We start from the raw sequence: 57,671 nt of genomic DNA on the forward strand, positions 1-57,671 counted from the left end.
AGCTGAGATCTATATCTCAGCTTTTATTTGTGGTAAAAAGTAAAGTACTTTCAATTTTGTAAGTTCTTTCTATGAGCAAAATAGTATACTTAATGAGTAAAAATATTATTTTTAAAGAATTTTCTTGACAATATTATTTAAAAATAATACACTTGTTCTATATTAATAATACAAACAGGAGATAGACATGAGTAAACGACAAAATTTAGGAATTAGTAAAAAAGGAGCAATTATATCAGGGCTCTCAGTGGCACTAATTGTAGCAGTAGGTGGCTTTTTATGGGTACAATCTCAACCTAATAAGAGTGCAGTAAAAATTAATTACAAAGTTTTTAATGTTAGAGAAGGAAGTGTTTCCTCCTCAACTCTTTTGACAGGAAAAGCTAAGGCTAATCAAGAACAGTATGTGTATTTTGATGCTAATAAAGGTAATCGAGCAACTGTTACAGTTAAAGTGGGTGATAAAATCACAGCTGGTCAGCAGTTAGTTCAATATGATACAACAACTGCACAAGCAGCCTACGACACTGCTAATCGTCAATTAAATAAAGTAGCGCGTCAGATTAATAATCTAAAGACAACAGGAAGTCTTCCAGCTATGGAATCAAGTGATCAATCTTCATCATCATCACAAGGACAAGGGACTCAATCGACTAGTGGTGCGACGAATCGTCTACAGCAAAATTATCAAAGTCAAGCTAATGCTTCATACAACCAACAACTTCAAGATTTGAATGATGCTTATGCAGATGCACAGGCAGAAGTAAATAAAGCACAAAAAGCATTGAATGATACTGTTATTACAAGTGACGTATCAGGGACAGTTGTTGAAGTTAATAGTGATATTGATCCAGCTTCAAAAACTAGTCAAGTACTTGTCCATGTAGCAACTGAAGGTAAACTCCAAGTACAAGGAACGATGAGTGAGTATGATTTGGCTAATGTAAAAAAAGACCAGTCTGTTAAAATAAAATCTAAGGTCTATCCTGACAAGGAATGGGAAGGTAAAATTTCATATATCTCAAATTATCCAGAAGCAGAAGCAAACAACAATGACTCTAACAACGGCTCTAGTGCTGTAAATTATAAATATAAAGTAGATATTACTAGCCCTCTCGATGCATTAAAACAAGGTTTTACTGTATCAGTTGAAGTAGTTAATGGAGATAAGCACCTTATTGTCCCTACAAGTTCTGTGATAAACAAAGATAATAAACACTTTGTTTGGGTATACAATGATTCTAATCGTAAAATTTCCAAAGTTGAAGTCAAAATTGGTAAAGCTGATGCTAAGACACAAGAAATTTTATCAGGTTTGAAAGCAGGACAAATCGTAGTTACTAATCCAAGTAAAACTTTCAAGGATGGGCAAAAAATTGATAATATTGAATCAATCGATCTTAAGTCTAATAAGAAATCAGAGGTGAAATAATCGTGACAACTAATCGAAAAGAACTGATTAGATTGCATCAGATTGTTAAAAGTTATCAAAATGGGGATCAAAAACTTCAAGTCTTAAAGAACATTGATTTGACGGTTTATGAAGGTGAATTTCTTGCAATCATGGGGCCATCTGGTTCAGGGAAATCCACACTAATGAATATTATTGGCTTGTTGGATTCCCCAACTTCAGGAGATTATAGTTTAAATGGTAAACGTGTCGAAGAACTAAGTCAAACAAAATTAGCTCAAGTTCGAAATGAGGAAATCGGTTTTGTCTTTCAACAATTTTTCTTGTTATCTAAACTAACGGCTTTGCAAAATGTTGAATTACCCTTAATTTATGCGGGTGTAGCTCCTAAAAAGCGTAAAAATTTAGCAAAACAATTTTTAGATAAAGTTGAATTAAGAGAGCGTATGAACCATCTGCCAACAGAATTATCTGGGGGACAGAAGCAACGTGTAGCAATCGCGCGTGCTTTGGTGAATAGCCCATCTATTATTCTAGCAGATGAGCCGACTGGTGCCTTGGATACAAAGACGGGTGAGCAAATTATGCAGTTCCTAACGGAATTAAATCAAGAAGGTAAAACCATCATCATGGTAACTCATGAACCAGAAATCGCCGATTATGCGACTCGTAAAATTGTTATTCGTGATGGCGAAATTACAGCAGATACTACTGATAGTATTAGAATTGATTAAGGGGAGATTCGATTATGGAAAATTGGAAATTTGCCCTATCATCGATTCTAGGGCACAAGATGCGTGCTTTTCTGACCATGTTAGGGATTATCATTGGGGTTGCATCAGTTGTGTTAATTATGGCCTTAGGTAAGGGCATGAAAGATTCGGTTACAAATGAGATTACAAAGTCTCAGAAGAACCTTCAGATTTATTATAAAACAAAAGAAGACCAAAAAAATGAGGATAACTTTGGAGCTCAAGGGGCTTTCATGCAAAGTAGTGATACCAACCGTAAGGAACCAATTATTCAAGAATCATGGTTAAAAAAGATTGCTAAGGAAGTAGATGGTGTTAGTGGCTACTATGTAACTAATCAAACAAATGCTCCAGTAGCTTACCTTGAAAAAAAGGCAAAGACGGTTAATATAACAGGAATTAACCGCACTTACCTTGGTATCAAAAAGTTCAAAATTAAAAGTGGTCGTCAATTCCAAGAGGAGGATTATAACCAATTCTCGAGAGTTATTTTACTAGAAGAAAAATTAGCTCAGAGATTATTTCAGACAAATGAAGCAGCGTTAAATAAAGTGGTAACTGTAAAAAATAAATCTTACTTAGTAGTGGGGGTTTATTCGGATCCAGAAGCTGGCTCAGGCTTATATGGAAGTAATTCTGATGGGAATGCTATTTTAACCAATACACAGTTAGCTTCGGAGTTTGGTGCTAAAGAAGCAGAAAACATATATTTTCATCTTAATGATGTATCGCAATCCAATCGCATTGGTAAAGAAATAGGCAAACGTTTAACAGACATTAGTCATGCTAAGGATGGGTACTATGATAATTTTGACATGACATCTATAATTAAATCTATCAATACCCAAGTTGGTATTATGACAGGTGTTATTGGAGCGATTGCAGCAATTTCTCTCCTAGTTGGTGGTATCGGAGTGATGAATATTATGTTAGTCTCTGTAACTGAGCGCACGAGAGAAATTGGCCTTCGTAAAGCCCTTGGGGCAACTCGACGTAAAATTTTAGCTCAATTTTTAATTGAATCAATGGTCTTAACGATTTTGGGTGGATTAATTGGGTTATTACTAGCCTATGGAGGTACGATGTTAATTGCTAATGCGCAAGATAAGATTACTCCTTCTGTGTCACTTAACGTGGCTATAGGCAGTTTAATTTTCTCAGCATTTATTGGAATTATATTTGGTTTATTACCTGCTAATAAAGCTAGCAAATTAAACCCAATTGATGCTTTACGATATGAATAAAAAAACATGTGCTCTGTCAAGATTTTTTCTTGACAGAGTTTGTATTTATGTTATACTTAGTAAGGTAAAGTTGTTAGTTAAGCTATCAACGACCAAATATAAAGAAAAAGAAAAGAGACTATTTAAAAATGGCAGTAAAAATCCGTTTAACTCGTATGGGTTCTAAGAAGAAACCTTTCTACCGTATCAATGTTGCAGATTCACGTGCACCACGTGACGGACGTTTTATTGAAACTGTTGGAACATACAACCCATTAGTTGCAGAAAACCAAGTTACAATCAAAGAAGAACGTGTTCTTGAATGGTTATCAAAAGGTGCACAACCTTCAGATACAGTTCGTAACCTTCTTTCAAAAGCTGGAGTTATGACTAAATTCCACGATCAAAAATTCTCAAAATAATAAAAGCCTATGGATACCATTGAAAATCTCATTATTGCTATTGTGAAACCTTTGATTTCACAACCAGATCAGTTAACCATAAAAATTCAGGATGGCCCAGAATTTTTAGAGTACCATCTTGATTTAGATACCCAAGACATCGGTCGTGTTATCGGCAAAAAGGGTCGTACAATTACAGCGATAAGGTCGATTGTCTATTCGGTACCAACACAAGGGAAAAAAGTAAGACTCATCATTGATGAGAAAGAATAATTTATTCTAAAAGATAGGAACTTCCTGTCTTTTTTGTTATATCTACACAAAAATTGTGAGTTTTTTAGTCTTTTAGAATATAATGGATGTGAAAGGGAATTTTCTGATTTTTTATTAATGAGGATAAGATATTGCTATTTGATTTTCTCGAAGAAAAAATAAAACTGAAAGCATACCTGATGACCGCCTTACTTGATGATGGAGAAATTAACCTTGATCACTTTAAAACAGAATATGCTTTGAGTGAAAAGATTTTACAAGGTCTTATTTCGGAACTACAAATACTTTATTCTGATTTCTACCTTGTTGTCAAAAGTAGAACAATGGTATTGTTCCATTACGAAACACTTTCTAAGCTAGAGACTTTGCATACCATTTATCGAGAGTCTAATACGTTACAGTTTTTGGCATATTTTATTGCTCCTCAAAATGTCAGTTTTTCTGAATTCACGGCTAAGAAATTCATATCCGTCGCAAGTGCCTACCGAATAAAGAAAAACTGTAAACTTTATTTGGAGAGTGTTAAGTTATCAATACAAAAAAATAAAGTGACAGGTCCAGAATATCAGATTAGGCTGCTGATTGCTTTGTTACAATATCATTTTGGTTTTATTATTTATCCTTTTGATGCTACAAGTGAGGTAATGATAAGGGATTTTATTGAATACTCGAATTTTAAAGGGTGTGACTACGACCTTAAAGACTTATCTGAAGAATATTACTATTTTTATATTTTGGTGAATTTAGCTTGGAAAAGAAAAGAATATAAAGTAGACATTCCTCAAACAGAATCCTTTAATCAATTAAAAAAATCGATTCTCTATATGGAGTTATCCAAAGCAGCTCAAAAAAGTATTGCTATACATCTTGGTATAGAGTTGAATGAAGGTTTACTTGATTATCTATATTTAGTGTTTTGTATTAGTGATGGTCCTCTATTTAGCAATCGAGATGATATCAATATCAACGAAGAATTTATTTTTGCTTCTTATAAGATATCAAAGTCTAAAGCCTTTAAAAATTTTTGTGGTCGATTATTGGGTAGAGAATTTATTGACTCGCAGCATTTTAAAGATATTAATGCCTATTTTTTGAGACATTTTATTTGTTATTGTTATTATTTTATTCCTGATTTTTATTTTTTAAATACATCAAGGCTGAGCTATTCTAAGGATTTATATCACCTATTAGATAAAGGTCTGGCTGATATTTTTAACCTTAAAGGAGGGAATTTAACTTTTTCAAAACATGAGACAGTGCTACTAACAATGCAATTATCTAACTTAATAGAGACTTTCTTAGCTCCTCTTTCTGTATATGTAATTTCATCTAGTAATATTAGATTACAAACCTATCAAGTAATGTTAAACCAATATTTTACATCTAAGATAGCGGAATTCTTTTTTGTAAACTATCAAACGACTCAGATAGATGAAAAATTACTAAAAAAAGCAGATATCATTATTGCTGAGAGACGCTATATATCTTCTTTAAAAAATGACTCAGGTGTGGCTATACAAGATATATTAGAAATTGGGATGAATAATAAGCAGTACCATGAACTACTTTTACAAGCTATTATCGAAAAAAGGGACCAAAAAGTTTTTGAATATATTTCAAAAATGAAACATAAAATACTTTGATAGACTCTATATGAGCTTTATTAAAAGGGATAAAATCGAAATTTAAAATTTAATTCGAAAAGATATTGACAGTAATCTAGAATTTCGATATACTAGATTTTGTCTTTTGGGGTATAGCCAAGCGGTAAGGCAAGGGACTTTGACTCCCTCATGCGTTGGTTCGAATCCAGCTACCCCAGTTTCACATGGTCCGTTGGTCAAGGGGTTAAGACACCGCCTTTTCACGGCGGTAACACGGGTTCGAATCCCGTACGGACTATCGTGGCCAGTTGCATTTTAGCGGCTGGTTTTTCTTTTATTTTCAAAAATATCGGAGTTACTATGGAATACTTTAACGTTGGAAAAATTGTCAATACACAAGGATTACAAGGCGAAATGCGTGTATTAAGCGTGACTGACTTTGTAGAAGAACGCTTTAAAAAAGGTCAAGAGTTAGCTTTATTCGATGAAAAGAATCAGTTTGTTATGGATATTGAAATTGCTAGTCATCGTAAGCAGAAGAATTTTGACATTATAAAATTCAAAGGAATGTATCATATTAATGATATTGAAAAATATAAAGGTTTCACACTGAAGGTGGCAGAGAATCAACTGAGCGACCTTAAAGATGGTGAATTCTATTATCATGAAATTATTGGCTTAGATGTCTATGAAGGGGAAGAGCTGATTGGAAAAATCAAAGAAATTTTACAACCAGGAGCAAATGACGTTTGGGTTGTGGAACGTCATGGAAAACGTGATCTTTTATTACCCTATATCCCGCCAGTAGTATTAGAAGTGGACCTTTCTAATCAGCGTGTTCAAGTTGAATTGATGGAAGGTTTAGATGATGAAGATTGATATTTTAACTTTATTTCCTGAAATGTTTGCCCCTCTGGAACATTCTATAGTTGGTAAGGCAAAAGAAAGAGGACTTCTTGAAATTAATTATCACAATTTCAGAGAAAATGCTGAGAAGTCTCGACATGTTGATGATGAGCCTTACGGTGGGGGGCAAGGGATGCTTTTACGTGCTCAACCTATTTTTGATACAATTGGTAAAATTGATGCTCAAAAAGCACGTGTTATTTTGCTAGACCCAGCGGGCAGAACATTTGATCAGAATTTTGCAGAAGAACTATCCAAAGAAGATGAATTAATTTTTATTTGTGGTCACTATGAAGGTTATGATGAACGTATAAAATCATTAGTAACAGACGAAGTATCTTTGGGAGATTTTGTTCTTACGGGAGGAGAATTGGCGGCTATGACAATGGTTGATGCTACCGTTCGTCTGATTCCAGAAGTTATAGGTAAAGAAACAAGTCATCAGGATGATTCATTTTCATCGGGCCTATTAGAATATCCTCAGTATACGCGCCCATATGATTATTTAGGCATGACAGTTCCTGATGTTCTCATGAGTGGTCATCATGAAAATATCCGAAAATGGCGTTTAGAACAAAGTTTGCGAAAAACACTAGAACGTCGACCAGACTTGTTAGAAAATTATGCAATGACGGATGAAGAGAGACTTATCTTAGAGAAAATTAAAACAGAAATAGAAAGAACAGATACAGTAAATGAACAAAACAATTTATGATATCACTATTGTAGGAGGCGGACCAGTAGGTCTCTTTGCTGCTTTTTATGCTGGACTACGCGGAGTATCCGTTAAAATTATTGAAAGCCTTTCGGAATTAGGAGGCCAGCCAGCTATCCTTTATCCTGAGAAAAAAATCTATGATATTCCTGGTTATCCGGTGATTACTGGACGTGAGTTAATTGATAAACATATTGAACAATTAGAGAGATTTAAAGATTCTATTGAAATCTGTTTAAAAGAAGAAGTTTTATCATTTGAGAAAGTAGATGATGTTTTCACAATTCAAACAGATAAAGATCAACATTTGTCGCGTGCTATTGTTTTTGCTTGTGGTAACGGTGCTTTTGCTCCGCGTTTATTAGGTTTGGAAAATGAAGAAAATTATGCAGATAATAATTTATTCTATAACGTTACAAAGTTAGAACAGTTTGCAGGTAAACATATTGTTATTTGTGGTGGAGGCGACTCAGCTGTTGATTGGGCCAATGAATTAGATAAGATTGCAGCTAGTGTAGCGATTGTTCATCGTAGAGATGCTTTTAGAGCGCATGAGCATAGTGTGGATATACTAAAGGCATCAGGTGTTAGAATTTTAACCCCTTATGTCCCAATTGGTTTAAATGGAGATAGTCAGAGAGTTAGTAGCTTGGTCGTTCAAAAAGTTAAAGGTGATGAAGTAATTGAATTACCTTTAGACAACTTGATTGTTAGTTTTGGCTTTTCTACTTCTAATAAAAATTTACGTTATTGGAATTTGGATTATAAACGGTCTAGTATCAATGTTTCTTCACTTTTTGAGACGACTCAAGAAGGCGTGTATGCTATTGGAGATGCTGCTAATTATCCAGGAAAGGTAGAATTGATTGCAACAGGATATGGGGAAGCACCGGTCGCTATAAACCAAGCTATCAATTATATTTATCCTGATCGAGATAACCGTGTAGTCCATTCAACATCATTGATAAAATAACTATAAATAAAACTGATAAGTTTATAAAAAAGGATTATATATATTGTTAAAAAAATAACAAAGCTTCCTATTTATTTTGTGATATAATTAACTTTGTCGTTATGAATGATATTAAATAAATGAAGCGAGGTATTTTATGACAAATACGGTAACACCAAAAGAGACGGCTGGCTCTTTTATCAATAAAGTGTTAGGTGGGACAGCAACTGCAATCGTTGTAGCACTCATCCCAAATGCTATCCTAGCCACTTTTTTGAAACCATTTTTATCTTACGGACTTGCTGCAGAGTTCTTACACATCGTGCAGGTATTCCAATTTTTCACACCAATTATGGCAGGATTTTTGATTGGTCAACAGTTTAAATTCACCCCAATGCAACAGCTTGCTGTTGGAGGTGCTGCATATATTGGTTCTGGTGCGTGGGCTTACACAGAAGTTATTCAAAAAGGAGTTGCTACTGGTAGTTTCCAATTGCGTGGGATTGGTGATCTCATCAATATGATGCTAACAGCAGCTTTAACAGTTTTAGCAGTTAAGTGGTTTGGTAATAAATTTGGTTCCCTAACCATTATCTTGTTACCTATTATCATAGGTACAGGCGTAGGCTATTTAGGATGGAAATTACTCCCTTACGTTTCATATGTGACAACACTTATTGGTCAAGGAATTAATTCTTTTACTACTTTACAACCAATTGCGATGTCAATTCTAATTGCGATGGCTTTTTCAATGCTTATTGTAAGTCCTATTTCAACAGTAGCGATTGGTCTAGCGATTGGTCTTAATGGTATGTCAGCGAGTGCAGCTTCAATGGGAGTTGCTTCAACAACAGCAGTGCTAGTTTGGGCAACGATGAAGGCTAATAAGTCTGGAGTTCCAATTGCTATTGCTTTAGGTGCAATGAAGATGATGATGCCAAATTTCCTAAAGCATCCAGTAATGGCGATTCCAATGCTTATGACTGCTACAATAAGTTCTCTAACAGTCCCATTGTTTAAATTGGTGGGAACACCAGCTTCGTCTGGTTTTGGGCTTGTTGGTGCAGTAGGTCCGATTGCTTCATTTGAAGCAGGAGCAAGTATGTTGATTGTTATCTTATCTTGGCTCGTTATTCCTTTTGCAGTAGGTTTTGTATCGCACAAAATTTGTAAAGATATTCTGAAACTTTATAAAGACGATATTTTCGTTTTTGAAGGTCAAAATTAATTTGGAGGTTGTATGTTAGTTTATATTGCTGGTTCAGGCGCTATGGGATGTCGTTTTGGATATCAAATTTCTAAAACAAATCATGATGTTATTTTACTTGATAATTGGGCAGACCATATTATGGCTATTAAAGAAAATGGCTTGAAGGTAACAGGTGATACAGAGGACCTTGTTAAACTTCCTATCATGAAGCCAACTGATGCGACAGAAGAAGCAGATTTAATTATTTTGTTTACTAAAGCAATGCAGTTGCCAAATATGCTTCAAGATATTAAAAAAATTATTGGTAAGAAAACAAAGGTCTTATGTCTTTTAAATGGATTAGGACATGAAGATGTCATTCGTCAATATATCCCTGAACACAATATTTTGATGGGAGTAACAGTTTGGACTGCAGGGTTGAAAGGACCAGGACATGCTCATCTGGAGGGAGTTGGTTCTGTAAATCTTCAAAGTATCGACCCTAACAATCAAGAAGCAGGTCATCGCGTTACTGAATTACTTAATGAAGCAAAATTACAGGCTACTTATGACGAAAATGTTTTGCCAAATATTTGGAGAAAAGCTTGTGTTAACGGAACGATGAATTCAACTTGTGCCTTGCTAGATTGTACAATTGGTCAATTATTTGCTAGTGAAGACGGCGTAAATATGGTACATGAAATTATCCATGAATTTGTTACTGTTGGAAAAGCAGAAGGGGTAGAGCTTGATGAAGAAGAAATAACAAAGTATGTTATGGATACATCTGTTAAAGCAGCCCATCATTACCCTTCAATGCATCAAGACTTAGTTCAAAATCAGCGCTTAACTGAAATTGATTTCTTAAATGGCGCAGTGAATAAAAAAGGTGAAAACCTAGGCATTGATACACCTTACTGTCGATTAATCACACAATTAATTCACACTAAAGAAAATGTACTTAGCATAAAATAATAATCAACCGGGTGGATAGTGCCCGGTTTTTTGATATGCTTAATGATAATGATTTTGTTATACTAAGAATAATAAGAGTTGGGTATTTTTTTCGAGAAGTATTTACAGTATGAAATATTACGTTTATGTTACAAATATTTCTAAAAGATGTTTACATGTTACAAAAAGGATATTATAATAGTAGTGTAAATAAATAAGGAAGTAGGTGTTTATGATGAAAAAAGGACAAGTAAATGATACTAAGCAATCTTACTCTCTACGTAAATATAAATTTGGTTTAGCCTCAGTAATTTTAGGATCATTCATAATGGTCACAAGTCCTGTTTTTGCGGATCAAACTACATCGGTTCAAGTTAATAATCAAACAGGCACTAGTGTGGATGCTCATAATTCTTCCAATGAGACAGGTGCGTCAAGTGTGATTACTTCCAATAATGATAGTGTTCAAGCGTCTGATAAAGTTGTAAATAGTCAAAATACGGCAACAAAGGACATTACTACTCCTTTAGTAGAGACAAAGCCAATGGTGGAAAAAACATTACCTGAACAAGGGAATTATGTTTATAGCAAAGAAACCGAGGTGAAAAATACACCTTCAAAATCAGCCCCAGTAGCTTTCTATGCAAAGAAAGGTGATAAAGTTTTCTATGACCAAGTATTTAATAAAGATAATGTGAAATGGATTTCATATAAGTCATTTGGTGGCGTACGTCGATACGCAGCTATTGAGTCACTAAATCCATCAGGAGGTTCAGAGACTAAAGCACCTACTCCTGTAACAAATTCAGGAAGCAATAATCAAGAGAAAATAGCAACGCAAGGAAATTATACATTTTCACATAAAGTAGAAGTAAAAAATGAAGCTAAGGTAGCGAGTCCAACTCAATTTACATTGGACAAAGGAGACAGAATTTTTTACGACCAAATACTAACTACTGAAGGAAATCAGTGGTTATCTTATAAATCATTCAATGGTGTTCGTCGTTTTGTTTTGTTAGGTAAAGCATCTTCAGTAGAAAAAACTGAAGATAAAGAAAAAGTGTCTCCTCAACCACAAGCCCGTATTACTAAAACTGGTAGACTGACTATTTCTAACGAAACAACTACAGGTTTTGATATTTTAATTACGAATATTAAAGATGATAACGGTATCGCTGCTGTTAAGGTACCGGTTTGGACTGAACAAGGAGGGCAAGATGATATTAAATGGTATACAGCTGTAACTACTGGGGATGGCAACTACAAAGTAGTTGTATCATTTGCTGACCATAAGAATGAGAAGGGTCTTTATAATATTCATTTATACTACCAAGAAGCTAGTGGGACACTTGTAGGTGTAACAGGAACTAAAGTGACAGTAGCTGGAACTAATTCTTCTCAAGAACCTATTGAAAATGGTTTAGCAAAGACCGGTGTTTATAATATTATCGGAAGTACTGAAGTAAAAAATGAAGCTAAAATATCAAGTCAGACCCAATTTACTTTAGAAAAAGGTGACAAAATAAATTATGATCAAGTATTGACAGCAGATGGTTACCAGTGGATTTCTTACAAATCTTATAGTGGTGTTCGTCGCTATATTCCTGTGAAAAAGCTAACTACAAGTAGTGAAAAAGCGAAAGATGAGGCGACTAAACCGACTAGTTATCCCAACTTACCTAAAACAGGTACCTATACATTTACTAAAACTGTAGATGTGAAAAGTCAACCTAAAGTATCAAGTCCAGTGGAATTTAATTTTCAAAAGGGTGAAAAAATACATTATGATCAAGTGTTAGTAGTAGATGGTCATCAGTGGATTTCATACAAGAGTTATTCCGGTATTCGTCGCTACATTGAAATTTAAAGCTAAATCTTTTTAGATTTAGCTTTACTAATATTATGTGTGTTGGAAAAAACAGTGGAGATTTACGTCAAAATTATATTATTTGGATAGTATCGAATAGATAGAATGTGGAGAAAAGTAGGAAATAGTTAAGAAAGGTATTTATGACGCTTCGAGAATTAACAATAGAAGAATTTAAAGAACATTCAGGAAATTATGATTCACAATCATTTTTACAAACACCTGAGATGGCTAAACTTTTAGAAAAACGCGGCTATGATGTTAGGTATTTGGGATATCAAGTAGAAAATAAACTAGAGATAATCAGTTTATCTTATATTATGCCAGTCACTGGTGGTTTTCAAATGAAAATTGATTCAGGACCAGTTCATTCAAATTCTAAGTATCTAAAACAATTTTATAAAGCATTACAAGGCTATGCCAAATCCAACGGTGTTCTAGAATTAATAGTTGAGCCTTATGATGATTACCAATTATTCACTAGTTCGGGAGTTCCTAGTAATCAGGGAAATGATAATCTGATTGAAGATTTTACCAGTTCAGGTTATCACCATGATGGTTTAACAACTGGTTTTACTGGTAAATATTTATCTTGGCACTATGTTAAAAATTTAGAAGGTGTCACTTCTGAAACGTTACTATCTTCATTCTCTAAGACAGGACGACCTTTGGTTAAGAAAGCAATGTCTTTTGGAATCAAGGTTCGCGTTCTTAAACGTGATGAGCTACATTTATTTAAAGAGATAACAACTTCTACGTCAAATAGACGTGATTATATGGATAAGTCCTTAGATTATTATCAAGATTTTTACGATAGCTTTGAAGGTAAGGCTGAATTTGTGATTGCCACTTTAAATTTTAGAGAATACGACCATAACTTGCAAATAAAAGCTGAAGCATTGGAAAATAAGCTTAAATTGCTTGATGAACGTTTTAGGGAAAATGCAGACTCTCCTAAGTATCATAGACAACGCTCTGAAATAGTTAATCAACTGGCTAGTTTTGAAACACGTCGACAAGAAGTTCAGTCATTTATTCAAAAGTATGATAACCAAGACGTTGTTTTAGCTGGTAGTCTATTTGTTTATAGTCTTAAGGAGACAGTTTATTTCTTTTCAGGATCCTACACAGAATTTAATAAATTTTATGCACCAGCAGTTCTTCAGGAATATGTTATGCAAGAGGCTCTCAAAAGAGGTTCTACTTTCTATAACCTCCTAGGTATTCAGGGGACTTTTGATGGTTCAGATAGTATTCTTCGATTTAAACAGAATTTTAATGGTTATATCATTCGTAAAACGGGAACTTTTAACTATTATCCAAGTCCTTTTAAATACAAAGGAATACAGCTTCTTAAAAAGGTTTTGAAGAGAAATTAAAGTATTTGTAAAAGCTAATCTTTAGATTAGGCTTTTTTAGTTTATTGATAGTTTTTGGAAGAAAATGCTTGACATTGAAAGAAAAAGAGATATAATTAAATTGCAAACGATTTCAATTCAAGGAGGGACTATGCTAAAGTCAAAGAGAAAAGAAATTATCTTATCACGACTTGAGCAAAATAAGAGTGTTACTTTAGATGAATTAACGTCTATCTTAGAGACTTCTGAATCTACAGTTCGCAGGGATTTAGATGAACTTGAATCTGAAGGTTTTTTAAAAAGGGTGCATGGTGGTGCTGAATTACCATACTCACTTGGCCAGGAATTAAGTAATCAAGAAAAATCTATCAAAAACGTTCAAAAAAAATTGGATATTGCTAGACAAACTGCAAAGCTGATAGCAAAGCAAGATGTTATATTTATTGATGCCGGAACTACGACAGAATTATTAATTGATTTTCTCCCTCACGAGCAATTAACGGTGGTGACGAATTCTATTCATCATGCTGCAAAGTTAGTTGATAGAGGGATAAAAACAATCATTATCGGAGGAGCGGTTAAGCGTTCAACAGATGCTAGTATTGGCCAGGTAGCCATTAATCAGATTAGGCAGATAACGGTTGATAAAGCTTTTCTGGGGATGAATGGTATAGATGAAGTTTATTTAACTACACCAGATTTAGAAGAAGCTGCTATTAAAGAAGCTATTATTAATAATAGTCAACAAACCTTTATTCTAATGGATTCATCTAAAATTGGACAAGTTACATTTGCTAAAGTGAAAGAGATAAATGACATTAATTTAGTAACTAATAAGACTGATTCAGAACTTATGACAATAATAAAAGAGAAAATGAAGGTGATTCAAGTATGATTTATACAGTAACATTAAATCCATCGATTGATTTTATTGTTCGTCTAGATACACTATTGTTGGGTAGTGTTAACCGTATGACTAGCGATGATAAATATGTAGGTGGTAAAGGAATTAATGTTAGTCGCATATTAAAACGCTTAAAAATTGACAATACTGCTACAGGTTTTATCGGTGGATTTACAGGACGTTTTGTTGAAGATGGACTTGTATCAGAAGGTATCAAAACTGACTTTGTTTCTGTTAATGAAGATACACGTATCAACGTTAAAGTAAAAGCAAAAATTGAAACTGAAATCAATGGCGGGGGTCCTAGGATAACAAATGAGCAACTTCATCGTCTAGAGACACTTCTTTCGAGACTAACACCTGAGGACACAGTAGTTTTCGCAGGTTCAGCACCAGCTAGCCTTGGGAATAAGGTCTATAATACATTGATTCCAATTGCTAAAAAGACAGGAGCGGAAGTTGTTTGCGATTTTGAAGGTCAGACACTTTTAGACGCTCTTGCTTATCAGCCTCTTTTAGTAAAACCGAATAACCATGAATTAGCAGATATTTTTGGCGTAGAGCTAGAAGGTTTGCCTGATATCGAAAAATATGCACATAAGATTCTAGATAAGGGAGCTAAGAATGTTATCGTTTCTATGGCAGGGGATGGTGCATTGTTAGTAACTCCAGAAGCTTCATATTTTGCAAAACCGATTAAGGGTGAAGTGAAAAATTCCGTTGGGGCTGGTGATTCAATGGTAGCTGGCTTTACAGGAGAATTTGTTAAGTCAAAAAATCCAGTAGAAGCACTAAAATGGGGCGTAGCTTGTGGTACGGCAACCACTTTCTCAGATGATTTAGCAACAGCTGAGTTTATCCAAGATATTTATAATAAAGTTGAGGTAGAAAAATTATGAAAATCCAAGACCTACTAAAAAAAGAAGTTATGATTATGGATTTAAAAGCAACCAGTAAAGAGGCTGCAATTGATGAAATGATTACAAAATTAGTTGACACAGGTGTTGTGACAAACTTTGCTATTTTTAAAGATGGTATCATGAAGCGTGAGGCACAAACATCAACTGGATTAGGTGATGGTATCGCTATGCCACATAGTAAAAATGCTGCCGTTAAAGAAGCTACTGTCCTTTTTGCAAAATCTGCATCAGGTGTTGATTACGAAGCACTTGATGGACAGCCAACTGATTTATTCTTTATGATTGCTGCGCCAGATGGTGCTAATGATACGCATTTAGCTGCCTTGGCAGAACTATCTAAATATCTTTTAAAAGAAGGGTTCGCTGATCAATTACGTCAAGCAAAAACGCCAGATGACATTATTGCTACTTTTGATAGTAATAGCATTTCTCAAGAAACAGTAGCTCCACAAACAGTACAATCAACAAATAAAGGTTCAGATTATATTGTTGCAGTAACAGCTTGCACTACGGGAATTGCCCACACGTATATGGCAGAAGAAGCTTTAAAGAAAAAAGCAGCTGAAATGGGTGTAGGTATTAAAGTTGAAACAAATGGCGCTTCTGGTGTAGGAAATAAGTTGACTTCAAGTGATATTGCAAGGGCTAAGGGTGTTATTATTGCAGCAGATAAGGCTGTAGAGATGGATCGTTTTGATGGCAAACCTTTGGTATCACGTCCGGTAGCTGATGGTATTAAAAAAAGTGAAGACTTAATTAACATTATTCTCGATAATAAGGCACAAACCTATCATGCAAAAAATCAAAATGATAAACAATCAGGTGAATCTGATGGAAAATCAGGCTTAGGCTCTGCTTTTTATAAACACCTTATGGGTGGTGTATCACAAATGTTACCATTCGTTATTGGTGGCGGTATTATGATTGCGATTGCTTTCCTTTTTGATAACATGCTTGGTGTACCAAAAGACCAATTAAGTAATTTAGGTTCATATCATGAAATTGCAGCCTTATTCAAAAATATCGGTGGCGCAGCATTTGCATTTATGTTACCAGTATTGGCAGGTTATATCGCTTATTCAATAGCTGAAAAACCAGGACTAGTAGCTGGCTTCGTAGCTGGTTCAATTGCATCAAGTGGACTGGCATTCGGTAAAGTACCTTTTGCAGAAGGTGGGAAAGCAACCTTAGCATTAGCAGGTGTGCCATCAGGTTTCTTAGGGGCTTTAGTAGGTGGTTTCTTAGCTGGTGGAGTTATCCTACTACTTAGAAAATTACTTTCAGGTCTCCCAAAATCGCTTGAAGGTATTAAATCAATTCTTTTATACCCATTGTTAGGTGTTTTGATTACAGGTTTCTTGATGTTGCTCGTAAACATTCCAATGGCAGCTATCAACACAGCTCTTAACACTTTCTTACAAGGTTTATCTGGTAGTTCAGCAGTCTTGATGGGCTTACTAGTCGGTGGTATGATGGCTGTAGATATGGGTGGGCCTGTTAATAAAGCAGCTTATGTTTTTGGTACAGGTACTCTTGCAGCAACTGTTGCAAATGGCGGCTCTGTTGTTATGGCAGCTGTAATGGCTGGAGGAATGGTTCCACCGTTAGCAGTATTTGTGGCAACTTTATTATTTAAAGATAAATTTAATAATGAAGAACGTCAATCTGGTCTAACAAATATCGTTATGGGGTTATCTTTTATCACTGAAGGTGCTATTCCGTTTGGTGCTGCTGACCCAGCGCGTGCAATCCCTAGCTTTATTGTAGGTTCAGCCTTAACTGGAGCGCTTGTTGGTTTAGCTGGTATCAAGTTGATGGCTCCTCATGGAGGGATTTTTGTCATCGCATTAACAAGTAATCCTTTACTTTATATTCTATTTATTCTAATTGGAGCGGTAGTCTCAGGTGTACTCTTTGGCTTGTTCCGTAAAACAAAATAGTTAATCTCAACTTATCCAAATTTACATTGAATAAAAGGTGAATAAACTATCGTTATTGGGTCTATTCGCCTTTTTATGTTGTAAAAAGAATGGTAGATTAATCATTAATAATTGCTAATATTTTTTCAATAGGATATGATTTATTTAAGCAAAAAAATGGATAATATGATTGAGGAAAGGAGGTAAGCAATGATTAAATGGAATGAAAAAGAAACAAAACTAGTTGATACAAGTTTTTCAATTATGTTGTATCTAAAAACGCTATTTGCAGTCGGACAAGTAGTAGCTGGCGTTTTATTATATTATTTTAAACCTACACAAATAAAACATCTCCTATTTCTTTTAACTGAAGGTGAAGTTCACAGTGGAATTCATGGTTTTATTTCTGCTCATTTCTTGAAAATAAGCAGTTATATTAATGATTCGGCTAGTCATTTAGCCGCTATCTATCTATTAATTCATGGCGGTATCAAATTAGTAGCACTTATTTTATTACATAAAGAGAAATTATTTGCTTACCCTTTATCAATTTTAGTTTTCGTTGGGTTTATCATTTTCCAACTAAGGGAATATTTTTCTAGTCATAGCATTTTAATGATTTTTCTATGTGTATTTGATGTTATCATGATAATTTTAACATGGTTAGAATATCAGAAAATGAAATTGAATTTTTCAAAAAGGTGACTTCCCCCATGCCTTAGCGCTTGTTTTTATAAGCGCTTTTTTTGCTACAATATGATTATGAAAACTATTGAAGAAATTTACAAAAATTATCCCAATATCCCCTATATCTCACCTGAAAGAGACTTGGCTGAAATTAATTTTAGTAAAGTTGTTCCTAGGAAAAATATGGAAGAAACTAGTGAAGGACTCTTGCCTGGAGACATTATCTTATTATGGCGTATACAGTTTGGAACTTTCACAACTGAAACAAGTTTTTCAAAATATTTTGAATACATTTATGGTATAAATGGAAAAGAACACCTAGAATTTTTAATAAAAAATGGATTTGTAAGAATGGAGTCACCGCTTGATTCTTTAGATCACTTATCTGCTCCACTTTTAAAACTATTCTTAAAAGAAAAAACGTAAAAGGCTTGTCAAAGATGAAACGCTCTGATTTAGATCAGGCAATAGCTATTGCTTTTACAGAAGAGGAATTAGGGAAGTTGTTTGTTGTCAGAGGGTTGGCACTTACAGAAAAAGGTTTAGCAGCCTTGAGTAACAATCAAGAAGTGATTGATAGACATCCTAAGAAGAAGTTCTAGATTCCCACCTGCTTTAAGAATCTACAAATTTATGCTATAATAATACATATTGTCTATCAAGGAGAAAATACATGGAAGTCATTCGTGAACAAGAATTTGTCAATCAATACCACTATGATGCGCGCAATTTAGAATGGGAAGAGGAAAATGGTACCCCAAAAACAAATTTTGAAGTTACTTTCCAATTAGCTAATAGAGATGAAGCAGCAAAAGTAACGAGCATTGTAGCAGTGTTACAATTTGTTACTGTACGTGATGAGTTTGTTATTTCTGGTGTCATTTCACAAATGGCTCATATCCAAGGGCGCCTTATCAATGAGCCTAGTGAGTTTAGTCAAGATGAAGTTGAGAATCTAGCAGCCCCTCTTTTAGAAATCGTTAAACGTCTGACTTATGAAGTTACAGAAATTGCTTTGGATAGACCAGGAGTAACATTGGAGTTTAATAGTTAATGAGATTAGCACTTATTACTGATACCTCAGCTTACTTGCCCGAGGCTATCGAAAATCATGAAGATGTCTATGTTTTAGATATTCCAATTATCATTGATGGTAAAACTTATATCGAGGGACAAAATCTGACATTAGACCAATATTATGATAAGCTAGCGGCATCAAAAGAATTACCTAAAACAAGTCAGCCTAGCTTAGCTGAACTAGATGATCTCTTATGTCAATTGGAGAAAGAAGGGTATACGCACGTTCTTGGTTTATTCATTGCAGCGGGAATATCAGGTTTCTGGCAGAATATTCAGTTTCTTATTGAAGAACATCCAAATTTGACAATTGCTTTTCCAGATACTAAAATAACTTCAGCACCACAGGGCAATTTAGTTAGAAATGCTTTGATGTGTTCACGTGAAGGGATGGATTTTGATGTCATAGTTAACAAGATACAATCACAAATTGAAAAAATTGAAGGATTTATTGTTGTTAATGATTTGAATCATCTAGTAAAAGGTGGTAGATTGTCAAACGGTTCAGCTATCATTGGTAACCTTTTAAGTATCAAGCCGGTCTTACATTTTAATGAAGAAGGTAAAATCGTTGTCTATGAGAAAGTGCGTACAGAGAAAAAAGCCTTAAAACGCTTGGCTGAGATTGTCAAAGAAATGACAGCAGATGGTGAATATGATATTGCTATTATTCACTCTAGAGCACAAGATAAGGCGGAACAATTATATAATTTGTTAGCTAAAGCTGGTCTTAAAGACGATTTAGAAATTGTATCATTTGGTGGCGTTATTGCAACTCATCTTGGTGAAGGTGCGGTTGCCTTTGGTATTACCCCCAAAAATTGATGTGTGATAAAAAGAGTTGCTTGGAGGTTGATCCTTATTGCAGATATCAAAGAAGAAGTTAGGAGATTCTTCTTTGATAATTTGAGTAGGTAGGGAGTGTCCCTTAGGCAGTTCTTTTTGTTTCTGAATCCATTTATAAGAAATAATAATGCGACTTTAGTTCGTTTAGATTTGGAATAGTATGATGAGATTAAATTATTTGCCTTCTGAGTTTCAGAAGGCTTTACCAATATTAAAAAAGATAAAAAAAGCCGGTTATGAAGCATACTTTGTAGGTGGTAGTGTTCGGGATGTTTTACTTGACCGTCCAATTCATGATGTTGATATAGCAACATCATCTTATCCAGAAGAAACAAAGCAGATTTTTAAAAGGACAGTTGATGTTGGTATCGAACATGGAACAGTCTTAGTATTGGAAAAAGGTGGTGAATATGAGATTACCACTTTTAGGACTGAAGAGGTTTATGTTGATTATAGGCGTCCGAGTCAGGTCAATTTTGTTAGGTCGCTAGAAGAAGATTTAAAACGTCGAGATTTCACAGTTAACGCCTTTGCTTTAAATGAAGATGGAGAAGTTATTGATCTCTTTCATGGATTGGATGATTTAGATAATCACCTTCTTAGAGCAGTAGGACTCGCCAGTGAGCGTTTTAATGAAGATGCTCTTCGAATTATGCGAGGTTTGCGTTTTTCTGCTAGTCTAAATTTTGATATCGAAACAACAACTTTTGAGGCAATGAAAAAGCACGCGCCATTATTGGAGAAAATATCTGTTGAGCGTTCTTTTATTGAATTTGATAAACTTCTATTAGCACCTTATTGGCGTAAAGGAATGCTGGCACTAATAGATAGCTATGCTTTTAATTATCTACCATGCTTAAAAAATAGGGAATTACAATTAAGCGCCTTTTTGTCCCAGTTAGATAAAGATTTTTTATTTGAGACATCAGAACAAGCTTGGGCATCACTCATCTTGAGTATGGAAGTTGAACACACAAAGACTTTTTTAAAAAAATGGAAGACATCAACTCACTTTCAAAAAGATGTTGAGCATATAGTGGATGTTTATCGTATTCGTGAACAAATGGGATTGACTAAAGAACATCTTTATCGTTATGGAAAAACTATAATAAAACAAGCGGAAGGTATTCGCAAAGCAAGAGGTTTGATGGTTGATTTTGAAAAAATAGAACAACTAGATAGTGAGTTAGCTATCCATGATAGGCATGAGATAGTTGTCAATGGTGGCACCTTAATTAAGAAATTAGGAATAAAACCTGGTCCACAGATGGGAGATATTATCTCTCAAATTGAATTAGCCATTGTTTTAGGACAACTGATTAATGAAGAAGAGGCTATTTTACATTTTGTTAAGCAGTACTTGATGGATTAGAGAGGATTATATGAGCGATTTTTTAGTAGATGGATTGACTAAGTCGGTTGGTGATAAGACGGTCTTTAGTAATGTTTCATTTATCATCCATAGTTTAGACCGTATTGGGATTATTGGTGTCAATGGAACAGGAAAGACAACACTATTAGATGTTATTTCGGGTGAATTAGGTTTTGATGGTGATCGTTCCCCTTTTTCATCAGCTAATGATTATAAGATTGCTTATTTAAAACAAGAACCAAACTTTGATGATTCTCAGACAATTTTGGACACCGTACTTTCTTCTGACTTAAGAGAGATGGCTTTAATTAAAGAATATGAATTATTGCTTAATCACTACGAAGAAAGTAAGCAATCACGTCTAGAGAAAGTAATGGCAGAAATGGATTCTTTAGATGCTTGGTCTATTGAGAGCGAAGTCAAAACAGTATTATCCAAATTAGGTATTACTGATTTGCAGTTGTCGGTTGGTGAATTATCAGGAGGATTACGAAGACGTGTTCAATTAGCGCAAGTATTATTAAATGATGCAGATTTATTGCTCTTAGACGAGCCTACTAACCACTTAGATATTGACACTATTGCATGGTTAACGAATTTTTTGAAAAATAGTAAAAAGACAGTGCTTTTTATAACTCATGATCGTTATTTTCTAGACAATATTGCAACACGTATTTTTGAATTAGATAAGGCACAGATTACAGAATATCAAGGCAATTATCAGGATTATGTCCGACTTCGTGCAGAACAAGACGAGCGTGATGCTGCTAGTTTACATAAAAAGAAACAGCTTTATAAACAAGAACTAGCTTGGATGCGTACTCAGCCACAAGCTCGTGCAACGAAACAACAGGCTCGTATTAATCGTTTTCAAAATCTAAAAAACGATTTACACCAAACAAGCGATACAAGCGATTTGGAAATGACATTTGAAACAAGTCGAATTGGGAAAAAGGTTATTAATTTTGAAAATGTCTCTTTTTCTTACCCAGATAAATCTATCTTGAAAGACTTTAATTTGTTAATTCAAAATAAAGATCGTATTGGAATCGTTGGAGATAATGGTGTTGGAAAGTCAACCTTACTTAATTTAATTGTTCAAGATTTACAGCCGGATTCGGGTAATGTCTCTATTGGTGAAACGATACGTGTAGGTTACTTTTCACAACAACTTAATAATATAGATGGCTCAAAACGTGTTATTAATTATTTGCAAGAGGTTGCAGATGAGGTTAAAACTAGTGTCGGTACAACAAGTGTGACAGAACTATTGGAACAATTTCTCTTTCCACGTTCGACACATGGAACACAAATTGCAAAATTATCAGGTGGTGAGAAAAAAAGACTTTACCTTTTAAAAATCCTGATTGAAAAGCCTAATGTGTTACTACTTGATGAGCCGACAAATGACTTAGATATTGCTACATTAACTGTTCTTGAAAATTTTTTACAAGGCTTTGGTGGTCCTGTGATTACAGTTAGTCACGATCGTTACTTTTTAGATAAAGTGGCTAATAAAATTATTGCGTTTGAAGATAACGATATCCGTGAATTTTTTGGTAATTATACTGATTATTTAGATGAAAAAGCATTTAATGAGCAAAATAATGAAGTTATCAGTAAAAAAGAGAGTACCAAGACAAGTCGTGAAAAGCAAAGTCGTAAAAGAATGTCTTACTTTGAAAAACAAGAATGGGCGACAATTGAAGACAATATTATGATATTGGAAAATACTATCACTCGTATAGAAAATGATATGCAAACATGTGGTAGTGATTTTACAAGGTTATCTGATTTACAAAAGGAATTAGATGCAAAAAATGAAGCACTTCTAGAAAAGTATGACCGTTATGAGTACCTTAGTGAGTTAGACACATGATTATCCGTCCGATTATTAAAAATGATGACCAAGCAGTTGCACAATTAATTCGACAAAGTTTACGCGCCTATGATTTAGATAAACCTGGTACAGCATATTCAGACCCTCGCTTAGATCATTTGACCTCATACTACAAAAAATAGAGAAGTCAGGATTCTTTGTCATTGAGGAGAGAGATGAGATTATTGGCTGTGGCGGCTTTGGTCCGCTGAAAAATCTAATTGCAGAGATGCAGAAGGGGTACATTGCAGAACGTTTCCGTGGTAAGGGGCTTGCTACTGATTTAGTGAAAATGATTGAAGTAGAAGCTCGAAAAATTGGGTATAGACAACTTTATTTAGAGACAGCCAGTACTTTGAGTAGGGCAACTGCGGTTTATAAGCATATGGGATATTGTGCCTTATCGCAACCAATAGCAAATGATCAAGGTCATACAGCTATGGATATTTGGATGATTAAAGATTTATAAGTTGAAAGTGGATTAGTGAACATGGATTAATTATTTTGAGATAAGAGGAAAGAAAAGGAGACATATATGGCATATATTTGGTCTTATTTGAAAAGGTACCCAAATTGGTTATGGCTTGATTTACTAGGTGCTATGCTTTTTGTGACGGTTATCCTAGGAATGCCCACAGCCTTAGCAGGTATGATTGATAATGGCGTTACAAAAGGTGATCGGACTGGAGTTTATCTGTGGACGTTCATCATGTTTATATTTGTTGTACTAGGTATTATTGGGCGTATTACGATGGCTTACGCATCTAGTCGCTTAACGACAACAATGATTAGAGATATGCGTAATGATATGTATGCTAAGCTTCAAGAATACTCCCATCATGAATATGAACAGATAGGTGTATCTTCACTAGTGACACGTATGACAAGCGATACTTTTGTTTTGATGCAATTTGCTGAAATGTCTTTACGTTTAGGCCTAGTAACTCCTATGGTAATGATTTTTAGCGTGGTTATGATACTAATTACGAGTCCATCTTTGGCTTGGCTTGTAGCGGTTGCAATGCCTCTTTTGGTAGGAGTTATTTTATATGTAGCTATAAAAACAAAACCTTTATCTGAAAGACAACAGGCTATGCTTGATAAAATCAATCAATATGTTCGTGAAAATTTAACAGGGTTACGCGTTGTTAGAGCCTTTGCAAGAGAGAATTTTCAATCACAAAAATTTCAAGTCGCTAACCAACGTTACACAGATACTTCAACTAGTCTTTTTAAATTAACAGGGCTAACAGAACCACTTTTCGTTCAAATTATTATTGCAATGATTGTGGCTATCGTTTGGTTTGCTTTGGATCCCTTACAAAGAGGTGCTATTAAAATAGGGGATTTAGTTGCTTTTATCGAATATAGCTTCCATGCTCTCTTTTCATTTTTGCTATTTGCCAATCTTTTTACTATGTATCCTCGTATGGTGGTATCAAGCCATCGTATTAGAGAGGTGATGGATATGCCAATCTCTATTAATCCTAATACCGAAGGTGTTACGGATACGAAACTCAAAGGGCATTTAGAATTTGATAATGTAACATTCGCTTATCCAGGAGAAACAGAGAGTCCCGTTTTGCATGATATTTCTTTTAAAGCTAAGCCTGGAGAAACAATTGCTTTTATTGGTTCAACAGGTTCAGGAAAATCTTCTCTTGTTAATTTGATTCCACGTTTTTATGATGTGACACTTGGAAAAATCTTAGTAGATGGAGTTGATGTAAGAGATTATAACCTTAAATCACTTCGCCAAAAGATTGGATTTATCCCCCAAAAAGCTCTTTTATTTACAGGGACAATAGGAGAGAATTTAAAATATGGAAAAGCTGATGCTACTATTGATGATCTTAGACAAGCGGTTGATATTTCTCAAGCTAAAGAGTTTATTGAGAGTCACCAAGAAGCCTTTGAAACGCATTTAGCTGAAGGTGGGAGCAATCTTTCTGGGGGTCAAAAACAACGGTTATCTATTGCTAGGGCTGTTGTTAAAGATCCAGATTTATATATTTTTGATGATTCATTTTCTGCTCTCGATTATAAGACAGACGCTACTTTAAGAGCGCGTCTAAAAGAAGTAACCGGTGATTCTACAGTTTTGATAGTTGCTCAAAGGGTGGGTACGATTATGGATGCTGATCAGATTATTGTCCTTGATGAAGGCGAAATTGTCGGTCGTGGTACCCACGCTCAATTAATAGAAAATAATGCTATTTATCGTGAAATCGCTGAGTCACAACTGAAGAACCAAAACTTATCAGAAGGAGAGTGATTGTATGAGAAAAAAATCTGTTTTTTTGAGATTATGGTCTTACCTAACTCGCTACAAAGCTACTCTTTTCTTAGCGATTTTTTTGAAAGTTTTATCTAGTTTTATGAGTGTTCTGGAGCCTTTTATTTTAGGGTTAGCGATAACAGAGTTGACTGCTAACCTTGTTGATATGGCTAAGGGAGTTTCTGGAGCAGAATTGAACGTTCCTTATATTGCTGGTATTTTGATTATTTATTTTTTCAGAGGTGTTTTCTATGAATTAGGTTCTTATGGCTCAAATTATTTTATGACTACTGTCGTTCAAAAAAGTATCCGTGATATCCGTCATGATTTGAATCGTAAAATCAATAAAGTTCCTGTATCGTATTTTGATAAGCACCAATTTGGAGATATGTTGGGACGTTTTACAAGTGATGTTGAAACGGTCTCAAATGCTTTACAACAGAGCTTTTTACAGATTATCAATGCTTTTTTAAGTATTATTCTAGTAGTCGTTATGGTACTTTATCTAAATGTACCATTAGCCATGATTATCATTGCTTGTATTCCTGTAACTTATTTTAGTGCACAAACGATACTAAAAAGATCCCAACCTTACTTTAAAGAACAGGCAAAGATTCTGGGAGAACTGAATGGTTTTGTACAAGAGAAATTAACTGGTTTCAATATCATAAAATTATATGGTAGAGAAGAGGCGTCTAGTCAAGAATTTCGTGATATAACGGATAATCTACGTCATGTAGGTTTCAAAGCTAGCTTCATTTCAGGAATTATGATGCCAGTATTGAATGGTATCTCTGATTTTATTTACCTTATCATTGCATTTGTTGGCGGTTTACAAGTTATTGCTGGTACCTTAACAATTGGTAACATGCAGGCATTTGTGCAGTATGTTTGGCAAATTAGTCAACCCGTTCAAACCATTACACAATTAGCAGGTGTTTTGCAAAGTGCAAAATCTTCCTTAGAACGTATTTTTGAAGTCTTAGATGAAGAAGAGGAAGCCAATCAAGTCACTGAAAAATTGAGCCATGACTTAACCGGTCAAGTCAGCTTTCATGGTGTCGATTTTCACTATTATCCGGATAAGCCACTTATCCGCGACTTTAACCTAGATGTAGAACCAGGGCAAATGATTGCAATTGTAGGGCCAACAGGTGCAGGTAAGACAACACTTATAAACTTACTCATGAGATTCTACGATGTTAGTGAAGGTGCTATCACCGTAGATGGTCACGATATTAGACACCTGTCACGCCAAGATTTCCGCCAACAATTTGGCATGGTGTTGCAAGATGCTTGGTTATATGAAGGCACAATAAAAGAAAATCTTAGATTCGGTAATCTTGAAGCCAGTGATGAGGATATAGTTACTGCTGCTAAAGCTGCGAATGTTGACCACTTTATTCGAACGTTACCTGGTGGCTACAATATGGTGATGAATCAAGAATCAAGCAATATCTCCTTAGGACAAAAGCAACTGTTGACTATTGCACGTGCTTTATTAGCAGATCCTAAAATTTTAATTTTAGATGAAGCGACTTCATCTGTTGATACAAGGTTGGAATTGCTTATTCAAAAAGCTATGAAAAAATTGATGGAAGGAAGAACTAGTTTTGTCATTGCACACCGTCTATCAACGATTCAAGAGGCAGACAACATTTTAGTTCTAAAGGATGGTCAAATCATCGAACAGGGTAATCACCAGAAACTCCTAGCAGATAAAGGATTTTATTACGAATTATATAATAGTCAATTTTCAAATAGTAAATGACGTCATCAATAGATAAAAAAAAGGACATGAAACATGTCCTTTTAATAATTAATACGAGTAAAAGTGTAAATAGCCGAAGCTCCAATTGCTATTAATATAAAGGCTACAAATCTTCCAATGATGGCTGCTGATAAGGTAGGTTGAATCAGTAAAATAATACCTAAAATGAGTGCAATATAAGCCGAACGTTTATAGGATTTGGCACCTGGGAAATTAATTTTTTGCATTTGGAAACCACCTAAAAGTCGTAAAATACCAGATACCAGTAGCCAGTATGCTAAAATAGTCATGACAGTATTTGAAAGTGACATTGCTGAGCTGGATAGTAAAATGATACCAAAAATAACAGCAAGGATACTCTGAACTAGATACCAAGGGCTACGGTGATAAGAATCAGCTTGCAAGTAGCGTACTAAATTTGAAATGCCATAAATAAAGATAAATAAAGCAATGAACCAACCCAGAGTTGCTACAACTGTTACAGGATTTATAAAGAGATAGAAGCCAGCTAATAAGGCAATTATACCTCCAACAAGTGGGAACCATTTCATATAGATACTCCAATCAAATATTTGTCTCATTATAGAACGAAAGTCAGTAAAAGTCAAAGAATTACCTTTAAAATTGCTCCTAAGAATGATACCATAGCAAATAGTTGACAAGAAAATTCTGACAATTTATAATGCTAACTATATTAAAACAATGCGGAGGAAAATAAATGACAAGCGGAAAGACATATGTAGCAAGTGTTTTAGAGAAAGTGAAGAAGCAAAATGAGCATGAGGAAGAATTTCTACAAGCGGTTGAAGAGGTTTTTGAGTCACTAGTACCAGTTTTTGATAAATACCCTCAGTACATTGAAGAAAATCTTTTAGAACGTTTGGTTGAGCCTGAGCGCGTGATTTCTTTTAGAGTTCCATGGGTAGATGATAAAGGCCAGGTTCAAGTTAACCGAGGATATCGTGTACAATTTTCATCAGCTATTGGTCCTTATAAAGGTGGTTTACGTTTTCACCCTACAGTAACACAATCTATTGTCAAATTTTTAGGATTTGAACAAATTTTTAAGAATTCACTGACAGGTCTACCAATTGGTGGTGGCAAAGGAGGGTCGAACTTTGATCCAAAAGGGAAATCAGATAATGAAGTGATGCGTTTCACACAAAGTTTTATGACCGAACTTCAAAAATACATTGGACCAGATTTAGATGTGCCAGCTGGCGATATTGGAGTAGGTGGACGTGAAATTGGTTATCTTTATGGTCAATATAAGCGTTTAAATGGTTATCAAAATGGGGTTTTAACCGGAAAAGGACTGACTTATGGTGGGTCTTTGGCTCGTACAGAAGCAACTGGTTATGGGGCAGTCTATTTTGCTAAAGAAATGCTAGCGGCGCGTGGTCAAGATTTAACTGGCAAAGTTGCACTGGTTTCGGGATCTGGTAACGTGGCTATTTATGCTACTGAAAAATTACAAGAGTTGGGTGCAACTGTTGTAGCTGTGTCAGATTCTTCAGGTTATGTTTATGATCCAGACGGTATTGACCTTGAAACATTGAAACAGATAAAAGAGGTTGAAAGAGCACGTATTGTTAAATATACGGAGAAACATCCAAAAGCTAATTTCACACCAGCAGATCAAGGTAGTATCTGGTCTATTAAAGCAGATTTAGCTTTCCCGTGTGCTACTCAAAACGAATTAGACGAAGAAGACGCTAAGTTATTAGTTGAAAATGGTGTCTTGGCAGTAACAGAAGGAGCAAATATGCCATCTACCTTGGGTGCTATTAAAGTTTTCCAAAAGGCAGGGCTTGCTTTTGGTCCTGCTAAAGCTGCCAATGCAGGAGGAGTAGCTGTTTCAGCGCTTGAAATGGCACAAAATTCTAGTCGTAGGGTATGGACTTTTGAAGAAGTTGATCAAGAATTGCAACGTATTATGAAAACTATTTTTGTGAATGCTTCCGAAGCGGCTGATGAATTTGGCGATAGTGGTAACCTGGTTCTAGGTGCTAACATTGCAGGCTTTTTAAAAGTTGCTCAAGCTATGTCTGCACAAAGTATTGTTTAATCTCTTATCATGGTCCTTAGCTAACCTATGGTATACTAGTATTATCATAATAGAGTTAGGTTAAAATAAATGATAAAACCAATTGTTAGAGATACTTTCTTTTTACAACAAAAATCACAAATGGCTAGTAGAGCAGATGTGAGCTTAGCAAAAGATTTACAGGATACTTTGCATGCTAATCAAAATTATTGTGTAGGTATGGCAGCAAATATGATTGGTAGCCTGAAGCGTGTCATTATCATCAATGTAGGTATTACAAATTTAGTAATGTTTAACCCTGTATTAGTTGCAAAATCGGATCCATATGAGACAGAAGAATCTTGCCTTTCTCTCGTAGGTTGCAGAAGTACACAACGATATCGTCACATTACGATTTCTTATCGTGATATCAATTGGAAAGAACAGCAAATCAAGTTGACAGATTTTCCAGCTCAAATTTGTCAACACGAGTTAGATCATTTGGAAGGCATATTGATATAAAAATAGGTTTGGATAAAATATCCAAACCTATTTTTATTATTTCATATGTTTTTTCTTTGTATTTAAAGCAATTCCTATAAGTCCAACACCAAAGACAGACATAAGGAATGATTGTCCATATTCAGAGTTTGTTTTTGGTAATTGTTTTGATTTTACAGTAGTGGAGTTTGATGGTTTGCCATAATTTCTCATAGGGTTAATAGCTGTAAATTGGTGTAATTGTTTTTTGTGAATTGTAGTTACAGGGTTGATTTTTGTAGATTTTGATTTTGTTTGGTTTAAAGTGTCTGATACAATCTCTTGTGCTACAATATTTCCTTGTCGATCTAAATAAAGTTTCTTAATAATGCTATGTGTACCATCATTTTGTGTAATAGTTTCATTAACCATCTTCATAGTGACATAGATTTTAGGTTTATTATTTGGAACGCTCACTTTTTTACCAGCTTTTTCTAAATCAGTGATATAGGCCATAAATACCTCTGTATCGGGATTAATGGCTCCTAGAAGTTTGGCATTTCTGAAGCTTGCAAAGCCATCACCACCACCGAATAAAAAGTCATTGATAACTAATTTGTATTTTGCATCAGGATTGATTTCTTCACCATTTGATTTATAAGCTTTTACAACTTTAAATGGTGTTTCTCCTCCGCCCTCTTTATTATCTGTGTAAGTGTATCGCAGACCAGCTATTTGAAGAAAGAAATTTTGTTTTTGGTCGTATTGTTCGTTGAGTGCTTTATAAAGATCTCTACCAGTAATTTCGACGACTTGTAAGATATTACCAAAAGGTTGAACTGCTTGTGCAGCTCCCCAGGTGATTGTTCCATCTGGTTTGATGAGTAAGTGAGCACGAATACCACCATTATTTGTCATGGCAAAATCGATATCTGGCCAGCTTTTTCGAGCAATTGCTAGTTGAGCCTCTGTGATGAGGCTGCCTACCGGACTAACATTATCTTGATCAACAGAACGCGTAATCATGCCACTTACCTCGGCAATACCAATTTTAGCTTCTGTTACTTGTTTAACGATAGTATTAGCTTGGTCAACAATGGCTTGAATATCGGCACTACCTGTTTTTTTACCAGGAGCAACTGCAATTACTTTAGCTGAAGGGGTTTCAATGAAATCTTGTGTATCAGTATCTAAGACACCACGTACATCAGCATAGGCTTTTCCTTGAGAGAGCGCTTGTACAATACGAGTTTTACCAACAAGACCATTTGTATATTGATGATTGTGTCCAGCAAAGACAATATCTACGCTATTTTCAGGGAAGAGTTGATTGACTTTTTTCATCATTTCTGCTGCTTCACCTTCAGCAATATCATCCTTGCTTGTTGCAGGTACATGAGCAAGGACTACAATAGCCTTGACATTTTTAGCTTGTAATTCTTTGGCGTATTTAACGATTGTTTCAGCTTCATCTAAAAATTCATATTGTTCATAATTTTTACGTAAGACAAGGTTTGGGATGTCTTTGGTAACGATTCCGATAAAGCCAACGTTCACACTTTTGTTATTTACAGGAATATTTTTAATAGCGTAAGGTTTCCAATTGTAAGGGATTTGTTTGTTAACTTTATCAATAACGTTTGCCACTACAATTTCTTGTTTTGCAGCTTCGTGTGGGTATGATTTCGTAATATTATTTATATTAGAATCTGGAGCAGGAGCTTTTCCAGTAACGATACGATTGTATTCTGCCAAACCTTCATCAAATTCATGGTTACCTAATGTGCCATACTCAACATTCATTGCATTAAATGTTTTAACGGTTGGTTCATCTTGAAGAAGCCCTGAGTTAGCTGGACTTGCTCCAACCATATCACCAGCTTGAACTCTAATGCTTTCATCATTAGGGTTAGTTTGTTTGAAATCTTTTTGAGCATCATCCATATAAGCATCTAATTGAGCAGCAGTGCCAGCATTAGTAACTTTTCCGTCAGGCATATTTGCTGTTCCAGTATTGTCAAGTGCACCATGAAAGTCATTGACGCCTATAACTTGGACGCCGACTTGGTCAGCGAATACGCTTGAGAACATAATAGAAGTCCCAGCGACTAAACCAAGGACACTACTTTTCAAAATAATTTTCTTTTTCATTTAAATCTCCTGTAAATTAAATAAATATTACATTTGTATTTTACTATCATTTACATTAAAAATCAATATAAATTTATAATTAAAAATATAAAAAGCGAACATATATTTTTAATATTAAAAAGTAAGCGAAATCATTTTTTATTTGACGAATGATAGGTGTTTTTTAGAAATATTAATGTAAAAATAGTTCTCACGGTAACTTTTAATTGACAGTTAATAAAGGTTGTTTTAAAATAGTTCTCACGATAACTATTAAAGGAGTATTATTATGGAGAATCCTCTTCAAAAAAGCACGAATACTTGTTAATCAACTCGAAAAGTATTTAGATCGTTATGCAAAAGAGTATGATGTTGAACATTTAGCGGGTCCACAAGGACACTTAGTGATGCATCTCTATAAACATCCTGACAAGGATATGTCTATAAAAGATGCTGAAGAAATCTTACACATTTCTAAGTCTGTAGCTTCTAATTTGGTAAAACGGATGGAAAAAAATGGTTTTATTGCGATTGTACCATCTAAGACAGATAAGCGTGTAAAATACCTTTATTTGACTCACCTAGGTAAAAAAAAGGCTACACAATTTGAAATTTTCTTAGAAAAATTGCACAGTACTATGTTAGCAGGTATTACTAAAGAAGAGATTCGTACCACCAAAAAGGTTATTAGAACATTAGCTAAAAATATGGCAATGGAAAATTTTGATTAACTATCTTAGGGTGATGACTTAATGCTGTGATTTTATTAAAGACATGAAGAGAGAATTGGTAAGAACTACTTCTACAGGATTGCTAGTTTAACAATATTTAATAAAGCTAAGTTGTCTAGAGAATCATTTTTAAATATAGCCGATAGTTCTCGTTTACCATTTCATCTTCAATCTAAAAGAACTAAACGATTAGTCAGTTTAACTGTTTTGTTCTTTTGGAAATTTCTGTGTTTAAGTAGTTTTAGTGTTAAAGAGCAACATGATTGATGAGGATGATATTGTAAAGAAATTTTAGGAAATTTATAGGCTACAGTTTAACGTGTTATACTGTAATACTTTGAGATGAACCTCCCATTTGGACAATGAGCAAGGTAAATAGATATACTAAATATTTTAATACAATCAGGCTACACCAGATATTTCTTATAGTGTCTGATAATATGATTTTAAACCTGCTTAATAGACTTGTGATAATATAATCAATTGTAAATAGCTTTCAGAGACTTTTTTAGTTAAAAGTCTCTTTAATTAGCTTTATATTGGATAGAAGTATCGAATCTGTTTTATGTAAACTACCAGGTCTTAGTATCTATTTTTCAATTTATCTTGAATGAGGCACCTCTTTAGTTTTATGTAAAGTCAAAATATTCTTAAATTTGGATAATTTTCAAATTTCTTTACCTTTATAATTGACAACGCTTTTATTTTTTGTTATTTTTTAAATGTAAAAACTGTTACAGGGAGGTTGATATTATGTTTCGTAAATATAATTTTGAAAAAGGTTTAAAGTTTTCCATTCGTAAATTTTCGGTTGGAATAGCTTCAGTTGCTATAGGATCATTATTATTCATTTCACCTCAGGTACTTGCAGATGAGACAACTAGTGTTACATCTGCAACAACTCCAACAGGTGTAACGACAACAGATGCAAACTTGGTCAATCCTAACAATTCAACTCCTACTTCCACTAATAGGAGTGCAACTAGCACTCAAGGAAGTAATTTGAGTAATACTTCAGAAATCATTAAGCCTGCAACTTTAGCAGCAACATCACCAACAACTGATAATGCAGCCCCATCAGTAGACAAGAGGACGTATGCTACTAGTGGCGATTGGACGTTACAAAATCCATATGCTGACAGTGTTCGAAATAAAAATATTTCTCCAAGTGTTCGTGATGAATCATTTAAAAGTGCTGAAACAACGGTGGTTCGTGACGATAACTCAACCGTTAAAGTGACTGCGACAATTACTCCTGTAGAAGGGAATGATGAAGGTTCTGGTATTTTGACAAATGGTGGTAATCAGTCAGAATATAAAGCAACATCAGAAATGTTTGTTGGAAATGTAGATCCTGCAAAAATACCTGCTTTAGGTGTCTATACACAACCAGGACGTACTGAAGGAGGTAGTAAACTATCTGATAAGCTCAATTTTAATGGGAAGGCGCCATCAACTATTTTAACATTGAAATTTGACAAGGCAGTTACAGACCCTATTATTGATTTATCTGGTGTTGGAGGTAATGCACGTCTATCATTTACAGAAACTGTCATGGAAAATGGTAAGATTGTTGAAAAATTTGACTATGCACGTGGTTCATATAATTCAACGTTCTTTGAGTTAATAACTCCAGGTATAAGCCTTGAAAAAGCAAGTTCAGGAGTTAATTTAACAGTTACAGCGAATACGGTTGATGTAACAGACAAGAACACCTTTAATGAGTCAGTTGTTAATCCATCTGACGAAGACTTTGTCAATGGTCCAGATAGAACGCCTGATGCAGTCCCAGCGGGAACAGGCTCAATCCGTTTAAAAGGAACCTTTACAGAGGCTTCATTTAAATTATATCATCAAGCTGTTCCATTTACAGCATTTTCTAAAGAAAAATATCATACAGGAGATGGATATTATAATAGTATTGCGAATGTTCGACCAACTGTAGTTAAACCAGATAGTATTAATGGTTTAAATAAGCACGCAAGTGATGTTATTGATTATAAAATTTCCGATAATAATGATATTTCGAACGATGACTTACTTCGTTTATCTGTTCGCTTACAAAATCCGCGTGGATCAGTTGTTGTAAATTATATTGATACAGAAGGCAATATTATTGGTACTGAATACAAAGATACCACCGATGCAATTCCAGGAACACATTACAATACGGCAGAATCATCAGGAGACCTTAATTCAGACGCGACAGTTGAGCGTCCTTCCACTATTACTAAAGACGGTAAGGTGTATGAATTAGTAGCAGAAAATATTACAGTGCCAGTTGGTAAGGTTAATTCGGATGGTACGTTGGCTACAAATGGGAGCTCATTTAATTATGGTACTGATGCAGCATCTGGAGAAGTTGCAGAAGGTACTAAGTCAGTAACTTATGTTTATAGCATTAAACAAGAATCAAAGGGAAATGTTCATGCCCGCTATGTTATTTTAGGGACAGAGACTGAGCTTGCAAGTGCTAAAACAGTTAAATCAGAAGCTCCAATTGATGAGGCATATTCAGATAAAGCACCTGCAACTCTTGAAAAAGATGGTAAGTTGTATGAATTTGTACATGTGCGTGATAATAAGGGCGATGCTCCAGCAGATGGTAAGGTGACTGAACAAGATCAGACCATTACATATGAATATGTTGAAGTTCCTAAGGGTCGTGTGGTTGTAGATTATGTTATCGAGGGTACTGCTACAAAACTTAAAGATACTTATGTCGATACCCCAACAGCTTATATTCGTGATAAAGAAGGTCAAGCTATTCCTTATAATACAGCTGAGAATGATTCTGAGAAACCATTGTTACTTGACAAAGATGGAATAAAATATGAACTAGTTTCAATTCAAGAGGGGTCAGCAGCGGAGAAAGGAACACTTCGAGAAGGGGAACAACATGTTGTCTATCAATATCGTAAAGTGGTAGAGGTTCCAAGTGTTAAAGTTGGAAATGTTCATGCCCGCTATGTTATTTTAGGGACAGAGACTGAGCTTGCAAGTGCTAAAACAGTTAAATCAGAAGCTCCAATTGATGAGGCATATTCAGATAAAGCACCTGCAACTCTTGAAAAAGATGGTAAGTTGTATGAATTTGTACATGTGCGTGATAATAAGGGCGATGCTCCAGCAGATGGTAAGGTGACTGAACAAGATCAGACCATTACATATGAATATAAGCTTAAGAAAGATGACTCAGAGGCTGTAGGGAATGTAGTGATTAACTATGTGGACGAAACAGGTAATGTTATCAAAAAACCAATACTAGATACACACGAATCAAAGGTTGGGACACCATATGATACCACAGATTATAAATTCGCTGAAATTAAATTTAATGGTAAGATTTATAAACTCGTTTCTGCAAAAACTATGGGAAATGAATTCGGAAAGGTCACTGAAGGCACAACAGAAGTGACTTATGTGTATCGAGAATCAGTAAAATCTACCCTACCAAAGGAAACGGGCATTTCTATTCCAAGCGAATCAGAGTCTCCTAAGTTTATATCTACCCAAACTACAGAAAATAGACCTAATAAAGGAGTATTAACTTCATCTAAAAATCCAACCAATAAATCTGTTCTTCCAACTACAGGCGAGGAAAGTAATAGAATTCTCGGAGTTGTTGGGATTACTCTAGTAGCAACAACAGCTACTTTGGCAGCTAGCAGTTTAAAACGACGTAAAAATTAAAATTCTTCTGACTCGATGTGACCCAATACCGTTATTATAAGATTCTTTTGTTGATAATCACATCATAGATTTTGATGAACTATTTGTTATGGTATGTTTGGGTTGTAATGAGTGAATTATAGCTATATCTAAAGAGGAGCGTCTTACGAGTCTACAAAAAAGTCATCATTTGATGGCTTTTTTTGCAATTTATCATTTTAAAAAGGGAATAAAATATTATTAGAGGGCTTAACTCTCTAATTAAAAGGAAGATAATGCTAAACTGAATATACCTATGTCAAATGCACCAAATTTCCTATCCCGGTTTTTATACCTATATAAAGCACAGACTATCTTCAAAATATATAAAAATAAAACTAGCAAAGAGAGTCCTGTTCTATATTTCGATAAAAGTAAGTACTCTTTATTTATTAGGTGTTATTAGAAGTTTATAACTAAAAGATTGTTGGCTAGGGGATGGAAATCGAATACAGGACAAGTTGGTAATGGATAATTTCAATTAGACTTATCATCAAGAAAATTTCAAAGAAAGGTTAATAGCCTATACCGTTAAAGACTCTTAATATACTGAAATATGATTCCGAGATATATTTAGGAGAGAAACCCCTTGCTAGTGTGAAACTAAAAGGAAATTCATAGGATATATTTCATGGAATTTTATTATAAGACATTAAAAAGAAAGTTTATCAATGATGCCGATACCATATTTATTGAGCAGTCTCAATTTGAAATTTTTATATACATTGAAATAGATCATAATTCTAGTAGTCCTCATGTCGCTTTAGATTATCAATCACAAAAAGAATTTGAAAAAATAATTACTAATTATCTTAACTTTATAACTGCTTTTGCTTGACAAACTTAATAAATTTTACAAATTATTGTGGTAAGATCCTTAAGTAACAATTATTTGTATAAATAGTCTTACAGTACCTACCATCTTTTTAGTTTGCCTTAAGTTTCTATGATATAATGGAGGCTAAGAGAGAATAGGAAGGTTTCTTATGGAAACAAATATTTATGGAGATTATGGTCGATATCTACCATTAATTTTAGAAGATTTCAGCCAGCGTATCCAATTAGAAAATGATAAAGCTAAGGTTGAAACAGGCTATAAATTGTACGAACATATCATTGGTCGTATTAAAACGTCAGATAGTATGATAGAGAAATGTCGTCGCAAACAGTTACCTGTAACGGTAGATTCTGCACTAAAAACGATTAGAGATAGCATTGGAGTCCGTATTATTTGTGGTTTTGTTAACGACATTTATCAAATTGTAGAACGTATTAAGTCATTTGATGATTGTCGTATTGTAGTTGAAAAAGACTATATCCAGCATGTTAAGCCAAATGGGTATCGCTCTTACCATGTGATTTTAGAAATTGATACTCCCTATCCAGACTGTTTGGGTAATTCAGAAGGTAAATATTACATTGAGATTCAGTTGCGTACAATTGCGCAAGATTCTTGGGCTAGTTTAGAACATCAGATGAAATACAAGCATGATATTGAAAATCCCGAACGAATTGTAAGGGAATTAAAACGTTGTGCTGATGAAATGGCATCTGTTGATTTAACGATGCAAACGATTCGTCAATTGATAGAGAGTGGAACAAAGAAGGAATAAAATGAGAGTATTAATTGCAGAAGATGAAGAACAGATGTCACGTGTCCTTAGTACGGCAATTAGTCACCAAGGTTATGTTGTTGATGTCGCCTACGATGGTCAGACTGCTATTGATTTAGCTAATCAAAATGCATATGATGTCATGGTTATGGATGTCATGATGCCTGTTAAAACAGGTGTTGAGGCTGTCAAAGAAATTAGACAATCAGGAAATAAATCTCACATTATTATGCTAACAGCCATGGCAGAAATTGATGATAGAGTAACAGGTCTAGATGCTGGTGCAGATGATTATTTAACAAAACCCTTCTCTCTAAAAGAATTATTAGCAAGGCTCCGCTCTATGTCCCGAAGATTGGAAAATTTCACACCTAATGTATTGTCATTGGGAAGAGTAACCTTATCAGTCGGTGAACAAGAGTTGCAATGTGAAAACACTATTCGTCTAGCGGGTAAAGAAGCTAAAATGTTAGCATTTTTCATGTTGAACCATGATAAAGAATTATCTACACAACAACTTTTCGAACATGTCTGGGGAGCAGATAAGGACCAAGAAGATGTAGATGAGGGATACGTCTTTATCTATGTTTCTTATTTGAGACAAAAATTGCAGGCAATTGGTGCTAACTTGGAGATTATTGGTCAAGAAGGTAGTAGCTATAAATTAAGTGAAATAATGGTGGCTAATGTTTAGAAATTTACGACTTCGTTTTATCGGAATAGCTGCGCTAGCTATTCTTGTTGTCTTATTTTCAGTAGTCGGTGTCCTCAACTCTGCTAATCACTATCAAACGAAGAATGAAATTTATCGTGTGTTAACTATCCTTGCAGACAACAATGGACGTATACCGAATAAACTTGAATTTAGTAAAGAATTAGGTGATGACCTATCAACGGACGCTATTTTCCAATTCCGTTATTTCAGTGCGCGAACAGATGCAAAAGGTAACGTGACTAGTTTTGATTCTAGAAATATCTTTGAAGTAAGCGATAGGCAAATAAAAAATTATGCCAAGCGTATCGTATCACAAAATAGTCATTCAGGTCATATTACCTATAATTTTAGTACCTATTCTTATCTACTAAAAAAGGTTGGTAAAAATGATTATTTAGTGGTATTTTTAGATACAACCAACCAATATCTTGATAATCAAAGATTATTGCAACTTTCAATATGGATGTCCTTGGCAAGTTTTATCGTCTTCATGGTAATTGTTTCAGTTTTATCAGGGAGAGTTATCTTACCATTTGTTGCTAACTATGAAAAGCAAAGGCGTTTTATTACCAATGCAGGACATGAGCTAAAAACTCCACTTGCTATCATCTCCGCTAATAATGAATTGGTGGAAATGATGAGTGGTGAATCAGAGTGGACTAAATCTACAAATGATCAAATCCAACGTTTAACGGGTCTAATTAATGGCATGGTCAGTCTTGCCCGCTTTGAAGAACAGCCTGATATAAGTATGGTTGACTTAGACTTTTCACATATTACAAAAGATGCTGCAGAAGATTTTAAAGGTCCAATCATTAAAGATGGTAAAGATTTTATAATGAGTATCCAACCAGGTATTCATGTCAAAGCTGAAGAAAAATCATTATTTGAATTGGTTACATTATTGGTTGATAATGCTAATAAGTATTGTGATCCGATGGGGACTGTGACAGTTAAGTTATCACGGTCAAGTCGTTTGAGACGAGCTAAGCTTGAAGTTTCAAATACTTATAAGAATGGTAAAGACATAGACTATAGCAAGTTTTTTGAACGATTTTATCGAGAGGATGAGTCACATAATAACAAAAAATCGGGATATGGTATTGGCCTTTCTATTGTAACTAGTTTGGTGCATCTATTTAAAGGAAGTATCGATGTGAATTATAAACATGATACCATTACCTTTGTCATTTACATTTAAGATTAAAGGGACTGCAATTGTAGTTCCTTTAATTTATGTTATTATCACGTTAAAGTCGCTTTTTTTAAGGATTTATATTAAAATAGTAAGGTAATAGAATTATAAAGAGAAAAAGATGAAAGAAAAGTTTGGTATAGGAAAGGCTCATAGCAAGATTATCTTGATGGGTGAGCACTCAGTAGTATATGGTTATCCAGCCATTGCTATTCCTTTAAAAAATATTGAAGTAAATTGCCTTATTGAAGAGGCTCCTCAATTAATAGCATTAGATATGACTGATCCTTTGTCGACAGCCATTTTTGCTGCCTTGGACTATTTAGGTAAAACTTCTTCTAAAATTGCATATCATATTGAGTCACAAGTCCCAGAAAGACGTGGTATGGGATCATCAGCTGCAGTTGCTATTGCAGCTATTCGTGCAGTTTTTGATTATTTTGATGAAGATTTGGAAGCAGATTTGTTAGAATGCCTTGTTAATCGAGCAGAAATGATAGCACATTCAAATCCGAGTGGATTAGATGCAAAAACTTGTCTTAGTGAAAATACTATTAAATTTATCCGCAATATTGGTTTTTCAACAGTACCCATGCATTTGAATGCTTATTTAGTTATTGCTGATACAGGAATTCATGGGCATACTAAAGAAGCAGTGGATAAGGTGAAATCATCTGGCGAGGCAGTACTACCCTTTTTAAAAGAATTAGGTTATTTAGCAGAGGCATCAGAGGATGCTATTCATAAAAGTGATTCCAAACAACTTGGTAGCTTGATGACTAAAGCGCATCAAAGTTTAAAACAATTGGGTGTCTCAAGTTTAGAAGCTGATCATCTGGTAGAGGTAGCTATTAGTTGTGGTGCTCTAGGCGCTAAAATGAGTGGCGGCGGATTAGGTGGTTGTATTATCGCACTTGTAAAAGAAAAAAGAGAAGCTGAGCGCTTAAGTCAGCAATTAGAAAGAGAAGGAGCTGTCAACACATGGACGGAAAAAGTATAAGTGTTAAGTCTTATGCTAACATTGCTATTATCAAATATTGGGGAAAAGCAGATGCTGAAAAAATGATTCCAGCTACCAGTAGTATTTCTCTAACACTTGAAAACATGTACACTGAAACACGTTTGACTGCCCTTGGGAAGGATGCTAAGAAAGATGAATTTTACATCTCTGGTGTTCTTCAAAATGATCATGAACATGACAAAATGTCAGCTATCTTGGATCGCTTTCGACAAAATAAGTCCGGCTTTGTAAAGATTGAAACAACTAATAATATGCCAACAGCTGCAGGCTTATCATCGTCATCAAGTGGTTTATCAGCCTTAGTAAAGGCTTGCAATGATTTTTTTGGTACTAACCTTAGCCAATCACAGCTAGCTCAAGAAGCCAAGTTTGCTTCAGGCTCCTCTTCACGCTCTTTTTTTGGACCTGTTGCTGCTTGGGATAAAGATAGTGGTGATATCTATAAAGTTCACACTGATTTAGATTTAGCTATGATTATGCTGGTCTTAAATGACAAAAGAAAGCCGATTTCAAGCCGTGAAGGTATGAAAATCTGCACTGAAACCTCAACTACTTTTAACGAATGGGTAAGGCAATCTGAACAAGACTATCAAGATATGTTAGTATACCTAAAAAATAATGATTTTCAAAAGGTAGGTCAACTGACAGAGCGTAATGCACTTGCAATGCACTCAACAACTAAGACAGCAACTCCAGCCTTTTCCTATTTGACAGAAGAGACATATAAAGCTATGGATGTTGTGAAGAAACTTCGCGAAAAAGGTCATGAATGTTATTATACGATGGATGCGGGTCCAAATGTTAAAGTACTTTGCTTACGTCAAGACCTTGATGCATTAGCTACTATCTTGGAGCAAGATTATCGTATTATTGTTTCAACGACAAAGGAATTAGCAGATGGTTAAGGTGCAAACAGGTGGCAAATTATATATTGCAGGTGAATACGCGATACTGTATCCTGGGCAAGTAGCTATTTTAAAGAACGTTCCTATTTATATGACTGCATTAGCTACTTTTGCAGATAACTACAGCCTTTATTCTGATATGTTTAACTATACGGCAAGCTTGCAGCCTGATAAGCAATATAGTCTCATTCAGGAAACGATATTGCTTATGGAAGAATGGTTGATTAATTTTGGCAAAAACATAAAACCGATTCACCTCGAAATTACGGGAAAATTAGAGCGCTATGGACTTAAGTTTGGTATAGGCTCTAGCGGAAGTGTTGTCGTTTTGACTATTAAAGCTATGGCTGCGCTTTATGAGATAGAGATGCCAAGCGACTTGCTTTTTAAATTATCTGCCTACGTTCTCTTAAAAAGAGGTGATAATGGCTCAATGGGAGATATTGCTTGTATTGCTTATGAGCATTTAATTTCTTATTCAGCTTTTGATCGTAGGGCTGTTTCAAAAATGATTGAAACAAAACCCTTGGAACAAGTATTGGAAGCTGAATGGGGTTATCGTATTACCAAAATACAAGCTTCATTGGAGATGGATTTTTTAGTGGGATGGACAATGCAACCGTCCATTTCAAAAGAAATGATAAATATAGTTAAATCAACCATTACGCAGCGTTTTTTAGATGATACAAAGTATCAAGTTGTCCAGTTACTTTCAGCCTTTAAAGAAGGAGATAAAGAAGCGATTAAGAGATGTTTAGAAGAAATTAGCTTGCTATTATTTAATCTTCATCCATCTATTTACACCGATAAACTTCAAAAGCTTAAAGAGGCAAGCAAAGGCCTAGATATAGTCACAAAATCTTCAGGATCTGGAGGAGGCGATTGTGGTATAGCCATATCCTTTAATAAAAATGATAATCAAACTCTAATCAAGCGCTGGGAGAGTGCTGGTATTGAACTACTTAGTAAGGAGACATTGTCATGACAAATCGAAAAGATGATCACATAAAATATGCTCTTAAATATCAGTCGCCTTATAATAGTTTTGACGATATTGAGTTAATACATTCATCCTTACCAAAATATAATGTCAACGATATCGATTTATCAACACATTTTGCTGGTCAAAGCTTTGAATTTCCTTTTTATATCAATGCTATGACAGGCGGTAGTGAAAAAGGGAAAGCAGTCAATCATAAATTGGCACAGGTTGCTCAAGCTATAGGGATTGTTATGGTGACAGGTTCATATTCGGCAGCTCTCAAAAACGATGAAGATGATTCCTACCCAACAACAGACTTGTATCCTGATTTAAAACTGGCGACAAATATAGGGTTAGACAAGCCTATACCAGCAGCAGAGTCAACCGTTAAGGCTATGAACCCCATTTTTTTACAAGTTCATGTTAATGTGATGCAAGAACTTTTGATGCCTGAAGGAGAGCGTGAATTTCACATGTGGCGTTCTCACTTAAAAGAATACGTCGACAATATCCAATGCCCACTTATTTTAAAAGAGGTTGGTTTTGGGATGGATTTACAATCAATAAAGGATGCTTACGATATAGGTATCACAACTGTAGATATTTCGGGGCGTGGGGGGACTAGTTTTGCTTACATCGAAAATCAACGTGGACGCGACCGTTCGTATCTCAATACTTGGGGGCAAACAACAGCTCAATCCTTAATAAACGCTCAATCTATGATAGACAAAATGGATATCCTAGCATCTGGTGGCATTCGTCATCCTTTAGATATGGTAAAATGTTTAGTGTTGGGTGCTAAAGCTGTTGGACTTTCTAGAACAGTTTTAGAATTAGTTGAGCGTTATCCCGTAGATGATGTTATTGCAATTCTCAATTCTTGGAAAGAAGATTTAAGAATGATAATGTGTGCACTGAATTGTAAAAAAATAACTGATTTACGACAAGTCAATTATATATTGTATGGTCAATTGAAGGAAGCTAATGCTAAATGATATTATTTTTGTGCAGTAGATATAGCTTCCTGTCAAAGTTTCCTTGTAAAATGTCAGAGGTAATAAGATGATTAAACTGTATTATAAAGATGCTTACGACACTGAACGATGCCAAGTTTTTGAAAATCCAAATGATTTTATTCGAGTTTTAATGGGATGTGTTACTGTTCCTGATAATTATCCTATTACGAAAATGACTTATAAAGATAAAGATATTGCTTATAGTGGTACTTCTGGAGATCTCTTCAAGACTTTTATTGAATTTGATTGGTTCACTTTGGACTAGTATAGCTAAAAAGCTAAGGCTGTGAATTGCCTTAGCTTTTTAGCTTTATTTTTCCCATTTTGCCATATTTGGACCTGTTGGGACGATGGTATGTTGACGAACAGCTCTTCCAAATTTGCCTAAGTAATAGTTATTTTTTATGGATTGTGGATTGGTTAATGCTTTTAAATTAAAGTCATTGTATAAAGTTTTAGCCCAATAAAAAATATTTGGGTAGTCTTCTAGCGCTTTCTGATTAAGTAGTAGAAGATCACGCCCAGCAATATCCCAGCGGACTAATGGTGTAAAGAAATGAATATCAACCTCACTTAGATTATCTCCGAGCAAGAAAGGACGTTGTCCTAGTAAGTGTTCTTTTTGATCTAGAAAAGTGAAGAATTTCTTACTATAAGTATCATAATCTGCTTGTTTATCAAGAAAAGCTAACTTATACATTAAGCTTTGGAAGTTATTATTAATGTCTTTAATATCATTATCAATAAGTGAAGCAGTTTCTTGGCTGAAAAGGACAGGAGCATCCTCTTGATGCAAATCAGAGAAATCTGTAGTAAAAAGTCGAAGCATATCTGCAGATTCCTTACAGACAATACGATTATCAGTCTTGTCAATTAAAATTGGGATAGTATAAGGACCTTGGTAACTCGGGTCAGTCAAATGATAAATATCACGAAGCGACTTAGCACCAGTAACCTGTTCTGGTTGGCTAAAAATAAGTCCTATATCACTTGGAACATCATCCACAAAACTGATAGAAATATGTTTATCCAAACCAAGCAGTTGGCGCGCAATCTGCGGACGTTGTGCATAAGGACAAAATTCCCCAACAATCATATGGTAGCGACCTGATTCTACTGGGACTTCCCACTCTTGGTCAATAAATTTAGCAGTAAATGTTGTCATCGTATACTTCCTTTCAATGATATTTATTGCTTTAAGTATAACAAAAAAGAACCTAGACAGATAGTATTTACTCTAATACTTATGTCTAGGTCCTTTTATATTATGGTAATGAGTTAGGAATGATAAACTTTAAGGCTTTAGGGATGACTTCAACTTTTACAGGTAATTGGTCACCTGGATCGCCATCAATACGAACTTTAGGGGTAGCTGATTTTTTACGTTTAAAAGTTGAAATAGTCAGATTATTGGTATGAAAATGTTTTATCTCCTTTGCTTGACTAAAATCTCCCTTACGAAATTGTCTTAGATGCAACAATAATTTGAAGAAGTGAATATGTTCCATAGTGTAGACTCTAAAAAGTCCATCATCAATTGTTGCTTCTGGAGAGAAGGCTGGCATACCGGCAATCGAATTGGTCATGGTAATAAGGAGTAACCGCGTGCGTAAAGACCGTACATTATTATCGTAAGCAAGAGTGATAGAATATGATCGATTACGCTTTAATATACGGTAGGCATCACCTAAGAAAGCAAAAGGGCCTAATTTACGCTTCATTTCAGAAGTGACATTAGCAGCAATATCAGCAAGGAGACCAAGTGTTAAACTGCTAATCATGTAATCGTCATTAACTTTACAGATATCTACGGACTTTACATGACCGTTTAGAAGGTTTTCAAGAGCGAGATTCCTCTCTTGCGGGATGTTCAAAGCTTTTGAAAAGTTATTGACGGTCCCGGCAGGTACTAGTCCGATAGTAGGATAAGCACCACCAGCGTAGACACCTCCACAGATTTTATTAATAGTGCCATCTCCCCCTAAAGGAATAACCAAGTCAATATGGTCTTCAGATGCTTTTTTTGCTAAGGCGACAGCTTCCTCAACAGATGAAGGTGTAATAATACGAACATAATCGTCTTGAAAATCATGTTCTATTAAATAAGATTTTACTTCTTGTGCCAATGCTTGTTCATCTTTACCAGATTTTGGATTAAAAAAGATATAAGCACTTTTCATATGTCCACGCCTTCTCTCTAAGATTTAGATGATTATTATTATATCATGGTTTAGCAAAAAAATAATCAATAAAATGTAGTTAAATTTTATAGCATGAAGTAGACAATTCCAATGTATTGTAAAATAGAAGCTAATAGAATAAAAAGGTGCCAAATCATGTGATCATAAGGACGTTTGCGAGCATAAAAGAGTGCACCGATAGTATAGCAAATACCACCAGCCAAGAGTAATCCCCAAAAAGCTGGTCCAGTTTTTGTGATAATAGCAGGGAAAATAAAGATAACCAGCCATCCCATAATGAGGTAAAGTACAAGGCTAAATTTATCATTGATTTTGGGAGCGAAGATTTTATAAAGGATACCAAATAATGTAATCCCCCATTGTAAAAAAATGATGAGATATCCTAACCAGCCGCCAATAAGTGACAATGCGACAGGAGTATAACTACCTGCAATAGCAATATAAATCATAGAGTGATCAATCATGCGTAGAACATATTTTTGAAGACTGTTATAAGTCATGGAGTGGTAAATACTTGATGATAAAAACATCAAAAATAAAGAAGTGACAAATATTGAGGTACCAAGTGCTGCTTGTAATCCGAAGTGGTTGTGACTATAGACAGCGGTGATTGGTAATAGGATTAGCATAAGCAAAGCTCCTACAGCGTGAGTGATACTATTTGCAAGCTCTTCGCCAAAGGAAAGTTGAGGACTTAATTTGATAGACATTTCTTTAAGCATTTTTATTTTTTCCTCCTAGTTCTAAAACTAATTTTTGTGTTTCTTGATAAAGGTTCAACGTCTGACAGGCACTAATGACAACTGGTGGTAAATCGTGAACCTCTTCTTTGTTCATACAAGCAGCAAATCCGTTATATGCTTCTTCAGAATGATTGTCAGCTGTCAGAAGTTCTAATGTTTGACTGATTTCTTGAATAGCAAAAACTTGTTTAAAAGCTGTAATAACAATCAATCGTGCTACTTGACGGCGATTGTATTTTTTTTATAGGTTTGGATATATAATTATGTTTGACATAATTGTTGATCATCGAAGCGGTGAGTAGTTTATCGTTAGTTATTGTTTTAGGATTAATTAATTGATTCACATAGAGAAGTACTTGGTCAAGATACAAATCTAGTTCAGGTAATTCTTCCCATTTTGGGTATTGATTTTTATTCATTTTAAAACTCCATATAATCTAGTCTTTATAACTAGATTATACACTTATGGAAATTCAAGTCAAGTAAAAAAAGAATTTGAGATGATTTTTCTCAAATTCTTTTTTTACTTTTAGTAAGTTTATTGACAATTTTTTGTGCTGTCTCTAGATTCATGTGTTTAGAGTCTAGAAGCTGTTTAACGACTTCTGAAATTTGTTCTTCTTTAGCTCCAGCAAGTAGTGCCAACGACTTTGCTTGAAGTTTCATGTGACCAGCTTGAATTCCTGTGCTAACCAATGCCTTAAGAGCCGCAAAATTTTGAGCTAGTCCAATCGAAAGAATAATACTTGCCAACTCTTTAGCATTAGGACGACCTAGTAGATCGTGAGCTAGGTGGACACTAGGGTTAATACCAATGGATCCACCTTTTGTTGCAACAGGCATCGGTAGCGTCAGAGTACCTTCTAGGCAATTATCATCAACCTTATAAGACCATCTAGATAATCCTCGATATTGCCCATCTTTGACAGCATAGGTATGCGCTCCAGCTTCAATAGCTCGCCAATCATTTCCAGTAGCTAAGACGATAGCATCAATGCCATTAAAAATACCTTTATTATGTGTGCTAGCACGATAAGGGTCTACTTGAGCTAATTGACTTGCCATCGTCATTTTTTGAGCTAACTTGATGGCCTCCTCTTTTTGGCGACTTAGAAATCTTAAATCAACTCGGCATGTAGCAGTCACTAAAGATTCGGTAGCATAGTTAGATAAAATTGACATTAAGCTTTTGCCTTTTGAAATGTCTTCTAATGGCGAAGATAATGCTTCCATCATGGTGTTAACCATATTAGCACCCATGGCTTCTTTTGTATCAACCATAAGGTAAACAATCAAAAAGTCTTCTTTAATCTCAATAGTTAGGTCGCAAGCACCGCCTCCACGCTTGACTATTGATGGATGAGCAGCGTTGGCTATTTCTAATAATTGCTGTTTTTGATTTAATATAGATTCTTTAGTGTGTTGACTATCTTGTACATCATAAAGGGCTACTTGTCCAATCATTTTACGATTATGGACGGTTGTCAGAAAACCACCAGATCGTTTTATAATTTTAGCAGCAAAACTTGCAGCAGCAACAACTGACGGTTCTTCAGTGACATATGGGACTTGATAGACTTTACCGTTAACCAAAACATCTGGGACAAGTGAAAATGGTAAGGCTATTCGACCGATGACATTTTCAGCCATTTGATTGGCTAGTGATAAAGAGAGTAAGTTCTGATTCGTCACTATTTCTAGGGAAGAATCAGCTAAAAAATCTTGTTCTTCAAGGTAATGAATACGTTCTTCAGGGGATTTTTTTGAAAATCCTGTCCAGGAAATTTTTGTCATATTAATTATTAATTTTCTTGTAGATACGTTGATGTTCGCAAATAGAGTCTAGAGAAAAAGTGCCAGTCCGGTAGGTGTTGAAGTTAGCATTTCCATTTTCGTCTAGGATTGTTTTTTCAAAGAAGAGTTTCTCATACTCAGTTACTGTAATTTTTTGACGTTTATTGAGTTGATCCATACGATCGCTCTGAAGTTTATTTTGGTAGCCGTCTACTAACTGACCGGTAAAAATTTCAGCAACAGCTCCGCTACCGTATGAAAAGAAGGCAATTTGATCACCTGCTTTTAAATTTTGACTATTTTCTAGTAACGATAGAAGTCCTAGATACAATGAGCCAGTATAGCAATTTCCAATTTTCTTACTATAAGTAATAGAGTGCTCAAAATTTTCTTGTAGTTCAGCTTTCTTTTGTTCATCTAAGTTATTATCTAGAATTTTATTAAAGCCCTTTAAAGCTAATTTTGGAAAAGGAATATGGAAACAAAAAGCAGCATAGTCACTTAGACTAGTATTAAAACGTTTTTGATATTCTTTCCAAGTAGTTTTTAGCATATCTAGATATTGTTTTGTTGAAAACATGCCATTAACATAAGGAACATCAGAATAATTTGGTCGCCAAAAGTCCATAATATCACGGGTTTGCGCTAGACGGTCCTCTTTTAGCTCTAGAATGGATGGATTTTGACTAATAAGCATAGCGATACTGCCTGCACCTTGAGTGGATTCTCCAGTAGATTTAATGCCATATTTAGCAATATCTGAAGCTATCACTAATACTTTAGAATCTGGATGTTTTTCTACATGTAATTTAGCGTAATCAAGAGCAGCAGTTGCGCTATAGCATGCTTCTTTCATCTCGAATGACCTTGCGAAAGGTTGAATCTCTAAAAGTTGATGTACATAGACAGAAGCCGCCTTACTCTGATCGATACTTGATTCTGTAGCGACAATCACTATATCAATAGTTTCTTTGTCCTCATCAGATAAAATATCATTAGCTGCAGAAGCTGCAAGTGTAACGATATCTTCTGTAACTGGCGTAATACTAAGTGAATCTAACAATAATCCCTTGCTGAATTTTTCAGGGTCAACTTGGCGAGCAATAGCCAAATCAGTCATTTCAAGGACATATTGACTGGTTGCAAAACCAATCTTATCAATTCCTATTTTCATTGGTAAACCTTTCTGAATAAAAGTCATTTTTGCTAAATTCCATTTTACCATAAAGAAGCTAAAAATATGAAAAAAAGCTTTAACCTTCAAAGTCTTGTTTCTCACTAGAATATCTTTTTAAAATCTGATAAAATAAGACTTTGGAGGTATCTCATGACAAAAGCCGATTTATTATTTAAAGACAATATCACGAAAATTATGTCTGAAGGTGTATTTAGCGAGCAAGCCAGACCTAGATATAAAAATGGGGAAATGGCTAATTCTAAGTATATTACAGGTGCCTTTGCAGAGTATGATTTATCAAAGGGTGAATTTCCTATTACAACTCTACGTCCAATTCCAATAAAATCTGCTATTAAAGAAATTTTCTGGATTTATCAAGATCAGACAAATGATTTAGCAGTTTTGAATGATAAATATGGTGTGACATACTGGAATGATTGGGAAGTTGGCCATACTGGCACGATAGGTCAGCGCTACGGTGCAGTTGTTAAAAAACATAATATTATATCAAAACTCTTAAAACAGCTTGAAGATAACCCTTGGAATCGTCGTAATGTTATTTCATTATGGGACTATGAAGCATTTGAAGAAACAGAAGGCCTACTACCTTGTGCTTTTCAAACGATGTTTGATGTGAGACGCGTTAATGGTGAGCTTTATTTGGATGCCACATTAACACAACGTTCTAATGACATGTTAGTTGCACATCATATTAATGCTATGCAGTATGTAGCACTTCAGATGATGATTGCAAAGCATTTTGGTTGGAGAGTTGGGAAGTTTTTCTATTTTATCAATAATCTTCATATTTATGATAACCAGTTTGAACAAGCTCAGGAACTCTTAAAACGCCAACCGTCTGAGTGTAACCCCAAACTAGTATTGAATGTTCCAGATGGAACAGACTTTTTTGATATTAAACCAGATGATTTTGCGTTAGTTGATTATGATCCAATTAAACCTCAATTACGTTTTGATTTAGCAATCTAACTATCTCATGTTTTTTAACAAGCAATTTGAGGTAAAATTTGTTAGAATATCTAGAGATAAGTTAGTGAGGAAAAAAGTCATGACAAAGCAAATAATTGCCATTTGGGCTGAAGATGAAGACCATTTGATTGGAGTTAATGGCGGTTTACCATGGAGGCTTCCTAAAGAGTTACATCACTTCAAAGAAACGACCATGGGGCAGGCTTTGCTTATGGGACGAAAGACCTTTGATGGAATGAACCGTCGTGTTTTACCTGGTAGAGAGACAATCATCTTAACAAAAGATGAACAATTCCAAGCAGATGGAGTGACAGTCCTAAATAGTGTTGAACAAGTTATAAAATGGTTTCAGGAACATAATAAGACCTTATTTATTGTAGGTGGTGCAAGTATTTATAAAGCATTTCTGCCTTATTGTGAAGCAATCATAAAAACTAAAGTTCATGGAAAATTTAAAGGTGATACCTATTTTCCTGATGTTAATCTATCTGAGTTTAAAGTTATCTCTAGAGATTATTTTGAAAAGGATGAGCAGAATGCTCATGCTTTTACTGTGACATATTTTGAAAAATAAGGAAGGAATACTATTCAATGCAACGTAGCCTTTTTGGGGTCTTTACCGCATTTTTAGCTGTGATTTGTGTTTTATGTGCAATTCCTGCTATAAAGAAAAAAAGATATGGATTAGGAACAGTTTTTTTGATGAATGCTTTCACTAACCTTGTCAACACAATCCATGCCTTTTATGGAACATTATTTTAAATTAAATGAATAGAAAAGTTGAGGAAAAAATGGCTGGGAATCGTAATAACGATATGAATGTCTATTGTTCATTTTGTGGCAAAAGCCAAGATGAAGTAAAAAAAATTATTGCAGGTAATGGTGTTTTCATTTGTAATGAATGTGTGGCCTTATCACAAGAAATTATTAAGGAAGAATTAGCTGAGGAAGTACTGGCTGATTTAGCAGAAGTACCAAAACCTAAGGAACTATTAGAAATATTAAATCAATATGTTGTAGGGCAAGATCGTGCTAAACGTGCTTTAGCAGTTGCTGTCTACAATCATTACAAGCGTGTTAGTTATACCGAGAGTAGTGACGATGATGTAGATTTGCAAAAATCCAACATTTTGATGATTGGTCCAACTGGCTCAGGAAAAACCTTCTTAGCACAAACACTGGCTAAAAGCCTTAATGTACCATTTGCTATTGCAGATGCGACTTCATTGACCGAAGCAGGATACGTTGGAGAAGATGTTGAGAATATTCTTCTTAAATTGATTCAAGCTGCTGATTATAATGTCGAACGTGCTGAGCGTGGTATTATCTACGTTGATGAAATAGATAAAATTGCTAAGAAAGGCGAAAATGTTTCTATCACACGTGATGTATCTGGTGAAGGTGTACAGCAAGCCCTTCTTAAAATTATTGAGGGTACGGTAGCAAGTGTTCCCCCACAGGGTGGGCGTAAACATCCTAACCAAGAAATGATTCAAATTAATACCAAGAACATCCTTTTTATTGTCGGTGGTGCTTTTGATGGTATTGAAGACCTTGTGAAGCAACGTTTAGGCGAAAAAGTTATTGGTTTTGGACAGACAAGCCGCAAAATTGATGACAACGCTTCTTATATGCAAGAGATAATTTCTGAGGATATTCAAAAGTTTGGACTGATTCCAGAGTTTATTGGCCGTTTACCAGTAGTTGCAGCGTTAGAACTTCTTACTGCAGAAGATCTGGTTCGTATTCTGACAGAACCACGCAATGCTTTGGTTAAACAATACCAAACCTTATTATCTTATGATGGTGTAGAATTGGAATTTGATCAGGATGCTCTATTGGCTATCGCTGATAAGGCTATCGAGCGCAAGACTGGTGCACGTGGTTTACGTTCTATTATTGAAGAAACGATGCTTGATATCATGTTTGAAATTCCAAGCCAAGAAGATGTAACAAAAGTTCGTATCACAAAGGCTGCTGTTGAGGGTACTGACAAGCCTGTTTTAGAGACGGCTTAGGGAGATAGAGATGGCAGAAGAATTTTTAAATACTCATAATGCGTCTATTTTATTGAGTGCAGCTAACAAGTCACATTATCCTCAGGATGATCTCCCAGAAGTTGCTCTCGCTGGTCGTTCAAATGTTGGTAAATCAAGTTTTATCAACACGCTTCTTGGTCGTAAAAACCTAGCGCGTACGTCGAGTAAGCCAGGTAAGACACAACTGCTCAACTTTTATAACATTGATGACAAACTGCGTTTTGTCGATGTCCCTGGATATGGCTACGCTAAGGTGTCTAAAACTGAGCGTGCTAAGTGGGGCAAGATGATTGAAGAGTACCTTGTAACACGTGATAACCTTCGTGTTGTTGTTAGTTTAGTTGATTTTCGTCATGATCCAAGTGCGGACGATATTCAAATGTATGAATTTCTTAAGTACTATGAGATTCCAGTCATTATTGTAGCGACAAAGGCAGATAAAATACCTCGTGGCAAGTGGAATAAACATGAATCGTCTATTAAGAAGAAATTAAACTTTGATAAAAAGGACCATTTCATCGTCTTTTCATCTGTTGACCGCACAGGTCTTGATGAATCATGGGATACTATTTTATCTGAGTTATAATTTGAGAGTTTATGACAAAAAGAGCTTTGCAGTAGCTGTTGAGACTACTGCAAAGCTCTTTTTAATTTTTTAAATGATTGATAATATCGAAGGAAACTTGAGTTAATACTTCGATACTTGTTTGGCAGTCCTGATGAATCCACTCAATTAGAACACTGAAAATACCACCAATCGCAAATCGCTGAGCATAGGTATTGGTAGATAAATCACCACGACCTAACTCTATCAAATCAATATGTCGGAACCAGGATTGTTGAAATTGAGGGAGTAGGTCATTCTTTCTAAGAATGAGAAGAAGGGATTTATAATCAGACCAATAACTAAAAAAATTCTGGAAAACTTGGCTAAAAGTAGGTTGCTCCAATTGACCAAGTTGCTTAAAGAGATTTAATGTTAGTCTTTCGATGAAAAGGGTAAGTAGGTCATCTAGACTGTCAAAGTGTCGGTAAAAGGTTCTTCTAGCATAGCCAGATTTCTTGGTAATTTGGCTAATCTGAATTTTTTCATAGGGATATTCTTCCAAAAGTTGGCCAAAAGCTGTTAAGATATCCTCTTGTGTTTGAGTGATTTGTTTTATTCTCTTTTTATTAACTGTCACACTTTCAATCATTTGTGCATAAAACCTCCAAAGGTATTGATATTATAGGTTCACTTGATTATACTATATGGTATCAAATGTCACAAATCTTGGAGGTCTTCTTATGAAAACGTGGATAGCAAAATGGTACCTTTTTTGTCCCTATATTGCCTCTCTTTTTGCCTTAGCATTATTTTTTGGAAATTGGGATTTACGAGTGCAGTCACTACTTATATCGGGACTTTTTATTCAATTACACTTTTTCGAAGAATTTGGTTTCCCTGGAGGTTTTCCGCTTATCGCTATGCTAGTTGAACTTAAATCGGTTGAAACTGACACAAGTAAGTGGGACTTAAACCATCTATCAGCCTTTTTCGGGAATCAGTGGTTTGCAGTGATTGTTTATCTTTTGCCGATTTTTTGTCCCAATATACCATTTTTAACACTTGCAGTCATGATTTTTGCCTTTGCAGAACTTGCCATGCATCTTTTCTTTTTTAATCTTTCCTTGAAGAAGTGGTATAATCCAGGACTTCTTACGACCTTAGTAGGTTTTGTCCCTGTTTCTGTCTATTATTTAGCTCATGATTGGAACTTGTATTCTGGACTTGATTGGTTTTTAGCGCTGATATGGATTGTTCTTAACTACTTTATAGCCTTTCGTTCCCCAATCTATAAGCGTTTAGGTCGATATTCAAATTACGCATTTAATGATGTTGATCTTTCACGCTCAAAACCATTTTTAACACATTTTCGTGAAACACAGTTTAAATTAGGAGGTATTATCATGTCATATTTTAGAAATTACTGGTATCGTTTTGGAGCAATTTTATTTATTATTTTAGCAGTAACATTGCTTGTTTTTAGACCTGACTGGTCAATGCTTCACTATCTATTGTATTTTAACTTTATGGCACTTCTAGCACATCAATTTGAAGAATATCAGTTTCCCGGTGGGGCATCACCTATCATTAACTATGTTGTTTATGATGAAGAAGAGCTGATGGATCATTTTCCAGGTAATACTCAGTCTATTATGTTGGTTAATACTATTGCTTGGTTGCTTTACATTGCAAGTATTGCTTTTCCTCAAGCTTATTGGCTTGGATTGGGAGTCGTGTTCTTTAGTCTAACGCAGCTCTTGGGTCATGGTTTTCAGATGAATATTAAACTTAAAATTTGGTATAATCCTGGTCTAGCAACGACAGTATTTTTCCTAGTACCAATAGCTTGCGCATACATCTATCAAGCTAGTGCAGAAGGAATACTCACTTGGGGAGATTGGCTAGGTGGTTTTATCGTGTTGATTGTCTGTGTACTAACTAGCATTATTGCACCTGTACAGCTATTGAAGGATAAGGAGACCAATTATATTATTAGTCCTTGGCAAATGGACCGTTTTCATAAGGTCATTAATTTTGTAAGGCTAAAAAAATAAGGTTATCGCTATTTATGATTCGCTGATTTTTTGTAATAGTTTTTCTTTATCATATATGATAGCTAATACCTATTCCCCAATACGACTAGATTGTGGTAGGATAAAAGTATTAGTTTCTTGGAGGTTGTTATGGAAAATCATCGTTATGAAGATGAAGGTAAATTCCAGCGTAAGATGACCAGTCGTCATCTCTTTATGTTATCGCTAGGTGGTGTTATCGGGACTGGGCTTTTCTTGAGTTCAGGTTATACCATTGCACAGGCTGGTCCGCTTGGAGCTGTGCTGTCTTATTTGATTGGTGCCGTTGTGGTTTATTTGGTCATGCTATCACTTGGTGAATTGGCAGTTGCCATGCCGGTGACGGGGTCATTCCACACTTATGCCACTAAGTTTATCAGTCCTGGCACAGGTTTTACTGTTGCCTGGCTATATTGGATTTGTTGGACGGTCGCCTTGGGGACTGAATTTTTAGGTGCTGCTATGCTCATGCAGCGCTGGTTTCCAAATGTGCCGGCTTGGGCATTTGCTTCCTTTTTTGCCCTTGTGATTTTTGGTTTAAATGCTCTTAGCGTACGCTTTTTTGCAGAAGCAGAGTCTTTCTTCTCAAGTATTAAGGTTATTGCTATCATTATCTTTATTATCTTGGGCTTAGGTGCTATGTTTGGTCTAGTTTTCTTTGAAGGTCAGCACAAAGCTATTCTTTTCACTCATCTGACTGCCAATGGTGCCTTTCCAAATGGTATCGTTGCAGTTGTCTCAGTCATGTTGGCTGTTAACTATGCCTTCTCTGGTACTGAGTTAATTGGTATTGCGGCTGGTGAAACGGATAATCCCAAAGAAGCTGTACCAAGGGCTATTAAAACGACAATCGGTCGCTTGGTTGTTTTCTTTGTACTGACAATTGTTGTCCTAGCTTCGCTATTGCCAATGAAAGAGGCAGGCGTATCCACAGCACCATTCGTTGATGTCTTTGACAAGATGGGAATCCCTTTTGCGGCGGATATCATGAACTTCGTTATCTTGACAGCCATCCTGTCTGCTGGTAACTCAGGTCTCTACGCATCAAGCCGTATGCTCTGGTCCCTTGCCAATGAAGGTATGTTGTCAAAATCTGTCGTGAAAATCAATAAACACGGTGTCCCAATGCGTGCTCTTCTCTTGTCAATGGCAGGAGCAGTGCTGTCGCTCTTTTCAAGTATTTACGCTGCAGACACAGTTTATCTAGCCTTGGTTTCAATCGCGGGCTTTGCTGTTGTTGTCGTATGGCTAGCCATTCCGGTCGCACAAATCAATTTCCGCAAGGAATTCTTGAAAGAGAATCGACTAGAAGATTTGTCTTACAAAACACCTTTTACACCGGTTCTCCCTTATATCACAATCATTTTGCTTTTGATTTCAATTGTGGGGATTGCTTGGGATAGCTCACAACGTGCTGGGCTTTACTTCGGTGTTCCATTTATTATTTTCTGCTATATTTATCACAAACTACGTTACAAGAAATGGTGATCTTATGGGAAGATTTAAAGAACTTTTAGAGAGTAAAAAAACTTTCATCCTACATGGTGCCTTGGGGACCGAGCTTGAGAGTAGAGGTTGTGATGTTTCTGGGAAACTTTGGTCAGCCAAATATCTGATTGAGGATCCAGCAGCTATTCAGACCATTCATGAAGATTATATTCGTGCTGGCGCTGATATTGTGACGACATCAACTTATCAGGCGACTTTACAAGGACTAGCTCAAGTTGGTGTCTCTGAAAGTCAGGCAGAAGACTTGATTCGCTTAACTGTTCAGTTGGCAAAAGCTGCGCGTGAGCAAGTTTGGAAAAGTTTGACAAAAGAAGAAAAATCAGAGAGAATCTATCCTTTGATTTCTGGGGATGTTGGTCCCTACGCTGCCTTTTTGGCGGACGGTTCTGAGTACACAGGGCTCTACGATATTGATAAGGAAGATCTCAAAAATTTCCATCGCCATCGTATTGAGCTTCTTTTAGATGAGGATGTTGATCTTCTGGCACTTGAAACCATTCCAAATGCTCAGGAGGCTGAGGCTCTTATTGAGCTACTTGCCGAGGATTTCCCTCAGGTTGAGGCTTATATGTCATTCACCTCTCAAGATGGTAAGACCATCTCAGATGGTAGTGCTGTTGCAGGCTTGGCGAAAGCTATAAATGCTAGCCCACAGGTCGTGGCGCTGGGCATTAACTGTTCAAGTCCATCGTTAGTTGCTGATTTCTTGCAAGCAATAGCAGAGCAGACTAACAAGCCTCTTGTGACCTATCCAAACTCTGGAGAGGTTTATGATGGGGCAAGCCAATCTTGGCAATCTAGCCCAGATCATTCACA

At 35.3% G+C, this 57,671-nt stretch carries 50 protein-coding genes, 2 tRNA genes and 5 pseudogenes (1 of these 57 only partly in view); 48 read left to right on the top strand and 9 right to left on the bottom strand.

Translation table 11 applies throughout. The annotated features are described in order from the left end of the window. Nucleotides 1-187: 187 nt before the first annotated feature. The 27 genes and pseudogenes from HMPREF9171_RS108965 to HMPREF9171_RS108845 all read left to right on the top strand — a co-directional run bounded on the left by HMPREF9171_RS108965 (nt 188) and on the right by HMPREF9171_RS108845 (nt 27,258). Nucleotides 188-1,432, top strand: a complete 1,245-nt coding sequence (locus tag HMPREF9171_RS108965; protein WP_000044609.1) for an efflux RND transporter periplasmic adaptor subunit — start codon at nt 188-190, stop codon at nt 1,430-1,432. Between the two features lie 2 nt (nt 1,433-1,434). Next, on the top strand, nt 1,435-2,145 hold the full coding sequence (locus tag HMPREF9171_RS108960; RefSeq protein ID WP_000210670.1) for an ABC transporter ATP-binding protein: 711 nt from the start codon (nt 1,435-1,437) through the stop codon (nt 2,143-2,145). 14 nt (nt 2,146-2,159) lie between these two features. Continuing rightward, the gene (locus HMPREF9171_RS108955) at nt 2,160-3,407 is read left to right on the top strand and encodes an ABC transporter permease (protein ID WP_000432859.1); all 1,248 of its coding nucleotides are present in this window, start codon (nt 2,160-2,162) and stop codon (nt 3,405-3,407) included. Nucleotides 3,408-3,535: 128 nt separating this feature from the next. After that, nucleotides 3,536-3,808 (top strand): 30S ribosomal protein S16, encoded by a 273-nt coding sequence (gene rpsP, locus HMPREF9171_RS108950; RefSeq protein WP_000268757.1) that lies wholly within the window; start codon nt 3,536-3,538, stop codon nt 3,806-3,808. 9 nt (nt 3,809-3,817) lie between these two features. After that, nucleotides 3,818-4,060 (top strand): KH domain-containing protein, encoded by a 243-nt coding sequence (locus HMPREF9171_RS108945; RefSeq protein WP_000379626.1) that lies wholly within the window; start codon nt 3,818-3,820, stop codon nt 4,058-4,060. A gap of 131 nt (nt 4,061-4,191) precedes the next feature. Continuing rightward, entirely contained in the window at nt 4,192-5,703 is a 1,512-nt protein-coding gene (locus tag HMPREF9171_RS108940) for a M protein trans-acting positive regulator PRD domain-containing protein (protein ID WP_000895683.1), read from the top strand. 107 nt (nt 5,704-5,810) lie between these two features. Then, nucleotides 5,811-5,882 (top strand) — tRNA-Gln (locus tag HMPREF9171_RS108935). An 8-nt stretch (nt 5,883-5,890) separates the two neighbouring features. Then, nucleotides 5,891-5,962, top strand: a tRNA-Glu gene (locus tag HMPREF9171_RS108930). 62 nt (nt 5,963-6,024) lie between these two features. Beyond that, nucleotides 6,025-6,543: a ribosome maturation factor RimM gene (rimM, locus tag HMPREF9171_RS108925; protein ID WP_000455618.1), complete on the top strand. Its 519-nt coding sequence runs from the start codon at nt 6,025-6,027 to the stop codon at nt 6,541-6,543. Further along, a complete protein-coding gene (gene trmD, locus HMPREF9171_RS108920; protein WP_000975545.1) occupies nt 6,530-7,285 on the top strand; it encodes a tRNA (guanosine(37)-N1)-methyltransferase TrmD in 756 nt (251 codons plus the stop codon). The genes rimM and trmD overlap by 14 nt, the downstream gene beginning before the upstream one ends. Next, a complete protein-coding gene (locus HMPREF9171_RS108915) occupies nt 7,266-8,258 on the top strand; it encodes an NAD(P)/FAD-dependent oxidoreductase (RefSeq protein ID WP_001044155.1) in 993 nt (330 codons plus the stop codon). Before trmD ends, HMPREF9171_RS108915 begins: the two co-directional genes overlap by 20 nt. Nucleotides 8,259-8,394: 136 nt before the next feature. Then, on the top strand, nt 8,395-9,465 hold the full coding sequence (locus HMPREF9171_RS108910; RefSeq protein ID WP_000185923.1) for a PTS sugar transporter subunit IIC: 1,071 nt from the start codon (nt 8,395-8,397) through the stop codon (nt 9,463-9,465). Between the two features lie 12 nt (nt 9,466-9,477). After that, nucleotides 9,478-10,401 carry a 2-dehydropantoate 2-reductase gene (locus HMPREF9171_RS108905; RefSeq protein ID WP_000964162.1) on the top strand — a complete coding sequence of 308 codons (924 nt, stop codon included), beginning with the start codon at nt 9,478-9,480 and terminating at the stop codon, nt 10,399-10,401. 211 nt (nt 10,402-10,612) lie between these two features. Next, nucleotides 10,613-12,247 carry an SH3 domain-containing protein gene (locus HMPREF9171_RS108900; RefSeq protein ID WP_000976026.1) on the top strand — a complete coding sequence of 545 codons (1,635 nt, stop codon included), beginning with the start codon at nt 10,613-10,615 and terminating at the stop codon, nt 12,245-12,247. A gap of 143 nt (nt 12,248-12,390) precedes the next feature. After that, a complete protein-coding gene (locus tag HMPREF9171_RS108895) occupies nt 12,391-13,626 on the top strand; it encodes an aminoacyltransferase (RefSeq protein ID WP_000175200.1) in 1,236 nt (411 codons plus the stop codon). A 130-nt stretch (nt 13,627-13,756) separates the two neighbouring features. Next, complete coding sequence (locus tag HMPREF9171_RS108890) at nt 13,757-14,500, top strand: DeoR/GlpR family DNA-binding transcription regulator (RefSeq protein ID WP_000920255.1); 744 nt, start codon at nt 13,757-13,759, stop codon at nt 14,498-14,500. Next, on the top strand, nt 14,497-15,408 hold the full coding sequence (gene pfkB / locus HMPREF9171_RS108885) for a 1-phosphofructokinase (protein ID WP_000640762.1): 912 nt from the start codon (nt 14,497-14,499) through the stop codon (nt 15,406-15,408). Before HMPREF9171_RS108890 ends, pfkB begins: the two co-directional genes overlap by 4 nt. Next, the gene (locus HMPREF9171_RS108880; RefSeq protein WP_000701392.1) at nt 15,405-17,369 is read left to right on the top strand and encodes a PTS fructose transporter subunit IIABC; all 1,965 of its coding nucleotides are present in this window, start codon (nt 15,405-15,407) and stop codon (nt 17,367-17,369) included. The genes pfkB and HMPREF9171_RS108880 overlap by 4 nt, the downstream gene beginning before the upstream one ends. Nucleotides 17,370-17,558: 189 nt before the next feature. After that, nucleotides 17,559-18,053, top strand: coding sequence for a DUF2127 domain-containing protein (locus HMPREF9171_RS108875; RefSeq protein ID WP_000598911.1), 495 nt, complete (start codon nt 17,559-17,561; stop codon nt 18,051-18,053). 51 nt (nt 18,054-18,104) lie between these two features. Then, nucleotides 18,105-18,637, top strand: a pseudogene (locus HMPREF9171_RS01000000112950) (hypothetical protein). Nucleotides 18,638-18,708: 71 nt separating this feature from the next. Further along, nucleotides 18,709-19,089: a DUF1149 family protein gene (locus HMPREF9171_RS108870; protein WP_000452064.1), complete on the top strand. Its 381-nt coding sequence runs from the start codon at nt 18,709-18,711 to the stop codon at nt 19,087-19,089. Continuing rightward, nucleotides 19,089-19,937, top strand: a complete 849-nt coding sequence (locus HMPREF9171_RS108865) for a DegV family protein (RefSeq protein WP_001234244.1) — start codon at nt 19,089-19,091, stop codon at nt 19,935-19,937. The genes HMPREF9171_RS108870 and HMPREF9171_RS108865 overlap by 1 nt, the downstream gene beginning before the upstream one ends. Nucleotides 19,938-20,121: 184 nt before the next feature. Next, nucleotides 20,122-21,330: a CCA tRNA nucleotidyltransferase gene (locus HMPREF9171_RS108860; RefSeq protein ID WP_001238955.1), complete on the top strand. Its 1,209-nt coding sequence runs from the start codon at nt 20,122-20,124 to the stop codon at nt 21,328-21,330. Between the two features lie 10 nt (nt 21,331-21,340). Continuing rightward, complete coding sequence (locus HMPREF9171_RS108855) at nt 21,341-23,209, top strand: ABC-F family ATP-binding cassette domain-containing protein (RefSeq protein WP_001279332.1); 1,869 nt, start codon at nt 21,341-21,343, stop codon at nt 23,207-23,209. Further along, nucleotides 23,206-23,678 (top strand): annotated as a pseudogene (locus tag HMPREF9171_RS01000000112955) (GNAT family N-acetyltransferase). The gene HMPREF9171_RS108855 and the pseudogene HMPREF9171_RS01000000112955 overlap by 4 nt, the downstream one beginning before the upstream one ends. 66 nt (nt 23,679-23,744) lie before the next feature. Next, nucleotides 23,745-25,484, top strand: a complete 1,740-nt coding sequence (locus HMPREF9171_RS108850) for an ABC transporter ATP-binding protein (protein ID WP_000323501.1) — start codon at nt 23,745-23,747, stop codon at nt 25,482-25,484. A 4-nt stretch (nt 25,485-25,488) separates the two neighbouring features. After that, nucleotides 25,489-27,258 carry an ABC transporter ATP-binding protein gene (locus HMPREF9171_RS108845; RefSeq protein ID WP_001227941.1) on the top strand — a complete coding sequence of 590 codons (1,770 nt, stop codon included), beginning with the start codon at nt 25,489-25,491 and terminating at the stop codon, nt 27,256-27,258. Between the two features lie 41 nt (nt 27,259-27,299). Here the strand turns inward: HMPREF9171_RS108845 and HMPREF9171_RS108840 are convergent, their stop codons facing one another. Beyond that, the gene (locus tag HMPREF9171_RS108840) at nt 27,300-27,809 is read right to left on the bottom strand and encodes an HdeD family acid-resistance protein (RefSeq protein WP_000870957.1); all 510 of its coding nucleotides are present in this window, start codon (nt 27,807-27,809) and stop codon (nt 27,300-27,302) included. A gap of 167 nt (nt 27,810-27,976) precedes the next feature. Between HMPREF9171_RS108840 and gdhA the strand changes: the two genes are divergently transcribed. Together gdhA and HMPREF9171_RS108830 are read left to right on the top strand one after the other, a co-directional pair. Next, nucleotides 27,977-29,326, top strand: a complete 1,350-nt coding sequence (gene gdhA / locus HMPREF9171_RS108835) for an NADP-specific glutamate dehydrogenase (protein WP_000200438.1) — start codon at nt 27,977-27,979, stop codon at nt 29,324-29,326. A gap of 69 nt (nt 29,327-29,395) precedes the next feature. After that, nucleotides 29,396-29,806, top strand: a complete 411-nt coding sequence (locus tag HMPREF9171_RS108830; protein ID WP_000594936.1) for a peptide deformylase — start codon at nt 29,396-29,398, stop codon at nt 29,804-29,806. Nucleotides 29,807-29,842: 36 nt separating this feature from the next. Here HMPREF9171_RS108830 and HMPREF9171_RS108825 read toward each other — a convergent pair whose 3' ends face one another. Then, nucleotides 29,843-31,915: a surface-anchored 5'-nucleotidase gene (locus tag HMPREF9171_RS108825; RefSeq protein WP_000726917.1), complete on the bottom strand. Its 2,073-nt coding sequence runs from the start codon at nt 31,913-31,915 to the stop codon at nt 29,843-29,845. A gap of 268 nt (nt 31,916-32,183) precedes the next feature. On the opposite strand from HMPREF9171_RS108825, the pseudogene HMPREF9171_RS06165 reads away from it, so the two are divergent. From HMPREF9171_RS06165 to HMPREF9171_RS108775, 11 genes and pseudogenes are all read left to right on the top strand, one after another. After that, nucleotides 32,184-32,625 (top strand): annotated as a pseudogene (locus HMPREF9171_RS06165) (MarR family winged helix-turn-helix transcriptional regulator). Nucleotides 32,626-33,378: 753 nt separating this feature from the next. Continuing rightward, complete coding sequence (locus HMPREF9171_RS108820; RefSeq protein ID WP_000489009.1) at nt 33,379-36,318, top strand: MucBP domain-containing protein; 2,940 nt, start codon at nt 33,379-33,381, stop codon at nt 36,316-36,318. Between the two features lie 649 nt (nt 36,319-36,967). Continuing rightward, complete coding sequence (locus tag HMPREF9171_RS108815) at nt 36,968-37,174, top strand: hypothetical protein (protein ID WP_001872189.1); 207 nt, start codon at nt 36,968-36,970, stop codon at nt 37,172-37,174. 148 nt (nt 37,175-37,322) lie between these two features. Then, on the top strand, nt 37,323-37,949 hold the full coding sequence (locus HMPREF9171_RS108810; RefSeq protein ID WP_000449641.1) for a GTP pyrophosphokinase: 627 nt from the start codon (nt 37,323-37,325) through the stop codon (nt 37,947-37,949). A 1-nt stretch (nt 37,950) separates the two neighbouring features. Next, nucleotides 37,951-38,643, top strand: coding sequence for a response regulator transcription factor (locus tag HMPREF9171_RS108805; RefSeq protein ID WP_001264425.1), 693 nt, complete (start codon nt 37,951-37,953; stop codon nt 38,641-38,643). Next, on the top strand, nt 38,636-39,865 hold the full coding sequence (locus HMPREF9171_RS108800; protein ID WP_000489522.1) for a sensor histidine kinase: 1,230 nt from the start codon (nt 38,636-38,638) through the stop codon (nt 39,863-39,865). The genes HMPREF9171_RS108805 and HMPREF9171_RS108800 overlap by 8 nt, the downstream gene beginning before the upstream one ends. 115 nt (nt 39,866-39,980) lie before the next feature. Beyond that, entirely contained in the window at nt 39,981-40,859 is an 879-nt protein-coding gene (mvk, locus tag HMPREF9171_RS108795; protein ID WP_000659714.1) for a mevalonate kinase, read from the top strand. Then, nucleotides 40,841-41,785 (top strand): diphosphomevalonate decarboxylase, encoded by a 945-nt coding sequence (gene mvaD / locus HMPREF9171_RS108790; RefSeq protein WP_000348817.1) that lies wholly within the window; start codon nt 40,841-40,843, stop codon nt 41,783-41,785. Before mvk ends, mvaD begins: the two co-directional genes overlap by 19 nt. Then, the gene (locus HMPREF9171_RS108785) at nt 41,778-42,770 is read left to right on the top strand and encodes a phosphomevalonate kinase (protein WP_000241525.1); all 993 of its coding nucleotides are present in this window, start codon (nt 41,778-41,780) and stop codon (nt 42,768-42,770) included. The genes mvaD and HMPREF9171_RS108785 overlap by 8 nt, the downstream gene beginning before the upstream one ends. After that, nucleotides 42,767-43,762, top strand: coding sequence for a type 2 isopentenyl-diphosphate Delta-isomerase (gene fni / locus HMPREF9171_RS108780; protein ID WP_000184891.1), 996 nt, complete (start codon nt 42,767-42,769; stop codon nt 43,760-43,762). Before HMPREF9171_RS108785 ends, fni begins: the two co-directional genes overlap by 4 nt. Nucleotides 43,763-43,829: 67 nt before the next feature. Further along, a complete protein-coding gene (locus HMPREF9171_RS108775; RefSeq protein WP_000594207.1) occupies nt 43,830-44,048 on the top strand; it encodes a DUF4649 family protein in 219 nt (72 codons plus the stop codon). A 45-nt stretch (nt 44,049-44,093) separates the two neighbouring features. Here HMPREF9171_RS108775 and HMPREF9171_RS108770 read toward each other — a convergent pair whose 3' ends face one another. The 6 genes and pseudogenes from HMPREF9171_RS108770 to HMPREF9171_RS108750 form a co-directional block, all read right to left on the bottom strand. Further along, on the bottom strand, nt 44,094-44,948 hold the full coding sequence (locus tag HMPREF9171_RS108770; RefSeq protein ID WP_000206680.1) for a glutathione S-transferase C-terminal domain-containing protein: 855 nt from the start codon (nt 44,946-44,948) through the stop codon (nt 44,094-44,096). Between the two features lie 100 nt (nt 44,949-45,048). Next, a complete protein-coding gene (locus tag HMPREF9171_RS108765; RefSeq protein ID WP_000833758.1) occupies nt 45,049-45,963 on the bottom strand; it encodes a diacylglycerol/lipid kinase family protein in 915 nt (304 codons plus the stop codon). A gap of 86 nt (nt 45,964-46,049) precedes the next feature. Further along, nucleotides 46,050-46,706: a PAQR family membrane homeostasis protein TrhA gene (gene trhA, locus HMPREF9171_RS108760; protein ID WP_000910676.1), complete on the bottom strand. Its 657-nt coding sequence runs from the start codon at nt 46,704-46,706 to the stop codon at nt 46,050-46,052. After that, nucleotides 46,699-47,146, bottom strand: a pseudogene (locus tag HMPREF9171_RS01000000112960) (DUF1836 domain-containing protein). Before HMPREF9171_RS01000000112960 ends, trhA begins: the two are co-directional and overlap by 8 nt. Nucleotides 47,147-47,237: 91 nt before the next feature. Next, the gene (locus HMPREF9171_RS108755) at nt 47,238-48,521 is read right to left on the bottom strand and encodes a hydroxymethylglutaryl-CoA reductase, degradative (protein WP_000161696.1); all 1,284 of its coding nucleotides are present in this window, start codon (nt 48,519-48,521) and stop codon (nt 47,238-47,240) included. Nucleotide 48,522: 1 nt separating this feature from the next. Further along, complete coding sequence (locus HMPREF9171_RS108750; RefSeq protein WP_001873152.1) at nt 48,523-49,695, bottom strand: hydroxymethylglutaryl-CoA synthase; 1,173 nt, start codon at nt 49,693-49,695, stop codon at nt 48,523-48,525. A gap of 153 nt (nt 49,696-49,848) precedes the next feature. On the opposite strand from HMPREF9171_RS108750, the gene HMPREF9171_RS108745 reads away from it, so the two are divergent. From HMPREF9171_RS108745 to yihA, 4 genes are all read left to right on the top strand, one after another. Then, nucleotides 49,849-50,688 carry a thymidylate synthase gene (locus HMPREF9171_RS108745; RefSeq protein WP_000158595.1) on the top strand — a complete coding sequence of 280 codons (840 nt, stop codon included), beginning with the start codon at nt 49,849-49,851 and terminating at the stop codon, nt 50,686-50,688. A 79-nt stretch (nt 50,689-50,767) separates the two neighbouring features. Next, nucleotides 50,768-51,262 carry a dihydrofolate reductase gene (locus tag HMPREF9171_RS108740; RefSeq protein ID WP_000166043.1) on the top strand — a complete coding sequence of 165 codons (495 nt, stop codon included), beginning with the start codon at nt 50,768-50,770 and terminating at the stop codon, nt 51,260-51,262. A 217-nt stretch (nt 51,263-51,479) separates the two neighbouring features. Further along, nucleotides 51,480-52,706 carry an ATP-dependent Clp protease ATP-binding subunit ClpX gene (clpX, locus tag HMPREF9171_RS108730; protein ID WP_000918415.1) on the top strand — a complete coding sequence of 409 codons (1,227 nt, stop codon included), beginning with the start codon at nt 51,480-51,482 and terminating at the stop codon, nt 52,704-52,706. 10 nt (nt 52,707-52,716) lie between these two features. Then, entirely contained in the window at nt 52,717-53,313 is a 597-nt protein-coding gene (yihA, locus tag HMPREF9171_RS108725; protein ID WP_000796925.1) for a ribosome biogenesis GTP-binding protein YihA/YsxC, read from the top strand. Between the two features lie 61 nt (nt 53,314-53,374). On the opposite strand, the gene HMPREF9171_RS108720 is transcribed toward yihA, so the two are convergent. Then, nucleotides 53,375-53,923 (bottom strand): TetR/AcrR family transcriptional regulator, encoded by a 549-nt coding sequence (locus HMPREF9171_RS108720; RefSeq protein ID WP_000573135.1) that lies wholly within the window; start codon nt 53,921-53,923, stop codon nt 53,375-53,377. 91 nt (nt 53,924-54,014) lie between these two features. Here HMPREF9171_RS108720 and HMPREF9171_RS1000000114100 point away from each other — a divergent pair. From HMPREF9171_RS1000000114100 to mmuM, 4 genes and pseudogenes are all read left to right on the top strand, one after another. Then, nucleotides 54,015-54,455, top strand: a pseudogene (locus tag HMPREF9171_RS1000000114100) (HXXEE domain-containing protein); the annotation flags it as partial. A 222-nt stretch (nt 54,456-54,677) separates the two neighbouring features. Beyond that, nucleotides 54,678-55,328: an HXXEE domain-containing protein gene (locus HMPREF9171_RS1000000114105; protein WP_025193621.1), complete on the top strand. Its 651-nt coding sequence runs from the start codon at nt 54,678-54,680 to the stop codon at nt 55,326-55,328. 129 nt (nt 55,329-55,457) lie between these two features. Beyond that, nucleotides 55,458-56,834 (top strand): amino acid permease, encoded by a 1,377-nt coding sequence (locus HMPREF9171_RS108715; RefSeq protein ID WP_000427482.1) that lies wholly within the window; start codon nt 55,458-55,460, stop codon nt 56,832-56,834. Nucleotides 56,835-56,838: 4 nt separating this feature from the next. Further along, nucleotides 56,839-57,671: the 5' portion of a homocysteine S-methyltransferase gene (mmuM, locus tag HMPREF9171_RS108710; RefSeq protein ID WP_000532335.1), read on the top strand. The gene runs 112 nt beyond the window's last position; only the first 833 of its 945 coding nucleotides appear in the window; the start codon lies at nt 56,839-56,841; the stop codon falls past the right edge of the window.

This window comes from Streptococcus agalactiae ATCC 13813 (assembly GCF_000186445.1).
Lineage (GTDB): Bacteria > Bacillota > Bacilli > Lactobacillales > Streptococcaceae > Streptococcus > Streptococcus agalactiae.

Excerpts from the sequence above, each read along its gene's own strand:
- HMPREF9171_RS108805 (WP_001264425.1), top strand. The coding sequence starts at position 37,951 with ATGAGAGTATTAATTGCAGAAGATGAAGAACAGATGTCACGTGTCCTT.
- mvaD (WP_000348817.1), top strand. The coding sequence starts at position 40,841 with ATGGACGGAAAAAGTATAAGTGTTAAGTCTTATGCTAACATTGCTATT.
- HMPREF9171_RS108900 (WP_000976026.1), top strand. The coding sequence starts at position 10,613 with ATGATGAAAAAAGGACAAGTAAATGATACTAAGCAATCTTACTCTCTA.
- HMPREF9171_RS108765 (WP_000833758.1), bottom strand. The coding sequence starts at position 45,963 with ATGAAAAGTGCTTATATCTTTTTTAATCCAAAATCTGGTAAAGATGAA.
- trmD (WP_000975545.1), top strand. The coding sequence starts at position 6,530 with ATGATGAAGATTGATATTTTAACTTTATTTCCTGAAATGTTTGCCCCT.
- HMPREF9171_RS108910 (WP_000185923.1), top strand. The coding sequence starts at position 8,395 with ATGACAAATACGGTAACACCAAAAGAGACGGCTGGCTCTTTTATCAAT.
- HMPREF9171_RS108895 (WP_000175200.1), top strand. The coding sequence starts at position 12,391 with ATGACGCTTCGAGAATTAACAATAGAAGAATTTAAAGAACATTCAGGA.
- HMPREF9171_RS108745 (WP_000158595.1), top strand. The coding sequence starts at position 49,849 with ATGACAAAAGCCGATTTATTATTTAAAGACAATATCACGAAAATTATG.
- trhA (WP_000910676.1), bottom strand. The coding sequence starts at position 46,706 with ATGCTTAAAGAAATGTCTATCAAATTAAGTCCTCAACTTTCCTTTGGC.
- HMPREF9171_RS108820 (WP_000489009.1), top strand. The coding sequence starts at position 33,379 with ATGTTTCGTAAATATAATTTTGAAAAAGGTTTAAAGTTTTCCATTCGT.
- HMPREF9171_RS108840 (WP_000870957.1), bottom strand. The coding sequence starts at position 27,809 with ATGAAATGGTTCCCACTTGTTGGAGGTATAATTGCCTTATTAGCTGGC.
- HMPREF9171_RS108720 (WP_000573135.1), bottom strand. The coding sequence starts at position 53,923 with ATGATTGAAAGTGTGACAGTTAATAAAAAGAGAATAAAACAAATCACT.
- HMPREF9171_RS108865 (WP_001234244.1), top strand. The coding sequence starts at position 19,089 with ATGAGATTAGCACTTATTACTGATACCTCAGCTTACTTGCCCGAGGCT.
- HMPREF9171_RS108905 (WP_000964162.1), top strand. The coding sequence starts at position 9,478 with ATGTTAGTTTATATTGCTGGTTCAGGCGCTATGGGATGTCGTTTTGGA.
- gdhA (WP_000200438.1), top strand. The coding sequence starts at position 27,977 with ATGACAAGCGGAAAGACATATGTAGCAAGTGTTTTAGAGAAAGTGAAG.
- HMPREF9171_RS108810 (WP_000449641.1), top strand. The coding sequence starts at position 37,323 with ATGGAAACAAATATTTATGGAGATTATGGTCGATATCTACCATTAATT.
- HMPREF9171_RS108815 (WP_001872189.1), top strand. The coding sequence starts at position 36,968 with ATGGAATTTTATTATAAGACATTAAAAAGAAAGTTTATCAATGATGCC.
- HMPREF9171_RS108845 (WP_001227941.1), top strand. The coding sequence starts at position 25,489 with ATGAGAAAAAAATCTGTTTTTTTGAGATTATGGTCTTACCTAACTCGC.
- rimM (WP_000455618.1), top strand. The coding sequence starts at position 6,025 with ATGGAATACTTTAACGTTGGAAAAATTGTCAATACACAAGGATTACAA.
- HMPREF9171_RS108775 (WP_000594207.1), top strand. The coding sequence starts at position 43,830 with ATGATTAAACTGTATTATAAAGATGCTTACGACACTGAACGATGCCAA.
- rpsP (WP_000268757.1), top strand. The coding sequence starts at position 3,536 with ATGGCAGTAAAAATCCGTTTAACTCGTATGGGTTCTAAGAAGAAACCT.
- fni (WP_000184891.1), top strand. The coding sequence starts at position 42,767 with ATGACAAATCGAAAAGATGATCACATAAAATATGCTCTTAAATATCAG.
- HMPREF9171_RS108715 (WP_000427482.1), top strand. The coding sequence starts at position 55,458 with ATGGAAAATCATCGTTATGAAGATGAAGGTAAATTCCAGCGTAAGATG.
- clpX (WP_000918415.1), top strand. The coding sequence starts at position 51,480 with ATGGCTGGGAATCGTAATAACGATATGAATGTCTATTGTTCATTTTGT.
- HMPREF9171_RS108755 (WP_000161696.1), bottom strand. The coding sequence starts at position 48,521 with ATGACAAAAATTTCCTGGACAGGATTTTCAAAAAAATCCCCTGAAGAA.
- HMPREF9171_RS108965 (WP_000044609.1), top strand. The coding sequence starts at position 188 with ATGAGTAAACGACAAAATTTAGGAATTAGTAAAAAAGGAGCAATTATA.
- HMPREF9171_RS108770 (WP_000206680.1), bottom strand. The coding sequence starts at position 44,948 with ATGACAACATTTACTGCTAAATTTATTGACCAAGAGTGGGAAGTCCCA.
- yihA (WP_000796925.1), top strand. The coding sequence starts at position 52,717 with ATGGCAGAAGAATTTTTAAATACTCATAATGCGTCTATTTTATTGAGT.
- HMPREF9171_RS108880 (WP_000701392.1), top strand. The coding sequence starts at position 15,405 with ATGAAAATCCAAGACCTACTAAAAAAAGAAGTTATGATTATGGATTTA.
- HMPREF9171_RS108945 (WP_000379626.1), top strand. The coding sequence starts at position 3,818 with ATGGATACCATTGAAAATCTCATTATTGCTATTGTGAAACCTTTGATT.
- HMPREF9171_RS108955 (WP_000432859.1), top strand. The coding sequence starts at position 2,160 with ATGGAAAATTGGAAATTTGCCCTATCATCGATTCTAGGGCACAAGATG.
- HMPREF9171_RS108740 (WP_000166043.1), top strand. The coding sequence starts at position 50,768 with ATGACAAAGCAAATAATTGCCATTTGGGCTGAAGATGAAGACCATTTG.
- mvk (WP_000659714.1), top strand. The coding sequence starts at position 39,981 with ATGAAAGAAAAGTTTGGTATAGGAAAGGCTCATAGCAAGATTATCTTG.
- HMPREF9171_RS108855 (WP_001279332.1), top strand. The coding sequence starts at position 21,341 with ATGAGCGATTTTTTAGTAGATGGATTGACTAAGTCGGTTGGTGATAAG.
- HMPREF9171_RS108750 (WP_001873152.1), bottom strand. The coding sequence starts at position 49,695 with ATGAAAATAGGAATTGATAAGATTGGTTTTGCAACCAGTCAATATGTC.
- HMPREF9171_RS1000000114105 (WP_025193621.1), top strand. The coding sequence starts at position 54,678 with ATGTCATATTTTAGAAATTACTGGTATCGTTTTGGAGCAATTTTATTT.
- HMPREF9171_RS108860 (WP_001238955.1), top strand. The coding sequence starts at position 20,122 with ATGAGATTAAATTATTTGCCTTCTGAGTTTCAGAAGGCTTTACCAATA.
- HMPREF9171_RS108825 (WP_000726917.1), bottom strand. The coding sequence starts at position 31,915 with ATGAAAAAGAAAATTATTTTGAAAAGTAGTGTCCTTGGTTTAGTCGCT.
- HMPREF9171_RS108915 (WP_001044155.1), top strand. The coding sequence starts at position 7,266 with ATGAACAAAACAATTTATGATATCACTATTGTAGGAGGCGGACCAGTA.
- HMPREF9171_RS108870 (WP_000452064.1), top strand. The coding sequence starts at position 18,709 with ATGGAAGTCATTCGTGAACAAGAATTTGTCAATCAATACCACTATGAT.
- HMPREF9171_RS108785 (WP_000241525.1), top strand. The coding sequence starts at position 41,778 with ATGGTTAAGGTGCAAACAGGTGGCAAATTATATATTGCAGGTGAATAC.
- HMPREF9171_RS108875 (WP_000598911.1), top strand. The coding sequence starts at position 17,559 with ATGATTAAATGGAATGAAAAAGAAACAAAACTAGTTGATACAAGTTTT.
- pfkB (WP_000640762.1), top strand. The coding sequence starts at position 14,497 with ATGATTTATACAGTAACATTAAATCCATCGATTGATTTTATTGTTCGT.
- HMPREF9171_RS108850 (WP_000323501.1), top strand. The coding sequence starts at position 23,745 with ATGGCATATATTTGGTCTTATTTGAAAAGGTACCCAAATTGGTTATGG.
- HMPREF9171_RS108830 (WP_000594936.1), top strand. The coding sequence starts at position 29,396 with ATGATAAAACCAATTGTTAGAGATACTTTCTTTTTACAACAAAAATCA.
- HMPREF9171_RS108890 (WP_000920255.1), top strand. The coding sequence starts at position 13,757 with ATGCTAAAGTCAAAGAGAAAAGAAATTATCTTATCACGACTTGAGCAA.
- HMPREF9171_RS108800 (WP_000489522.1), top strand. The coding sequence starts at position 38,636 with ATGTTTAGAAATTTACGACTTCGTTTTATCGGAATAGCTGCGCTAGCT.